Annotated in this window: 58 protein-coding genes and 1 other annotated feature (2 of these 59 running past the window's edge); of the genes, 6 read left to right on the top strand and 52 right to left on the bottom strand. The window is 40.1% G+C overall.

The window, feature by feature from the left end; all coding sequences use genetic code 11:
- The 4 genes from gltX to T356_RS0101285 all read right to left on the bottom strand — a co-directional run.
- On the bottom strand, positions 1–592 hold the 5' portion of the coding sequence (gene gltX, locus T356_RS0101300) for a glutamate--tRNA ligase (protein ID WP_026512933.1). 887 nt of this gene lie to the left of the window's left edge; the window shows 592 of its 1,479 coding nt (coding positions 1–592); it begins with the start codon at positions 590–592; its stop codon lies off the left edge, out of view.
- Between the two features lie 111 nt (positions 593–703).
- Complete coding sequence (locus tag T356_RS0101295) at positions 704–1,141, bottom strand: dUTP diphosphatase (RefSeq protein WP_026512932.1); 438 nt, start codon at positions 1,139–1,141, stop codon at positions 704–706.
- Positions 1,142–1,208: 67 nt separating this feature from the next.
- The gene (locus T356_RS0101290; protein ID WP_026512931.1) at positions 1,209–3,833 is read right to left on the bottom strand and encodes a heavy metal translocating P-type ATPase; all 2,625 of its coding nucleotides are present in this window, start codon (positions 3,831–3,833) and stop codon (positions 1,209–1,211) included.
- Between the two features lie 78 nt (positions 3,834–3,911).
- On the bottom strand, positions 3,912–5,546 hold the full coding sequence (locus tag T356_RS0101285; RefSeq protein ID WP_026512930.1) for a class I adenylate-forming enzyme family protein: 1,635 nt from the start codon (positions 5,544–5,546) through the stop codon (positions 3,912–3,914).
- 173 nt (positions 5,547–5,719) lie between these two features.
- On the opposite strand from T356_RS0101285, the gene iorA reads away from it, so the two are divergent.
- From iorA to T356_RS0101265, 4 genes are read left to right on the top strand one after another with little or no spacing between them, the layout of a single operon-like run.
- Entirely contained in the window at positions 5,720–7,477 is a 1,758-nt protein-coding gene (iorA, locus tag T356_RS0101280; RefSeq protein WP_026512929.1) for an indolepyruvate ferredoxin oxidoreductase subunit alpha, read from the top strand.
- Positions 7,478–7,479: 2 nt separating this feature from the next.
- A complete protein-coding gene (locus T356_RS0101275) occupies positions 7,480–8,055 on the top strand; it encodes an indolepyruvate oxidoreductase subunit beta (RefSeq protein WP_026512928.1) in 576 nt (191 codons plus the stop codon).
- Between the two features lie 60 nt (positions 8,056–8,115).
- Positions 8,116–9,417 (top strand): phenylacetate--CoA ligase family protein, encoded by a 1,302-nt coding sequence (locus tag T356_RS0101270; protein WP_026512927.1) that lies wholly within the window; start codon positions 8,116–8,118, stop codon positions 9,415–9,417.
- A gap of 40 nt (positions 9,418–9,457) precedes the next feature.
- Positions 9,458–9,892, top strand: a complete 435-nt coding sequence (locus T356_RS0101265) for an acetolactate synthase (RefSeq protein ID WP_026512926.1) — start codon at positions 9,458–9,460, stop codon at positions 9,890–9,892.
- A 321-nt stretch (positions 9,893–10,213) separates the two neighbouring features.
- On the opposite strand, the gene T356_RS0101260 is transcribed toward T356_RS0101265, so the two are convergent.
- The 10 genes from T356_RS0101260 to T356_RS0101215 all read right to left on the bottom strand — a co-directional run bounded on the left by T356_RS0101260 (position 10,214) and on the right by T356_RS0101215 (position 19,571).
- Positions 10,214–12,031, bottom strand: a complete 1,818-nt coding sequence (locus tag T356_RS0101260) for a radical SAM protein (protein WP_026512925.1) — start codon at positions 12,029–12,031, stop codon at positions 10,214–10,216.
- A 20-nt stretch (positions 12,032–12,051) separates the two neighbouring features.
- Positions 12,052–12,609, bottom strand: a complete 558-nt coding sequence (locus T356_RS0101255; RefSeq protein ID WP_026512924.1) for a hypothetical protein — start codon at positions 12,607–12,609, stop codon at positions 12,052–12,054.
- A 258-nt stretch (positions 12,610–12,867) separates the two neighbouring features.
- Positions 12,868–13,242, bottom strand: coding sequence for an SMI1/KNR4 family protein (locus tag T356_RS0101250; RefSeq protein WP_026512923.1), 375 nt, complete (start codon positions 13,240–13,242; stop codon positions 12,868–12,870).
- Positions 13,243–13,265: 23 nt separating this feature from the next.
- Positions 13,266–13,832, bottom strand: a complete 567-nt coding sequence (locus T356_RS0101245) for a class I SAM-dependent methyltransferase (protein ID WP_026512922.1) — start codon at positions 13,830–13,832, stop codon at positions 13,266–13,268.
- Between the two features lie 23 nt (positions 13,833–13,855).
- Positions 13,856–14,632, bottom strand: coding sequence for a hypothetical protein (locus tag T356_RS0101240; protein WP_026512921.1), 777 nt, complete (start codon positions 14,630–14,632; stop codon positions 13,856–13,858).
- 77 nt (positions 14,633–14,709) lie between these two features.
- Entirely contained in the window at positions 14,710–15,654 is a 945-nt protein-coding gene (locus T356_RS0101235) for a phosphatase PAP2 family protein (RefSeq protein WP_026512920.1), read from the bottom strand.
- Positions 15,655–15,707: 53 nt separating this feature from the next.
- Complete coding sequence (locus tag T356_RS0101230) at positions 15,708–16,175, bottom strand: GNAT family N-acetyltransferase (protein WP_026512919.1); 468 nt, start codon at positions 16,173–16,175, stop codon at positions 15,708–15,710.
- 57 nt (positions 16,176–16,232) lie between these two features.
- Positions 16,233–17,078: an amidohydrolase family protein gene (locus tag T356_RS0101225; protein WP_026512918.1), complete on the bottom strand. Its 846-nt coding sequence runs from the start codon at positions 17,076–17,078 to the stop codon at positions 16,233–16,235.
- Positions 17,079–17,102: 24 nt separating this feature from the next.
- A complete protein-coding gene (locus T356_RS0101220; RefSeq protein ID WP_026512917.1) occupies positions 17,103–17,981 on the bottom strand; it encodes an aldose 1-epimerase family protein in 879 nt (292 codons plus the stop codon).
- A 42-nt stretch (positions 17,982–18,023) separates the two neighbouring features.
- A complete protein-coding gene (locus tag T356_RS0101215) occupies positions 18,024–19,571 on the bottom strand; it encodes a sodium:solute symporter family protein (protein ID WP_026512916.1) in 1,548 nt (515 codons plus the stop codon).
- A 221-nt stretch (positions 19,572–19,792) separates the two neighbouring features.
- Between T356_RS0101215 and fsa the strand changes: the two genes are divergently transcribed.
- Positions 19,793–20,446, top strand: a complete 654-nt coding sequence (gene fsa, locus T356_RS0101210) for a fructose-6-phosphate aldolase (RefSeq protein WP_026512915.1) — start codon at positions 19,793–19,795, stop codon at positions 20,444–20,446.
- Between the two features lie 401 nt (positions 20,447–20,847).
- On the opposite strand, the gene T356_RS0101205 is transcribed toward fsa, so the two are convergent.
- The 24 genes from T356_RS0101205 to T356_RS0101090 form a co-directional block, all read right to left on the bottom strand.
- Positions 20,848–21,807, bottom strand: coding sequence for a hypothetical protein (locus T356_RS0101205; RefSeq protein ID WP_026512914.1), 960 nt, complete (start codon positions 21,805–21,807; stop codon positions 20,848–20,850).
- A gap of 36 nt (positions 21,808–21,843) precedes the next feature.
- The gene (locus T356_RS0101200; RefSeq protein ID WP_026512913.1) at positions 21,844–22,452 is read right to left on the bottom strand and encodes a metallophosphoesterase; all 609 of its coding nucleotides are present in this window, start codon (positions 22,450–22,452) and stop codon (positions 21,844–21,846) included.
- Positions 22,449–22,937: a ribonuclease HI gene (gene rnhA / locus T356_RS0101195; protein ID WP_026512912.1), complete on the bottom strand. Its 489-nt coding sequence runs from the start codon at positions 22,935–22,937 to the stop codon at positions 22,449–22,451. Before rnhA ends, T356_RS0101200 begins: the two co-directional genes overlap by 4 nt.
- Before the next feature lies 1 nt (position 22,938).
- On the bottom strand, positions 22,939–24,612 hold the full coding sequence (locus T356_RS0101190; RefSeq protein WP_026512911.1) for a MutS-related protein: 1,674 nt from the start codon (positions 24,610–24,612) through the stop codon (positions 22,939–22,941).
- Positions 24,613–24,621: 9 nt separating this feature from the next.
- Entirely contained in the window at positions 24,622–25,455 is an 834-nt protein-coding gene (locus tag T356_RS0101185) for a purine-nucleoside phosphorylase (protein WP_026512910.1), read from the bottom strand.
- A gap of 69 nt (positions 25,456–25,524) precedes the next feature.
- Positions 25,525–27,456, bottom strand: coding sequence for a serine hydrolase domain-containing protein (locus T356_RS0101180; protein WP_026512909.1), 1,932 nt, complete (start codon positions 27,454–27,456; stop codon positions 25,525–25,527).
- A 32-nt stretch (positions 27,457–27,488) separates the two neighbouring features.
- Complete coding sequence (locus T356_RS0101175; RefSeq protein ID WP_026512908.1) at positions 27,489–29,396, bottom strand: heavy metal translocating P-type ATPase; 1,908 nt, start codon at positions 29,394–29,396, stop codon at positions 27,489–27,491.
- 78 nt (positions 29,397–29,474) lie between these two features.
- On the bottom strand, positions 29,475–29,693 hold the full coding sequence (locus tag T356_RS0101170; RefSeq protein ID WP_026512907.1) for a cation transporter: 219 nt from the start codon (positions 29,691–29,693) through the stop codon (positions 29,475–29,477).
- Between the two features lie 46 nt (positions 29,694–29,739).
- A complete protein-coding gene (locus tag T356_RS0101165) occupies positions 29,740–30,099 on the bottom strand; it encodes an ArsR/SmtB family transcription factor (protein WP_026512906.1) in 360 nt (119 codons plus the stop codon).
- Positions 30,100–30,219: 120 nt separating this feature from the next.
- Positions 30,220–30,894, bottom strand: a complete 675-nt coding sequence (locus tag T356_RS0101160) for a hypothetical protein (RefSeq protein WP_026512905.1) — start codon at positions 30,892–30,894, stop codon at positions 30,220–30,222.
- A complete protein-coding gene (locus tag T356_RS0101155; protein ID WP_026512904.1) occupies positions 30,894–31,562 on the bottom strand; it encodes a WG repeat-containing protein in 669 nt (222 codons plus the stop codon). Before T356_RS0101155 ends, T356_RS0101160 begins: the two co-directional genes overlap by 1 nt.
- Before the next feature lie 21 nt (positions 31,563–31,583).
- On the bottom strand, positions 31,584–32,063 hold the full coding sequence (locus T356_RS0101150) for a WG repeat-containing protein (RefSeq protein WP_026512903.1): 480 nt from the start codon (positions 32,061–32,063) through the stop codon (positions 31,584–31,586).
- A 138-nt stretch (positions 32,064–32,201) separates the two neighbouring features.
- Positions 32,202–32,951, bottom strand: coding sequence for a hypothetical protein (locus T356_RS0101145; protein WP_026512902.1), 750 nt, complete (start codon positions 32,949–32,951; stop codon positions 32,202–32,204).
- Positions 32,952–33,065: 114 nt separating this feature from the next.
- Positions 33,066–33,869 carry a MerR family transcriptional regulator gene (locus T356_RS0101140; RefSeq protein ID WP_026512901.1) on the bottom strand — a complete coding sequence of 268 codons (804 nt, stop codon included), beginning with the start codon at positions 33,867–33,869 and terminating at the stop codon, positions 33,066–33,068.
- 93 nt (positions 33,870–33,962) lie between these two features.
- Positions 33,963–34,841, bottom strand: coding sequence for a hypothetical protein (locus T356_RS0101135; protein WP_026512900.1), 879 nt, complete (start codon positions 34,839–34,841; stop codon positions 33,963–33,965).
- Positions 34,841–35,437 carry a hypothetical protein gene (locus T356_RS0101130; RefSeq protein WP_026512899.1) on the bottom strand — a complete coding sequence of 199 codons (597 nt, stop codon included), beginning with the start codon at positions 35,435–35,437 and terminating at the stop codon, positions 34,841–34,843. Before T356_RS0101130 ends, T356_RS0101135 begins: the two co-directional genes overlap by 1 nt.
- Positions 35,438–35,439: 2 nt before the next feature.
- Positions 35,440–36,351: a hypothetical protein gene (locus tag T356_RS0101125; RefSeq protein WP_026512898.1), complete on the bottom strand. Its 912-nt coding sequence runs from the start codon at positions 36,349–36,351 to the stop codon at positions 35,440–35,442.
- Positions 36,352–36,451: 100 nt separating this feature from the next.
- A complete protein-coding gene (locus T356_RS0101120; protein WP_026512897.1) occupies positions 36,452–36,955 on the bottom strand; it encodes a hypothetical protein in 504 nt (167 codons plus the stop codon).
- Positions 36,956–37,210: 255 nt separating this feature from the next.
- A complete protein-coding gene (locus T356_RS0101115; RefSeq protein ID WP_155838937.1) occupies positions 37,211–38,644 on the bottom strand; it encodes a hypothetical protein in 1,434 nt (477 codons plus the stop codon).
- Positions 38,645–38,742: 98 nt separating this feature from the next.
- Positions 38,743–39,963, bottom strand: a complete 1,221-nt coding sequence (tyrS, locus tag T356_RS0101110) for a tyrosine--tRNA ligase (protein WP_026512895.1) — start codon at positions 39,961–39,963, stop codon at positions 38,743–38,745.
- Between the two features lie 164 nt (positions 39,964–40,127).
- Positions 40,128–40,387, bottom strand: a binding site (T-box leader).
- A gap of 103 nt (positions 40,388–40,490) precedes the next feature.
- A complete protein-coding gene (locus T356_RS0101105) occupies positions 40,491–41,513 on the bottom strand; it encodes an NAD(P)H-dependent glycerol-3-phosphate dehydrogenase (protein ID WP_155838936.1) in 1,023 nt (340 codons plus the stop codon).
- 17 nt (positions 41,514–41,530) lie between these two features.
- Entirely contained in the window at positions 41,531–42,184 is a 654-nt protein-coding gene (plsY, locus tag T356_RS0101100; RefSeq protein ID WP_026512893.1) for a glycerol-3-phosphate 1-O-acyltransferase PlsY, read from the bottom strand.
- Position 42,185: 1 nt separating this feature from the next.
- On the bottom strand, positions 42,186–43,514 hold the full coding sequence (der, locus tag T356_RS0101095) for a ribosome biogenesis GTPase Der (RefSeq protein WP_026512892.1): 1,329 nt from the start codon (positions 43,512–43,514) through the stop codon (positions 42,186–42,188).
- Positions 43,515–43,526: 12 nt separating this feature from the next.
- A complete protein-coding gene (locus tag T356_RS0101090) occupies positions 43,527–44,885 on the bottom strand; it encodes a DUF512 domain-containing protein (protein WP_026512891.1) in 1,359 nt (452 codons plus the stop codon).
- A 151-nt stretch (positions 44,886–45,036) separates the two neighbouring features.
- Between T356_RS0101090 and T356_RS0101085 the strand changes: the two genes are divergently transcribed.
- Complete coding sequence (locus T356_RS0101085) at positions 45,037–46,236, top strand: ribose-phosphate pyrophosphokinase (RefSeq protein WP_026512890.1); 1,200 nt, start codon at positions 45,037–45,039, stop codon at positions 46,234–46,236.
- 70 nt (positions 46,237–46,306) lie between these two features.
- Here T356_RS0101085 and T356_RS20030 read toward each other — a convergent pair whose 3' ends face one another.
- From T356_RS20030 to T356_RS0101015, 14 genes are all read right to left on the bottom strand, one after another.
- Positions 46,307–48,778, bottom strand: coding sequence for a sensor histidine kinase (locus T356_RS20030; RefSeq protein WP_051563060.1), 2,472 nt, complete (start codon positions 48,776–48,778; stop codon positions 46,307–46,309).
- Positions 48,775–49,470, bottom strand: coding sequence for a response regulator transcription factor (locus tag T356_RS0101075; RefSeq protein WP_026512889.1), 696 nt, complete (start codon positions 49,468–49,470; stop codon positions 48,775–48,777). The genes T356_RS20030 and T356_RS0101075 overlap by 4 nt, the downstream gene beginning before the upstream one ends.
- Before the next feature lie 15 nt (positions 49,471–49,485).
- Positions 49,486–50,367: a peptidoglycan editing factor PgeF gene (gene pgeF, locus T356_RS0101070; RefSeq protein ID WP_035780089.1), complete on the bottom strand. Its 882-nt coding sequence runs from the start codon at positions 50,365–50,367 to the stop codon at positions 49,486–49,488.
- Positions 50,368–50,380: 13 nt separating this feature from the next.
- A complete protein-coding gene (locus T356_RS0101065; RefSeq protein ID WP_026512887.1) occupies positions 50,381–50,749 on the bottom strand; it encodes a YraN family protein in 369 nt (122 codons plus the stop codon).
- On the bottom strand, positions 50,746–51,045 hold the full coding sequence (locus T356_RS0101060) for an EscU/YscU/HrcU family type III secretion system export apparatus switch protein (RefSeq protein WP_026512886.1): 300 nt from the start codon (positions 51,043–51,045) through the stop codon (positions 50,746–50,748). The genes T356_RS0101065 and T356_RS0101060 overlap by 4 nt, the downstream gene beginning before the upstream one ends.
- A gap of 2 nt (positions 51,046–51,047) precedes the next feature.
- Complete coding sequence (fliK, locus tag T356_RS0101055; RefSeq protein ID WP_026512885.1) at positions 51,048–52,787, bottom strand: flagellar hook-length control protein FliK; 1,740 nt, start codon at positions 52,785–52,787, stop codon at positions 51,048–51,050.
- Positions 52,784–53,545, bottom strand: a complete 762-nt coding sequence (locus tag T356_RS0101050; RefSeq protein ID WP_026512884.1) for a ribonuclease HII — start codon at positions 53,543–53,545, stop codon at positions 52,784–52,786. The genes fliK and T356_RS0101050 overlap by 4 nt, the downstream gene beginning before the upstream one ends.
- Positions 53,545–54,078 (bottom strand): signal peptidase I, encoded by a 534-nt coding sequence (gene lepB, locus T356_RS0101045; RefSeq protein ID WP_026512883.1) that lies wholly within the window; start codon positions 54,076–54,078, stop codon positions 53,545–53,547. The genes T356_RS0101050 and lepB (T356_RS0101045) overlap by 1 nt, the downstream gene beginning before the upstream one ends.
- 31 nt (positions 54,079–54,109) lie before the next feature.
- Complete coding sequence (gene ylqF, locus T356_RS0101040; protein ID WP_026512882.1) at positions 54,110–54,982, bottom strand: ribosome biogenesis GTPase YlqF; 873 nt, start codon at positions 54,980–54,982, stop codon at positions 54,110–54,112.
- Between the two features lie 19 nt (positions 54,983–55,001).
- Entirely contained in the window at positions 55,002–55,592 is a 591-nt protein-coding gene (gene lepB / locus T356_RS0101035) for a signal peptidase I (protein ID WP_026512881.1), read from the bottom strand.
- A 69-nt stretch (positions 55,593–55,661) separates the two neighbouring features.
- Positions 55,662–56,012, bottom strand: a complete 351-nt coding sequence (gene rplS / locus T356_RS0101030; RefSeq protein WP_022763985.1) for a 50S ribosomal protein L19 — start codon at positions 56,010–56,012, stop codon at positions 55,662–55,664.
- Positions 56,013–56,119: 107 nt separating this feature from the next.
- Positions 56,120–56,542: a cytidine deaminase gene (gene cdd / locus T356_RS0101025; protein ID WP_026512880.1), complete on the bottom strand. Its 423-nt coding sequence runs from the start codon at positions 56,540–56,542 to the stop codon at positions 56,120–56,122.
- Positions 56,543–56,557: 15 nt separating this feature from the next.
- The gene (locus tag T356_RS0101020; protein WP_026512879.1) at positions 56,558–57,499 is read right to left on the bottom strand and encodes an ABC transporter permease; all 942 of its coding nucleotides are present in this window, start codon (positions 57,497–57,499) and stop codon (positions 56,558–56,560) included.
- Positions 57,499–57,671, bottom strand: the 3' portion of a protein-coding gene (locus tag T356_RS0101015) for an ABC transporter permease (RefSeq protein WP_026512878.1). 964 nt of this gene lie beyond the right edge of the window; only the last 173 of its 1,137 coding nucleotides appear in the window; its start codon lies beyond the right edge, outside the window; it ends in the stop codon at positions 57,499–57,501. The genes T356_RS0101020 and T356_RS0101015 overlap by 1 nt, the downstream gene beginning before the upstream one ends.

Here is a 57,671-nt window from a genome sequence, read left to right as displayed (position 1 = left end):
AATTGTAAGTGGGATATCCGTCGGACTTAATAAGGATCATATCATCAAGTTCCTTATTTTCAACGGTTACATCTCCGTACAACTCATCATGGAAAGTAGTTGTACCCTCTGTAGGATTGTTCTGTCTTATAACAAAAGGCTTACCCTCAGCGAGGTTCTTCTCAACTTCTTCCTTTGAAAGAGAAAGACAATGCTTGTCATAAACACTGATCTCTTTTCCATCAACAACCTGAACAAGTGAAGCAAGTCTCTCCTGATCGCAGAAGCAATAATAAGCTTCTCCTTTCTCTACAAGCTCTTTTGCATAAGTCATGTAGATACCGGCCTTCTGTCTCTCACTCTGAACATAAGGTCCGACCTCACCGCCGACATCGGGACCTTCATCATGGATAAGTCCTGTATCCTTGAGTGTTTTATAAATAATTTCAGTAGCACCTTCAACAAAACGCTCCTGATCTGTATCTTCTATTCTGAGAATATAATCGCCGCCCTCATGTTTTGTAATAAGATAAGCATAAAGAGCTGTTCTTAAATTTCCTACGTGCATGCGGCCTGTTGGGCTCGGTGCATATCTTGTACGAATCTTTGACATTTTTAACCTCGATCATTCTTTATGTGTATTTACGTATCCAAACGATTTATTATTGTAGCATACAATATCTTTTTTTCAATACCGCGTGGCAATTATGGCAAGATCACATTATCAATTCTTGCCTGTAGAGCCAAAACCGCCTCTGTCAGCACCATCTAAATGTTCACATTCGTCAAATACGATCGCGGGCTGATTCTCCATGATCCTGAACTGACAAATTCTGTCATTAAAGCCGATGTGTGTATCTCTCATTGCGATAACAGGCATAAACCACTGATCGTTATCTCCGCAATATGAATGGTCGACAACACCCATATGATTGGTCTGAACAACGCCAAAGTTCTTGAATGTAGAACTTCTCGGAACAATATGTGCTTCATAGCCTTCCGGAATCTCCATTGCGACTCCGAGAGGAACAAGATGAAATTCACCCTGCTTAAGATCGATATCCTCAGCGCTTCTAAGATCGATCCAATCCGACTTACCATCGATATATGTAAGCTTTTCAAGCTTGTCGTTAAAATATTTTATCTTGATATTTTTTCCCATGTCTCTCCTCCAATACTAAATTTTTATAATCTACACAATTATCCAAATAAACTTATAGCTTTTCCCTTCAGTTTATCTCGACAACTTTATAATCCTTCTCTTCTACAGCCTTCTTAAGTATTTCATCCGAAACATCAAGGTTAAGCTTTACAACAGCTGTTTTGTTCTCGAAGCTTACATTTACTTCCTCAACACCTTCAACCGCCTCAAGTGCGCTCTTTACAGTGTTTTCACAATGAGCGCTGATCATGCCTTCAATGCTGAGTGTCTTAGTTTTATTAATCTCTTCGACTTTGGCCAAAGATGAAACAATGATCTCATTCTCCATATCATCATCATCGTCGTCATCAGAGCTCTTTTTACGTGCATTTTTGCCCAGCTTCTTCTTATCTTTTGAGGCATCACGAATATCAAAGATATTAAGTCCAAGTGCCTTCGATACTACAAAGAAGCTTGATAAACTCATCACAGCCGCACCAAACATCGGACTGATAGTAATCTTAAAGAAAGCAATAAGGCAGCCCGCTGCAACGGGAATCGCAATCGCATTATAAATAAATGTCCAGAAAAGATTCTGATGAATATTATCAAGTACTCCCTTTGACAATCTCACAGCACCGGAAACATCAAGAAGGCTGTTCCTCATAAGTACAATGTCAGCAGATTCAACAGCTATCTCGGTTCCTGCACCGATAGCAAGACCAACGTCTGCGGCATCAAGTGAATCGGCATCAATAATACCGTCGCCGACCATTATGACCTTGCCTTCTTTCATAAGCTGATCGACAATTTCTTTTTTGTTCTCAGGAAGCACACCTGCATAAACTTCGTTTACACCTGCTTTTGCAGCGATAGCTCTGGCAGTATTCTCATTGTCTCCCGTTATCATGACAACTCGAATTCCCATATTCTTGAGCTCTTCAATAGCCTGAGCAGAGTCATCCTTTATCGTATCGGCAACAGCTATGATACCGACAAAGTTATTATCCTTTGCATAAAATAACGGTGTCTTACCCCTGATCGAAAAGCCGTAAGCCTTCTTTGTAACTTCCTCGGGGATATTTGCATATTTCGAAATATAATTAAAATTACCGCATCTTACAACACTGCCGTCAATCGTCCCCTCAAGTCCACTTCCCGGAATAACAGAAAAATCTTCCACATCCAGGCCGGAATCAATATCTCCGCAAACACTTGAAGCATATGTTGCTATTGCTTTTGCAAGAGGACGGGTACTCTTTGATTCGAGAATACCTGCAAGCTTTACAAATTCAAATTCTGCAGCCTCATTTTCTTCCTGTGACGATTCACTGTCAACAATCGCCTGCGCAAGAAGAATATCCGTAACAACGGGCTCTCCCTTTGTTATTGTTCCTGTCTTATCAAGGACAACAATATCGCATTTACCTGTGCTTTCAAGAATTGATGCATTCTTATAAAGGATACCGTTTTTAACACCTACACCGTTTCCGACCATCATTGCAACAGGAGTAGCAAGACCAAGTGCACAAGGGCAACTGATAACAAGAACGGCAACGCCTCTTGCAAGCGCATAGCCAAATCCCGCACCGTTGATAAGCCATGCCATTATAGTAAACAGGGACATGCACATAACGATCGGAACAAAAACTCCGGATATTTTGTCCGCAAGTTTTCCGATAGGCGCCTTGGTTTCGGCCGCATCACTTACAACAGTGATAATCTGTGAAAGTGTTGTATCTTTTCCTACTCTTGTAGCCTTACATTTAATATCGCCGGAAGTATTAAGAGTAGCGGCATACACACTGCTTCCCTCACTCTTTTCAACCGGAATGCTCTCACCTGTGATCGATGATTCATCGACAGAACTGCTTCCCTCTATGATCACGCCGTCAACAGGGATACGCTCATCAGCCTTTACGACAAATACATCATCAACATTAACCTTGTCGATCTCAACTTCTTTTTCGGCGCCGTTCTCATCAACTATAACTGCGTTTTTTGCAACAAGCTTTATGAGATTCTTAAGCGCATTAGTGGTTTTGCCCTTTATGCGCGCTTCAAGCATTTTACCGACATTGATAAGAGTCAGGATCACGGCCGCTGATTCAAAATACAGCTCATCATAAAATAAATTGTTCTTCTCGGGGGACCCTTTGACATAAGAAAGAACCATTATGCCAAGTGCAAACGCACTGTATACAAAAGAAGCAGAGCTTCCGAGGGCCACAAGGCTGTCCGCATTGGGTGCCTTGTGTGAAAGCCCACTGAAGCCGCTAAAATATATTCTTATATTGATGATCATAATAATAACGCATAAGATCATCTGAATGGTTCCCACTGCAATATAATTACCTTCCAGAAAAGGAGGCAGTGGAAAACCGAATGTCTTGTGTCCCATAGAAAAGTACACAAGAATAAGAGATAAAACTATTGAAAAAATAAGTCTTTTTTTCAGGATAGGAGTTTCTTTATCTTTAAGGACCTCTTCGTCATCGTTTTTCTGACTTTCTTCATCAAGTAAAGCTGCCTGATATCCCGCATCTTCAACAGCTTTTATAATATCTGATGAAAGAACATTTCCCTCAACCGTCATTGAATTGGTTAAAAGACTAACATTACACTCCGTCACGCCTTTTAGCGCATTAACAGCTTTCTCCACACGCACCTGACATGCGGCACAACTCATTCCGGTAATAACATATTTTTCCATAACATTCCCTTTTTTCATACTCATAGGCTATAGCCGGGCAGCAAATATTTTTATCCCGACTTCACTCCCATGTGAGCATCAAGATTGATTCTGACGTTCTACAAGATGCTCTCCGCAGTATATTTCACGAAGTTTTGGTTTGTCAATTTTTCCCGTAGGATTTCTGAGTACGTTTGCAAAAATAATCTTTCTTGGTCTTTTGTATCTCGGAAGATCCACGCAAAAATGTTCAACCTCTTCCTCTGTTAAAGTCATGCCTTCTTTTACCTGAATAATGGCGGCAGCAATCTCCCCGAGTCTGTCGTCCTGAAGGCCTATAACAGCGGCATCATGTATCTTGTCATTTTTCATGAGGAAGCTCTCTATCTGAACGGGATAGAGATTTTCTCCACCTGAAATTATAACATCTTTTTTCCTATCTACAAGAAATATAAATCCATCTTCGTCCTGACGGGCCATATCTCCTGTAAAAAGCCAGCCGTCTTTAAGAATCTCGGCAGTTGCTTCAGGGTTCTTGTAATACTCAACCATTACGCCGGGGCCCTTTACGCAAAGCTCACCGATATCGCCCTTCTGAACTTCTTTTCCGTTATCATCGACGATCTTGGTCTTCCAGCCGTATCCCGGAATTCCGATGGCGCCGACTTTCTCGACATTTTCAAGTCCAAGATGCACGCAGCCAGGGCCTGTTGACTCCGAAAGGCCGTAGTTGGTGTCATACTTGTGATGAGGGAAATATTTAAGCCATCTCTTTATAAGACTCGGCGGAATAGGCTGTGCTCCGATATGCATGAGTCTCCACTGCTTGAGATGATAATCCTCTATCTTCATCTTGCCCGAATCGAGCGCCGCAAGAATATCCTGCGCCCACGGCACAAGGAGCCATACTATGGTACATCCTTCCTCGGAAACCGCTTTAAATATAGACTCAGGTGAGTTTCCTTTTAACAATACCGCTCTGCTACCGGTATAAAGAGATCCGAACCAGTGCATCTTAGCGCCCGTGTGATATAACGGCGGAATGCAAAGGAAATTGTCCTCATGTGTAGTTTCATGATGGATAGCCTCCATCTTGGCAGACTGCATAAGTGCAGTATGAATGTGCAAAATAGCTTTGGGAAATCCGGTAGTTCCCGAAGAAAAATAAATTGCCGCATCATCCTTATCTTCGATAAGAATTCTGGGTGCAACAGATGAACTGTTCGATACCTGTCTGTAATAATCATCGGCATAAGAAGGACACTGATCTCCCACAAAGAAAAGAAGAGTCTCTTTCTTGATCTTCTCGGCGATATCCTCGATACGTCCGATAAATTCAGGTCCGTAGAAAAGAACATCCGAATCCGATGCGTTAAGACAGTAATCAATCTCATCCGCTGTAAATCTGAAATTAAGCGGAACCGCGATAGCGCCCGCCTTAAGTATTCCGAAATAAATAGGGAGCCATTCGAGACAATTCATAAGAAGTATCGCACATTTCTGTCCCTTTTTTATCCCTCTTTCGATAAGCATATTGGCAACCCTGTTTGCCTTCTCGTCAAATACAGACCATGTGATCTGTCTTCTGTAATATGCTGTGGAAGTCGGCTGAATAAGCTCATATTCCTTCCATGTAACCCTCTGCTCTTCTTTAATCTCCGGATTGATCTCAACAAGAGCAATTTCATCCCCATACAATTTGCTGTTTCGTTCCAATAAATCCGTAATTGGCATAAGAAATCCTCCGCTTTAAAGTGCTAAAGTAAAGTATAAACGTATTCTATTTAAAGGTCAAATATGATATATTAACTTTATCGCGCTAAATTGATTGCTGTTCGCTCGCATACTTTTCGCCTGATTGAACAGTGATTATGAGCCATCTAAAATTCTGTAGGAGGTTTTTTACCATGGATCAAAAAAACAATGGGCAGCTGATGCTGGGCAACAAAGCTGTTGCTCGCGGTCTTTATGAGGCCGGAGTATGCTTTATTTCCAGTTATCCCGGGACTCCCAGTACGGAAGTTACCGAAGAAGCTGCCAAATATGATGAAATATATTGCGAATGGGCTCCAAACGAGAAGGTTGCTATGGAATCCGCTTTTGGTGCTTCTCTCGCAGGTCGCAGAGCATTTTGTGCTCAAAAGCACGTAGGACTTAATGTCGCTGCAGATCCTCTTTACACAATGTCTTATACCGGAGTTAACGCCGGTCTTGTTATAGTTGTTGCAGATGATGCCGGAATGCACTCTTCACAGAACGAGCAGGATTCACGTCATCACGCGATCGCTGCCAAGGTTCCCATGCTTGAGCCCTCAGACTCAAAGGAAGCCCTTGAATACACAAAGCTCGCATACGAGATTTCCGAAGAATTCGACACTCCCGTACTTCTTAAGATGTGCACAAGAGTAGCTCACTCTCAGTCTATCGTTGAGACAGGCGAGCGTGTTGTTCCCGATAAGCCGTATGAGAAAAACATCGCAAAGTACGTTATGATGCCCGGAAATGCTAAAAAGCGTCACCCCATCGTTGAAGAGCGTACTCTTAAGCTTATTAAATACGCAGAGACACAGCCTATCAACAGAATTGAAATGGGCGGCACTGAGATAGGTATCATCACATGCTCTACTTCTTATCAGTATGTAAAAGAAGTATTCGGTGACTCGGTAAGCGTTCTCAAGCTCGGAATGACCAATCCTCTTCCCTGCGATCTTATTAAGGATTTCGCTTCAAAGGTTGATAAACTCTTTGTTGTTGAAGAACTTGATCCTATCATCGAAAATCACGTTAAGGCTCTCGGAATCGAAGTTACAGGAAAAGAACTTCTTCCCGTTATCGATGAGTTCTCACAGAATCTTCTTGCAAAGGCTTTCGGAAAAGATGTAAATGAAGGCTTTACCATCGATGAGCAGATTCCTGCAAGACCACCCGTTATGTGTGCAGGCTGCCCTCACAGAGGACTCTTTTACACTCTTAAAAAGAATAACTGCACAGTTCTTGGTGATATCGGATGTTATACACTCGGCGCGGTTCCGCCTCTTGGAGCAATCGAAATGACACTCTGCATGGGTGCTTCAATCGGTGCCGTTCACGGCTTTAACAAAGTTCGCGGCGCTGAGAGCGAGAAAAAGACTGTTGCCGTAATCGGTGATTCAACATTCATGCACTCAGGTATGACAGGACTTGCAAACGTTGCTTACAACCAGTCAAACTCTACTATCGTTATCGTAGATAACTCTATCACGGGAATGACAGGTCACCAGCAGAATCCCACAACAGGTTACAACATCAAGGGAGATCCTGCAGGAAAGATCGATCTCGAGGCACTTTGTAAAGCTATGGGCTTTGAGCGCGTAAGAGTCGTTGATCCTTACAACTTAAAGCAGTGCGACGAAGTTCTCAAGGAAGAACTTAATGTAGAAGCTCCTTCTGTTATCATCTCAAGAAGACCTTGCGCACTTCTTAAATATGTAAAGCACAACAAACCTCTTAAGGTTAATACCGATAAGTGCGTAGGATGTAAGTCATGTATGAAGATCGGATGTCCTGCCATCTCAATGAAAAACGGCAAGGCAACTATTGATAACACATTATGTGTAGGCTGCAATGTATGTTCACAGATGTGCCCTGTTGGTGCATTTGAAAGCACAGCAGAAAGTGAGGCATGATAATGGAAACTAAGAATATTATGATCGTCGGCGTTGGCGGACAGGGTTCGCTTCTTGCCAGCAAATTATTGGGACACCTCCTCCTTTCACAGGGCTATGACGTTAAAGTGTCCGAGGTGCACGGAATGTCTCAGAGAGGCGGTAGCGTTGTTACTTACGTAAGATACGGTGATAAGGTTTACTCACCCGTTATCGATAAAGGCGAAGCTGATTACATCGTTTCATTTGAGATTCTCGAAGCTGCAAGATGGCTTCCTTTCCTCAAAAAAGACGGACAGATCGTTACAAATACACAGCAGATCGATCCTATGCCCGTAATTACAGGTGCTGCAGAGTATCCGGAAGACCTTGTTTCCAAGTTAAAAGAAACAGGTGCAAAGGTTGATGCTCTCGACTGTCTCTCACTTGCTGAGCAGGCAGGATCTGCAAAAGCCGTTAACATTGTTCTTCTCGGAAGACTCTCTCACTATTTCAATCTTCCCGACGAAGCTTGGATGAAGTCACTTGAAGCCAATGTGCCCGCTAAGTTCCTTGAGATGAACAAGAAGGCATTTGAGCTTGGAAAAAACATGAAGTGATAAAGAAGTAATTCTAAAAACTATTTACTAACACGTATAATCTACACGGAGGAGTTATTTATGGAGCGTTATTATCAGCAAGACATCGAGTGCGCACCCTATGAAGAAATACGCAAGATCCAATCAGAAAAACTTGTAAAACAGGTTAAACACGTATGGGACAATGTTCCCTACTACCGCAAAAAAATGGAAGAAAAAGGTGTTACACCTGATGACATAAAATCAGTTGATGACCTCCATAAGCTTCCCTTTTTATCAAAAAAAGATTTAAGAGACGCTTATCCTTACGGCCTTCTCGGAAAGCCCTTAAAGGATTGCGTACGTATCCACTCAACATCAGGAACAACAGGAAAAAGAGTTGTTGCCTACTATACACAGCATGACATCGACCTCTGGGAAGACTGCTGCGCACGTGCCATCATGGCTGCCGGCGGAACAAATGAAGACGTTGTTCATGTTGCATACGGCTACGGTCTTTTCACAGGCGGTGCCGGAATCCACGGAGGTTCACACAAAGTAGGATCTCTTACCGTTCCTATCAGCTCAGGAAATACAGACAGACAGATCATGTTCATCAATGACCTTGGTGCTACTATCCTCTGCTGCACACCAAGTTATGCCGCATATCTTGGCGAGCGTTTCAAAGAGATGGGCTACGGCCCCGACGATATTCCGCTTAAAGCAGGTATCTTCGGAGCTGAAGCATGGAGCGAAGAAATGCGTGCCGATATCGAGAAGACTCTTGGAATCAAAGCATATGATATTTACGGACTTACAGAGCTCTCAGGCCCCGGTGTAGCATTTGAATGTTCTGCTCAGGACGGAATGCACATCAACGAGGATCACTTCATCGCCGAGATCATCGATCCCGATACGGAAGAAGTTCTTCCCGAAGGCTCACAGGGTGAGCTCGTATTTACAGCCGTAGATAAAGAAGCTTTCCCGATGATCCGTTATCGTACAAGAGATATCTGCAAACTCACAAGAGAAAAATGCTCTTGCGGAAGAACTCATGTCCGCATGGCTAAACCTATGGGACGTTCTGACGATATGCTTATTATCAGAGGTGTAAACGTATTCCCGAGCCAGATCGAGACTGTTCTTATGAACAACGGATATGCAGCAAACTACCAGATCGTTGTAGACAGAGTAAACAATACCGATACTCTCGATGTTCAGGTTGAGATGACTCCCGAAATGTTTACCGATAATGTAGGTGAGATCGAAGAAAGACAGAAGAAACTCGTTGAAGGCCTTAAATCCATGCTCGGAATCAAGGCAAAGGTTTCACTCCTTGCACCTAAGTCTATCGCAAGAAGTGAAGGCAAAGCTGTTCGTGTAATCGACAAGAGAAAAATCTAATCGTATAATGAATATATAAGACGCAAAGGGGGATACAGCTATGAGCGTAATGCAGATTTCCGTATTTCTTGAAAATAAACCCGGTACCTTGAAGAAAATGACAAGTGTACTTGCAGCAAACAAGATCGACATGCGTGCTACTTCTCTTGCGGAGACCAAAGACTTTGGTATTGCAAGACTGGTTGTTGACGATGCTCTCGCAGCTGTTAACACTCTTAAAGAAAATAATTTTGTAGCAAGCCTCACTCCTGTTCTCGCAATCGAGATTCCGGATGAAACAGGCGGACTTGATAACTTGCTCACCGTCTTCGACGAAGCCAATGTAAACATCGAGTACATGTACGCTTTTTCCGGCGGATGCGCCAAAGATCACGCTTACATGATATTCAGAGTTTCAGATACCAAGAACGCCGAAGCAAAGCTTGCAGGAAAACATATCAAGATACTTGCTCAGGAAGATCTTGCACAGATTTGACATAACAGAAGCTCAGGAAGCTTGCGAAGATTCGATGTAAAGCAGAAGCATCGGACTATTTTGTTGTCATCAAATATAAAGGCTGTGAACTAACATATTTCATTAGTTCACAGCCTTTTTTGACTCCAATCTGCATTATCATAATGTGAGTCATATAACTACTCTTATTATATGCATTCTTGAACATAAAGTTCAAGAATGCATCAACCAAGCCAATTTGAATCGACTTTGTCGATAGGGCTTGGTTGACTCCTGAATCATGTTCTCACGAAATCCGCAGCTGGTGCGGATTTCTGTAATTTCATTTAAGATGTCATACAATTAACCCATACTATTCTTCATGACTTGCTGAATAATCTCATAATGATCGAACGCAAGCTTATCTTTTTCCAGTGACTTAATATCATACCAATCAGCATTGATCGCATCTGTATTTGCCAAAGGCTTGATATTAGAATCATTAAGAACAACCTTATAAGCTATGCTGATTACCCAACCTCTTGGATCTCTCTTTCTAAGCGAAGAAACCTTCACAAGGTCTTTTTCCGTAATATGAGCGGATACAGAAGTCTCTTCCATAAGCTCACGGGAAGCCGCATATTCGATCGTATCGTCATCTTCACGGTAGAATCCTCCCGGAAGCGCGAGATAATTTACATAAGGATGTGCTCCTCTTGTGATCAGCAAAATCTTGGATTCGTCTTCATTAAGTACAACGAGATCAACCGCAACAGAAGGTGCATCATACATTTTTCTGTCATACTTTTCAAGATAGATATCTTCGCCCTTCTTGTCATTGAGCCATCTGTCAGAAAGAGTAAACATCTCATTTACGCTTCTTTCACTATAGAACAGCGGAATAATACCGTAAAGGTGCGCTGCGCCGTAGTCTGTAAGCATAAATGTGTCTTCATCGATATATTCCATAAGCTGATGATCCTGTAAAAACTTGATCCTGTCAGCATAGATATCTTTGAACTCCTCATTAAATCTTGCCTTGTAAGACTTCATGGAAATGAATCCAAAATAAAACATTACAGAAAGAGCTTTTGCACGAACTTCCTCGATTGGCATATCTGCGATATCGTTAATGGGGAGGATTCCGTTATCGATTGCATCGAAATACTTATCAAGCTTGTGATCTGCGCATCCGAGATTGTATGCAAGGTAATTGCCGCAGAAAGACTGTGCACCAAGCCCGAATCCTATATATGATGTCGCATCGATTACTCTCTTGGTCAGATATGAAGATGTGCCCATATCATTTGGAATCTTGCTGAAAGTATTCTTGCCGTTATTAGCCACATAGCCGGCTTCTTTCAAAAGATTATATGCTATATCATACTGTCTGTTGACCTTATACAAGGTTACGCCCTGAGACTCAGCTTCAAGCTTGGTTCCCTTATATCTGTTTCGATACAACGTGATAAACTCAGGTTCAAGCGCGATCGTATATTTTATTGTATTGGCAAAATCCTCATCAGACTGATTAAGGAAACCATACATAAGATCTATATTGAGTCTGTCAAATCCGGCAGCCCTGATATTTTCTACCGCCTTTTCATATATAAACTTAGAGCCTTCTCTTCCGAGTGATTCAAGAAGCTTTTCTGATACAGTCTGGAATCCCATGGAAATTCTGTTATATCCAAGATCCTTTAATGCTCTGATCTTCTCGATATTAGTCGCAGCGATCACAGGTGTAGTCTCAACACTTAGATACATACCGTCCTCAAGATTAAACTTCTTGATGGCATCTGTTATCTTTGCAAGATTCTCACATGAAAGATATGCAGGTGTACCACCGCCAAGATCGTAACCGACAATCTTCTTATCCTTGATAATTTCCCTGTACATCTCAATTTCTTTTAAAAGATGCTCAACATATCTGTCCTCATCTCCGTCTTCGGGCTTATCAAGTACAACATACTCACAGAATTTGCATCTGGACTGGCAAAAAGGTACATGAACATATAAGCATAACTCATCCTGCGCTTCGATATTCTTCTTTACAACCTCTCTTATCGCATCAACGTCATGAACCTCATACTGAGCCAATGAATTTGGCCTAAGCGGATATGCCGTGTTGCAATAATGATGAAACTTAATTCCCCTGTCAAAAATTTCCTCAATCCTCATATTACCCAAAAGCTCCTTCCTTAATATTCTTTCTCTGCATTGTCACTCTCATCAAGTTTAATAGAGAGAGGACTTACTCCGGTAATTATCGATGCAAGATATTGCAAAAAATAAATTATAAAAGTAAAACCGGTATCTCCTAGAGAAGCAGAATAATCCGTATTATATCTATAACTTACAGTCGTTTCTGCTTCGACATATCTCATAACAAAATACTTGCCAAAGTTTAAGTCCGGAATAGCTTTGCTAACATGCTCTCCTATAAAAAATCTGCTAATTTCTCCACCATCAGATATGTAACAGGTTGCATATTCAAACAAAGTAAGCGAAAACAGAAAAGCAAATAAGAATAATGCAAAAAGTCCTTGCTTTGCCTCACCGCATTCAGTTTTATCCTTTTCTATTCCGATTCTGGCTAAAAATCCAATTATTGCTCCAAAAAAGGTTCCTCCCACCGGTATAAACCAAGCTACAGCGGTCAAGAGCAAATTTATCCCCAGTAAAAGAAACAAATAATAAATGACCGTGCAAATTAGTACTCCGATAATAGTAAATCTTATAAAATACTTATTTTTCATAACTCCTCCATAATAAATGTTTCCATTCTATTAACTTTATCATTATATATTGTTTACATTTTTATATCAACAAATATTTTTTATTTCAACAATATAGATAAAATAAGGCTCTACGGAAGCAAAATCCTCCATAGAGCCTCGAATACATATATTAAAATATATGTTGCAAAAAGATTACTTCCGATTTATGAAGATTATAAATCAGAAAGTAGTAATTTGCAACTTTTATTTGTATAAATTTTCCATCTCACGAAATACTTATATATTACGCCAAAACTCATTCACTTTTTCAGCAAATAACCCCATATTATCACAAAGAACAGTCAGATATTGCTCTTCAAATATTGAGGGCACATTAAAAAACTGCCCCTCTGAATTTATTCCATAAAGCTCATCTCCACCGTTTGATCCAATAATGATATGCCCAGGAAGATACTTATCAATTTCATAATCATCGTTTATTTCCTGCAACTCCTCAATCGGATACAGGCATAACCATGTTTCTCCAATATCACCTTCACCACCGTTATGTTCTCTGATGAACTCGATATAACTCTGAGGTAGCCTAACGCCATTGATCTGTGTTATCTCTTCCCCTGCATACGGCGGATTAAAAACAAAATCATCCCACATAATTCACCCTCATAAAATTACTTTTATTTCTTCGTCCATATATATCTGACCAGCTTATGCTCGCCATTCTCATAAGTATCTTTGCTTTCCAAAGTACAGTTTTCAAGTCCTGCAAAATCATCATCAGAAAGCAAATCTCTGCCTGTAATATTCGGATTATTTCCGGGTATTTCGCGAAAACCGTTAACCCAGAGAACGCCGTTTTCTTTAAGATGGTTTGACAACTCAGGATACAGGCTCTTATCTAGTCTGAAATGATTTATGATTACCAGATCATATTCATCTAACTTTGCAAATGTCACTTCATCTGAAAGGTCTATCTGTGTTGTTCTAATGCTTTGTTCTTCCATATTCGCAAAATTATTAAGCCTGTCTAAAGCCACTTTACTAAAATCTATCGCATCAACCACGTATCCTTGTTTGCTTAAAAAGATTGAATTTCTCCCATCTCCACATGCAACATCGAGAACCTTCCCCTTTTCAGGAAAGTACTTCATATCTTCTTCCAACTTAGAATCATGCATCATCAGCTTAGCGCCCCGCGAATCAAATCTGTTATCCCACCAGCTCGCATCTCCCATATATATCATTTAACAATGTTCCTTTTCAGTCTTTATTTATCTTCTGTCTTATCTTTTTTCTTACAACTTAACACTTTCCCAAATTCCTCTATATTAGGCAATCCACCGTTCGACAGGAAATTTTTGGAATAAAATATCTCAAAGTAACGTTCAACAAATTTTGTAATCCATCGCTTAAAATCATTCACAGAAGAAAAGCTCTCTGAAATCTCCGTAGAACGACTAAATGAAAGCCAATTCTGTAACCTCGACTCATATATTACCCATTTTCCCGAATGCTCTTTCGAAATCGTAACAGTATCATGATATCTGCTTATATCCCCACAATCCAGCAACCATATCGGATCTCTGCCCTCAGCAAATTCCTTAACAAATTTTTCTATCATTGCATTTTTATCATTTTCGATCTTTTTTAAATTTTTGTCGATTTCATGGATAACTTCGTTAGTCAAAATATCATATATCTCATTAATATCCTTCGGATTCTCTATTCTACGATATCCGCCGGTATAATAAATATTGTAGACAACATGGCTCTTCACCACAGAGTTAGTCCTTTTCTCAACAAAACCCTCTCTTTCTTCGCCCCAAAAAATGTTGAATTTATTAAATGGAATATTGTAAAAATCATCATTACAAGATTTCAAGCAATCAGGGCATACGCACATATACCCGCAATTAGACTCTATCTCGTAGCGTTTTTTACATTCCTTGCATTCAACTATACTTTTATTATTTTCAGATTCATCAAATTTCTTTAATCCGCCGTTTTCTTTTTTTGATCTGAAAAATTCATAATCGATGATCATACATCCCTCCATAAGAAGAACAAAAAAATAACTCTACGAAACTAATTGTACATCAGCCGCTCCGTAGAGTCATAATTTTATGCTACATTCTGTTCATTTCCCTGCTCAGATTCCTGCTCAAGTGAGAAAATCCTAAACTTAAATAACATAGGATATACCGCAAGGGAAACAAATATTGCTAACATATATCTTCCGCTTCTTACAAGATGCGCAGCCATGGTTCCCGAATTTAAGAACTCTTTTCCAAAGGGAATCTTTAAAATCTCATCGAGCGCGAAAAATACTACCGCGCCGCCAACAAGTCTTATAATGCTTGAAACAGGATTTCTTGTAGATTCAAAATTTACGAATTTCTTCTCAAAAGGTATTGAAAGCCACAGACCAAAAAGTATACCGTATGCACTAAAAAAATCGCTTGTCTTGCAATAAAAGACTCCGATAGTTCCGATTACTGCAGCTATCGCAAATATAACATTTTCATTCTTTATCTTTTTATACAAAAAAGAAATGATCAATACCGTTGCAAATCCTAGCGCCCATCCGCAGAGCACGTCTGTGGGATAATGACATCCGACTACAACTCGGGAAAATCCCACAAGAATAATCAAGACAATTGAAAGTACCCATTTGAGCTTCTTTTTGCCCTTACTAAAAACAGTGATTCCGGGATAGACTGTTGCTGCATTGGTCGAATGACCGCTTGGAAATGAATACCCTTGCGCATCCACATCCATAAGATCCGCATCAGGCTCTACGGGACGGAGGCACTTTATGCTGCTATGCTCCATGTAAGGACGAAGCCTGAAAACAATGTTTTTTATCAAAGGAAATAAAATTAGCGAAGAACATACAAGTAATCCTAATTTTCGTCCAAATTCTTTATCATGGCACCAATAAACAAAGCCCATGACGGCCACAAGCGCAAACTCCTCTCCAAAAGCGGAAAACTGCGAAATAAACGCGATAAGTGTTCCCGTAATATTGGACTGAAGCCATTCCATCAATGATATTTCAAAGCTCATATTTATGTCTCCTCCATGTTGCAATTTATATCTTTATGAGTTTCTTATTACCATCAAAGCGTAATTTCCATAGTAGTCTTCTGCACCTTCATTCCAAGACTCTCATAGAAAGCTCTGGCGCTGTCATTGCCTTCCCAGACGTTAAGGGTGATATCCCTGCAGCCAAGTGCCTTTGCTTCCTTGCAGACATGCGCAAAAAGCTTCTTGCCAATGCCTTTACCTCTGCACGCAGAATTAACGCAGAGATCATCGATATACATATATTTAAAAGAAACAACAAATGGCTTGTGCAAAGTCTCCTGCAACATACAAAACGCATAACCAAGGACTTCTCCATTTTCATCAGCGACATACACCTTAACATCCTCAGCCTTAAGGATAGCCTCAAGCTCAGCTTCACTATACTTCGTATAACCGGATACAAAGTAATCCGGCTTTATCTTTGCATGAATCTCAAGTACCTCAGACAACAGCTCAAGAAGCTGCGGAATATCTTTATTTTGTGCATCTCTTATAATCATATTTCACCTCTCCGGGAAAAAAGTGCGACGCCTCGCTGTCTTTTGAATAACTACGCATTAAAATCCGAGTAGCATACATGCATTCCCGCCATGAATCTTATCAACATCATTCTTATCAAGCGGAAGTTCCTTGATAAACTCTGCTGCTTCTTTCTGATCGGACCACGGTGAATCGCTCCCAAACAAAAGTCTGCTGCTTCCAAAAGCCTTAACGAGCTTCATAAAACCGTCTGTATCAAGCATTCCCTTATCCTTGTTATCCCAATATCCATCAGAAAGCGCCTGAATTCTTCCCGAGGAAAAAGATGTATCCAGAAAAGCCGTCGTATCCTCAAGATATAAAGGAACCTCATCCCAGTTCCTCCATCCGCCCATATGTGCCAGTACAAACTTAAACTCGCCGATAGTGTTTATAACATTTCTGCACATCTTAGGCGAACATCTGACAACGCCCGGAAAGCCGATATCAAGCCCTGCGTGGGTAATGACGATAAGGTCATTTTCGCATGCAGCATAAATGATATCAAGAAAAGTCTTGGAATCAATATCCTCATTCTGATAAACAGGATGAATCTTGATTCCTTTAATGCCGTTATTTTTGAGCCTTCTAAGCTCCTCTTTAAAACGTGAATACTCAGGATGAATACATCCAAAAGAACATAACCTGTCACCGTACTTCTCATTATTTCTAAGAGCCTTGTCATTGATACTCTCCACCTGAGAAGACGCCGTTGCAACAGGCAAAAGGACGGACATATCTATGCCGCCCTTATCCATTGAATCCAAAAGACCTGAAACCGTACCGTCAGTATGCGGAACGATATGTGCCTCTTTGCTGAGGCTGTCAACAGCCCTTGCAGCTATTGAATCAGGAAATGTATGTGTATGAAAATCAATTATCATAAAATGATCTGCCAGGACACTTCATTACAAGATTTCAATCTCAAATGAAGTATCAAAGCTCTCTCCCGCCGCTAATTTATTGCCGTACTCTCTATTTTCAATGCCACCTTCAAAGCCTACTCTGTCGCATCTTCCGTTCCAAGGCTCGATGCAGACAAAAGGTGCATTCTTTTTAACCGGTGACCATACTCCAAACAGCGGAACATCACAAGTAACACGAAGCTTATCTCCATCAGCCGCACTTACAAGTGTAACCGCATCAGCCTGTCTGTCTTCGAATATAAGCGCATCCCCGTCAAAGAGCCCTGGAGTAAGTTTAACTATTCCTTCCGCTGTCTCAACATCAATCTGCTTATCGGAAAGGCATCCGCAAGACATGTCGATCACATTTGACTTAAGAGAACCGGAAACTGCAGCGCCGTCTTTTTCAAACAAGAGCTCATCCTTATTAATATCGCAGTTAAAAGCAGGATGCGCACCGATTGAAAAATACATCTCTTTGTCATCCGGATTGGAAACCGTATAAGATACTGTAACCTTGCTTCCAACAAGCTTATATCCGATCTTCAAAGAGAATTTAAAAGGAAATTTCTTAAGCGACTCCTCATTGTCTTTAAGCTCAAATACAAGTTCATCCTCAGCTTCTTTTATAAGAGAAAAATCCATATCCCTTGCAAATCCGTGCTGTGAAAGCTTATAAGAAACGCCGTTAACCTTATACTCGCCGTTCCATACAGAACCCACAATAGGAAAAAGAACAGGTGCAGTCCTCCCCCAGTACTTGGCATCCGCCTGCCACATAAATTCTTTTCCCGAATCTGCCTTAACGAGTGACTTAAGCTCTGCTCCGTGATCCGATACTTTTATCGCAATAAAACTATTCTTTAAAATATGTTCTGCCATGTTCACCTCATAAAATAATCTTTTTTCACATTATTTTACCACTTATTCGGAATCATCTGAAAGTGAAGTGCTCTGATGAACGAGAACTTCTTTGTTGTAGCATGCAAACGCACCGTCCACGAGTTCCTTCGGAGGCTTCTTGGTGAAAAGAGATATCAAAGGGACAATGATAAGACCTGCGATCATGCAGAATGCTCCTGCATTTATGGGCGACTGAAGAAGCTGCGGGAATTTCGGTCTTACAAACATATTTGCGAGCATGACTACTGTTGAGAATACGAAATTCACCCAAACAGCTGTCTTTGTTATGAATTTAAAGTACAAACCGTAAAGGAAAGGTGCAAGGAAAGCCCCCGCAAGAGCGCCCCAAGAAACGCCCATGAGCTGAGCGATAAATGTCACGTTCTGCTTGTACTGAACAATTGCGATAACTACAGAGATTCCGACAAATACAACGATAAGGACTCTCATGATAAGAAGTTGCTTCTTTTCATCCATATTCTTGATCACATGGCCTTTTAAGAGATCGAGTGTAAGTGTCGAACTACTTGTAAGAACAAGTGATGAAAGCGTGGACATTGAAGCTGACAGCACAAGAACAACAACCACAGCGATAAGAAAATCCGGAAGTCCTGAGAGCATCGTCGGAACGATACTGTCAAAGCCGTCTGCGGCAATATCAATCTTGTCTGAAAAAAGTCTTCCGAATCCGCCGAGGAAATAGCATCCTCCGGCTACGATGAATGCAAAAAATGTAGAAACAATCGTACCTTTTGAGATAGATCTTTCACTCTTTATTGCATAGAATTTCTGAACCATCTGAGGAAGTCCCCATGTTCCGAGTGATGTAAGTATTACAACACCTAGAAGGTTAAGAGGATCCGGTCCAAAAAATGAAGCAAACACACCGGGAGTTGTCGATACGCTCTCATCCGATATTCTTGCAAGTCCGTCGAGTGCCGCAAGAAAGCCACCCTGAGAATTAAGAACTGAGAGAACAACCGCACAGATACCGATGAGCATGATGATACCCTGGATAAAATCATTTATTGCAGTTGCCATATATCCGCCTGCGATAACATATATTCCTGTAAGAACCGCCATAACGATAACGCAGATAGAATAATCAATATTAAATGCCATACCAAAAAGTCTTGAAAGTCCGTTATACAAAGAAGCTGTATAAGGAATAAGGAAAATAAATGTGATAACGGAAGCAGCTATCTTAAGAGATCTTCCGCCAAATCTTGCCGCAAAGAACTGAGGCATTGTCGCAGAATCAAGGTGCTGACTCATGATTCGCGTTCTTCTTCCCAAAATAACCCATGCAAGAAGTGAACCGATAAGGGCATTGCCGATTCCGACCCAGGTAGCGGCAATTCCGTATTTCCATCCAAACTGTCCCGCATACCCCACGAAAATAACTGCGGAAAAATAGGATGTTCCGTAAGCAAAGGCCGTAACCCAAGGCCCAACCGCTCTCCCTCCGAGAACAAAACCACTTACGTCAGTCGAGTTCTTCCTGCACATAAGACCGATATAGATCATTACAGAAAAGAACACCAGTAACATTAACACTTTAATAATCATACCTTCTCTCCTTAAAGTAAATAATCCTTCTCCACTTTAACACTTTCAACCGTTAAAGACAATGAATTTAATACAAAAAAATCAAAGTAAAATGAACAAGAAAATCATATTGAAAAAAATAAATATAGTGCTATCCTAGTTGTATCATTTTTATTTGGAAATCTTTTTAAGATATTCCATATAACTATCAATTAGGTTACAGACAAGGAGTATAAGCAAAAATGAAATTCTTTTTGGACACAGCCAATGTCGACGAGATCAGAAAAGCTAATGACATGGGCGTAATTTGCGGAGTTACAACAAACCCTTCTCTTATTGCAAAAGAAGGACGTGATTTTACACAGGTAGTTGCAGAGATTGCATCTATCGTTGACGGACCTATCAGCGGCGAAGTAAAAGCTACAACAACAGACGCTGAGGGAATGATCAAGGAAGGTCGCGAGATTGCAAAAATACATAAGAACATGGTAGTTAAGATCCCCATGACAGTAGAAGGTCTTAAGGCTTGCCACACTCTTGCAGCCGAGGGCATCAAAGTCAATGTGACTCTTATCTTCACAGCTAACCAGGCTCTTCTTGCAGCAAGAGCAGGTGCAGCATTCGTAAGTCCTTTCCTTGGAAGACTTGATGACATCAGCGTTCGTGGAACAGATCTTATCTCAGAGGTTGCTGAAATCTTCAGCATCCACGGTATTGAGACAGAGATCATTGCAGCAAGTGTTCGTCATCCTATGCACGTTACAGACTGTGCTCTTGCAGGTGCTGACATCGCTACAGTTCCTTACAAGGTAATTGAGCAGATGACTCACCATCCTCTCACAGATCAGGGAATTGAGAAATTCGTAAAAGACTACGAAGCAGTATTCGGCAAATAAATATATCGCTATTCGCGACACAACAAAGGCTGTCACAGTTAGTGTGGCAGCCTTTTATTACGCCCAGCCACAAAGGTATATATTCGGAGATGCTTGTTTACGTCTGCGTTGTGATTTTCTAAGATTCATAAATTAAGAGAGCTCTCCTCTCAGCGTTGTTCGAAGCAGTCGAGCTCTCTTAATTTATGAATCTTGAAAATCATCGCCTCGTCCGAAGACTGCGCATCTCCGAATATATACCTTTGTGGCTGGGCTGTCTATGAAATGGCGGTCAGAACAATGAGTTGCCTTTCAACTCTTTGCACGCTGATGTGTGCATGCTTTAGCTTGCATAATACTTATGTGCATCGGTCACATTCATAGCGGAGCGTTTTTACATAAGATCTTTCTAACATCTATTTTTATTTTTTACATTTATTTCTTATGTCATATTTGGAGAGAAGGTCTGATTCTCCGGGTTTTTCGCTGTTTGAAGAAAAGATGGCGAAATCGGAAGTTGAGTATTCATTCCAGACTTCATCTATGGTTTTTCCTTCAAATTTTGTACCTGCAAAGAGAGTTTTCCAGGCTTTGGGCCAGTCGGTCTTTGCAAATTGGCAGTCTGAGCATAAGACGAAGTAATCGTACATAAAATCACGGTCTGAACTTGAGAGTTCGTAGTCGAGCCAGACAAGGAATCTTACGGAAAGTTCTCTGGTATTCTCGGTTTCTACTGTCTGAAGAGTCCAGCCTTTGTCGTTGTATTTGCCGTCGTCATAGGCGTAGATGTATCGGCAGTAGTCGGCGAAGCGTTCTATGTAGGAATCGTATTCAAGATAGTCTTCGCTCCAACCGTTTTGGATCAAGTGGGCAAGTTCATGGGTGTAGCAGTCAAAGTCTTCAGGGTTGTCATGTAGCCACATGTCATGAAGATGTACTTTATTCTCCCATGCGCAGGCGATCTCGTAGCCTTCATTTTCGATTAGGAGTTCAACATCTGTAGGTGCAGATGAATATATGCCAAATCTTTCATACATCTTAGGATAGACCTGCCAGAACAAGCTCTCTAGGGTTTCAATCTGTAACAGGTTGGTATTTCCTTCCCATTTTGTCAGGTCAACTGTAAGGGAATAATCAACACCTTTAACCGTCGCACTGTGATAGCGCCTGTCTTCCGATATTTCGGACTTGATCTCTATATTATCGTCTTCAGCCACTGAATCACCGACCGCGGATTCATCCGATATGGATACATCTGAAGCTGATTCTGTTGTAGACGCGGCATCAGGTGCTTTTTCCGATATATCATCTTTCTTTTGGCATCCGGCGCAGATAATGGCCATCAACAATGCCAATATAGTTACTTTAAATCTTTGTATCATAACTTGTACTTTTATTTCTTATACAAACACTTACACTCACTGATTTCCCGACAGTTTGATCCACTCCGAGAGTGTCAGCGGTTCATAATCTGAGCGCATGCAGAAGCAGTTTATCATATTGCATGGAATGGTGCGCTCATGTTCGGCTGCGATTGGCACGTAAGGTGTCGAGCCTATCATCTCGATTATTTTCTTCATGAGAACTTCATCCCTTGTATTATGAACATGGCCGTATAACATATAGGTCTTTGGCTCTCCGCTGTGTTTAAGCCTGTACTGTCCGTCATAGAAAGGAATTGGATAATGACAACATACAACTTTTTTCTGAGAATCGGTGATCACTCTGTAATTGTCGATCCATTCAAATCTGTCCTTATCAAAATTTGCAGATTTTACATATTTATCATGATTTCCGGTTATAAGACAGAGTTTCCCCTTAAGCTTATGAACAAGTTCATTGGTCTCTTCTATCTTGCCAAAAGATAAGTCGCCCAGAATAACAACGGTATCAGCGTTTGTAACCTTGTCATTCCATTTTTTCAGCATGTACTCATTCATCTCTTCACAGCTTGAAAAGCCGCGTTTATCCATCTTCTCATTAAGTGCGTTATGAAAAAAATGGCAATCGGCAATATAGTAGATCATCTGAGATCACCACCGTCATCGTGAAGTAATGTGGACGGATCGTCATCGGCAGCTGTTGTCGCAAGCACGTCGCACCTTTCGTTCTCGGGATGTCCCGCATGACCTTTGACCCAGTTCCACTTGATGGAATGGCCTTTTGTGGCTTCAAGAAGTCTTTTCCATAGCTCGACATTTTTTACAGGCTGCTTTCCCGCTGTCTTCCATCCTCTTTTTATCCAGCCGTCGATCCACTTGTCATTAAAAGCTTTGATAACATACTGTGAATCCGAGTACATATCGACTTTGCAAGGTCTGTTGAGGCACTCAAGTCCCACGATTGCTCCCATAAGCTCCATTCTGTTATTTGTTGTCTTATCATATCCGGCGCTAAGTTCCTTTTCGTGAACTTCGCCTTTTGAATCGACATATCTAAGGACTGTGCCATATCCTCCCGGTCCGTCCGGGTTTCCTCTTGCAGCACCGTCTGAATATATTTCTACTTTCATATTACTCCCATGCTCCCGTAGTCAAAAATTTTTCAGCAAGATTCTGAGCACTATCTACAAGGCTGCTGTCATATCCAAGGACGTTAAGCAGCTTGATCGCATTCCTGTTTGTCGCAGGACCTTCTTTTAACATGTAATCAAAATGAACATCATCATCGGAAACATTTCCCTCAAAATGATAGAGTTCATACTTATCCTTAAGAAGCTGTGTAAGCTCGATATCATGTGTTGCGGCAAAACACTCAACTCCCGAATCAGAAAGGAATTTAAGTATCTCAGTTGAAGCCGCGATTCTCTCGATAGTATTTGTTCCGCGAAGGACTTCGTCAACGAAGCAAAGAACGGTATTTCCGGCTTTCTTTGCCGCATCGATGATTCTCTTCATGGACTTTATCTCAACAATATAATAGCTGTCGCCCTCATAGATATCGTCTTTTAATGCCATTGAGGAATAAACTCTGAAAAGCGGAGCCTTATACTCTTTTGCCAAAACAGTATGAATCGACTGCGCAAGCAAAGCATTGATTCCGATAGTCTTAAGAAATGTTGATTTTCCGGAAGCATTGGAACCTGTAAGAAGCACGCCCTTCTTAGCTTCGATACTGTTTGAAACCGCATTCTCGATAAGAGGATGGATCACATCTTCGCACTTAATATCTTTTCCCTCAAAAACAGGGATACAATACTGCTCTTTCACAGACTCTCTGTAGCAGGCAATTGAAATGTACGCATCGATCTTACCGATAACGGTGATTATTTTATCAAGCTCATCTTTCTTTTCCATGAGATGAATGTACATCTTATTGAACTTTATAAGGTCAACGTGAGTCAACATCCTGTAATAATCCAGAATAATATCGGCGGGATTGCCCGTGCCTGAAGGAGACATAAGGATAATTGATCCGCTGGAAAATCCCTTCATATTATCGTAGGATCTGCCAAGTGTTTCTATATCATCACTTATTGCAGGATAATCGCTGCTCTTAAACAATTTGGTAGAATCAAGCACCTTAAGAATATAGCCGTAAGTTGCAAGATAAGGATCAATCTTATTCTTTATCCTGAAATACATAAAAATATTTGTGGCAGCAACTGCCAAAAGCATGACAAATCCAAGCTGGAAACTTACAAAGATAAGCCCAATCGAGAAAATCATGAGCGTAAGCATCATATAATGCTTTTTATTGCTGAAATCTTCAATATTCTCAAGCTGCTTAAGATACTCGTAAATAGAAAATCTGCTTCCTCTTCCGATCTTGGCGAGCGCGATCTGACACTTAAGCCTTGCATCGCCATCTTCCGAGAAGAACTTTATCTTTTTCTCTTCTTCCTCAAAATCGTCAGTCTGCTTCGGCGTCCTTAACATGTAATAAAGATACTCTTCGCCCGAAGCACTGAGACAATAGTTCATCCTGGTAAAAACGCCGTCCATATTAAGATCGTTCCAGGTAGTATCATCAATCTGAAAATCTGTCTTATGATTATCGTAATAACCCGGTATGTGATCAAAATCATCTTCCTTGTAATTTCGCTTGGGTGAATCACCCCAATTCTTTTTAAGTTTGTATATCAGGTTCTTTTTTGCAAGCTTTGCGTCTCTAACCCCCAGAATATACGCAATAAGAGTAAATGCAAAAATAACCAGCAATATATAAAAAAGTCCCTCATTTTCCATATTATGTCATCATCCTTTGTTGAATTTTTTGATTGATTCATTCACAAGTTTGGTGAAAAGAGGTGCCGCCTTGTCCGCAGCCTCCTGCACTTCTTCATGTGAAAGCGGATTATCCGAAAGCCCCGCTGCAAGGTTACAGATACATGAAACTCCACAGATCTTAAGTCCCATGTGATTTGCAGCAATTGCCTCATTTACAGTACTCATACCGACAGCTGATACTCCAAGCTTTTGAAGCATCCTGATCTCTGCGGGCGACTCAAACGAAGGGCCTGTGAGCTGACAGTACACGCCTTCCTTAAGTTCAATTCCGTTTTCTTTTGCAGTTTCCTTGATGATATCCTGAAGATCCTTTTTGTAGACTTCGCTCATATCAGGAAATCTAGGGCCGAGTTCATCGATATTGCCGCCGATAAGCGGATTGGGTGCAAAACATGAAATGTGATCCGTTATAAGCATGAGATCACCTGCTCCGAATCCTTCTCCGAGTCCTCCGGACGCATTTGTCAAAAAGAGAATCTTAGCGCCGAGCATTCCCATAAGCCTTACGGGAAGAACTACATCGCTTATATCATATCCTTCGTAAAAATGCACTCTGCCTTTCATGCAGACAACTTTAGTATCTCCGACATAGCCGAATATGAATTTCCCCGCATGTCCCGGAACTGTAGAAACAGGGAATCCCGGAATGTCCTTATATTCAATTTCTGCACAAACCTTGATATTCTCAGCATAATTTCCAAGTCCGGATCCGAGAACAAGAGCAACATCGGGAACAAAGTCCGTCTTACTCCTTACCGCATCAACACAACTTGAAAGCTTTTCATATAATTTATTAGCCATGGCCACCTCTCTCAACAAAAAATTTATTTAATGTAAGTTTAAAAATCCTAGATTATTCTACCATAATTGTTATTGAGACAATACCCCTCGTAGTTTTGGCTGAAGCATATTCTTTATCGCATCTTCAAAAAGTCCCTTTATACCGCCCTTTATTATCTTTCCAAAGATCACGCCCTGAAGTCCTCCGAGTCCTTCGGCGGAAACGCTCTTCATTGCATCAATAAGCATATCTCCCCCGGGGCTCTCATAAAATCTTACTTCCAGGCCTGTCGGAACGGAAGGATGAATAAATGTTCCCTTCCTGTCTTCCCTGTCCGAAGCATCATCGTCAAAATAGATATTTAGCGTTCTGCTGCAGGCTTCCTCGAGGAATATGATCTCATTTCTAAGTACAAACCTGTTATACTCATCAGTCTTGCACGTAGACTCAAGGCTAACCTGATACATCTCGCCATGCATGTTTACGTTGGTTATATATTTTTTCCCGCCAAAGCCGCATTTAAGCGCATACATGGCATCACCTTCATAGATATCAATGAAAAAGAATCCGTTATCATCAACTCTGAATCCAATTTTTTTAATACCATCCGTAAAGTTATTGTGCACGACCTGCATCATTATGGGAAATACACCGACATTGTTGGATTCAAGATCGTATATCTTTCCATTTATCTTACTAAGCCACTTCGCCGCAAGAAGGCTCTCATTTCTGGCATTAAAATACCCAAGCGACTTCTTGAAATCGGCGCGTCTGCTCCTGTAGACGGATGTCTTGCGGCCTGCTCTTCCCTCCGTAACAGAGACCGCTCTGTTCTTCCATCCTCCGCTTACAATCGAAGGATAAGCTACCGTCTCTCCGCTTATTGATTTGCAAAGCGCCTTAAGCTGCGAAAATTCGGCAAAATTCTCTGAAAGCACGCCGCTCCCCGGAATAACCAGATTCTTCATTGCTTCTCTTATCTTGATAGCCATAAGCGAAGTCTGGAAAATATCGCTGTTTCCTGCATTTGTCACAACGACCATATTTATATCCGGATATATGAATACATTCTGTCCAAGCATTCCGTTAAATGCATATGAGCCCGTTCTGTCTTCATTTATCCAAAGCTGATATCCGTAATATGTACTGTCTTCGCGCCCTGTCATGATCTGAGGTATGGTCGATTCTTCCACCCATTTTCGAGGCACGATCTGCTTTCCGTTCCATTTTCCTTTGTTTAAATAGAGCTGACCAAGCTTTGCCATGTCCTCAGTTCTGATAAAGAGCCCCCATCCGCCTTTAGTTATTTTTTTCGGGCAACTCTCCCAGAACACTCTTTTTATTCCAAGCGGATCAAAGATCCTCTCTTTGCAGAAATCAAACAAAGACTTTCCTGTTTTCTGTGTAACGATTGCAGAGAGCATATATGTATTCATGCTGTTGTATTCAAACTGCGTTCCCGGTTCGAATTTGGTTCCGGCTTCAAGAAATCCCTTTATCCAATCATTTCCGCTTATCGAACCCGCTTCGTTGAACTCGCTCCCGCTTGTCATATCAAGAAGATTCTTTACCGTTATCGTCTTTTTGTGTAACTTGAACTTTCCTTTGTATTCGCTGAATATGTCCTCTAACGTATCGATAAGAGTAAGCTTTCCTTCATCAATAAGAATACCTATAGCCATGGCAACGACACTCTTACACATCGAATAGGAAACATGCCAATGATCAATCGAATACGGTGCAAATGCGCACTCACATATAACTTTCCCGTTTCTGAGTGCCATAAATTTGTGCATCTTACATTCTTTTGTCTCAGAAAGGTCTCTTAATAAAGACGTAAAAAAAGCAGAACTGACACCCTGTGATTCAGGCGAACTCCTTTCCAAAGGTTGTTCATCACTTGCACAAATACTGCTAAATCTCGGTTTTTGCGCAGCATAATCAACCTTGCTGATCTCACCGGTCTCCCCGGTGGCAATCTTTAAAAGAAGCTCTCCAATGTCAAGTCCTGCTTTTGCCATTATTCTTTTTCCTCCGTTTGAACACGGATCGATTATCTGTCTATTTTAAGCGCTCTCATAGAATTCAAAATTGCAATAACGGCAACTCCTACATCTCCAAATACCGCAAGCCACATGGTTGTAAGGCCGAGTGCTCCGAGAATAAGAATGATGACCTTTACAGAAAGCGCAAATACAATATTCTCTTTCACGATCCTTATAGTCTTGCGGGCGATTCCGATAACCGAAGGAATCTTGTTTATATCATCGTCCATGATGACAATGTCTGCAGCCTCGATAGCCGCATCACTTCCAAGCGATCCCATGGCTATACCGACATCTGCTCTCATAAGAACAGGCGCATCGTTTATACCATCGCCAACAAACGCAAGCTTACTATCATTATCCTCTGATGAAAGCATTTTTTCAACCCGTTCAACCTTGTCTGCGGGAAGGAGCTGTGAAATCACCTCATCTATGCCAATCTGTCTGCCCACATCCTCGGCGACATCTTTCCTGTCACCGGTCAGCATGACAGTCTTGTTTACGCCGACCTTCTTAATTCCTGCAATCGCATCTTTTGCGCTCTCCTTTATGACATCGGAGATAACAACATATCCCATGAACTTTCCGTCATATGATACATATACGACCGTTCCCGATACAGCTACCGCTTCCGCAAAAGAGCTGATGCTATTTTCGTTCATCAGTTTAGAATTACCGAGAAGCAGTTTTTTGCCATTATATACGGTCTCAATACCGCGGCCCGAAACTTCCTTCGTATCAGCTTCGGAAATGCTGGTTCTGTCTATATCTTTTTTACCCGATGATTCCAGATAAGCTGTAAATACAGATCTTGCTATCGGATGGTTTGAAAAAGCTTCGCCTGTTGCAGCCATCTCAAGAAGTTCATCCTTAGAGATACCGCTCTCACTTGCAGTAACGATATCTGTAACCTTGAACTCCCCCTTTGTAAGAGTACCTGTCTTGTCAAAAACAACCGTCTTTATGCCTGATGCAGCCTCAAGGAAATTACTTCCCTTTACAAGTACACCTATCTTGGACGATGCACCGATTCCGCCAAAGAAACCAAGAGGCACCGAGATTACAAGCGCACATGGACAAGAAACAATAAGAAAGATACAAGCTCTTTTGATACTGTCAGCAAACTGAAGCTGTCCCAAAATCGGCGGGATAATTGCAAGAAGAAGCGCTCCGACTGTAACTACGGGAGTATAATATCTTGCAAATCTCGTGATGAAATTCTCCATGCGGGACTTCTTATCGCTCGCATTCTCAACAAGTTCAAGGATCCTGGAAACAGTGGAATCTTCGTATGCCTTAGCGGCCCTTATCTTAAGGATACCTTCGCCGTTTACGCATCCGCTTATGACATCGGAATCTTTTGTTACTCTTCTTGGAACCGATTCTCCCGTAAGCGCCGCAGTATCAATAAAAGACTCTCCCTCAACGACAACTCCGTCTACAGGAATCTTCTCTCCGGCTCTTACAAGAAGGATATCGCCAATACTTACTTCGGACGGATCGACTTCCGTAACTTCACCGTTATCGCCTATAACATTTGCAATCTCTGGAGCAATGCTCATCATCTCAGTAATAGACTGACGCGATTTGCCTACAGCATAGCTCTGGAACAGTTCTCCTATCTGGTAAAAAAGCATTACCGCAACCGCTTCCGGATATTCTCCGATTCCAAATGCTCCGAAAGTAGCGATCATCATAAGAAAGTTCTCATCAAATACCTGTCCGTGGCTTATGTTTACAGCCGCTTTCTTTATAACATCATAGCCGATCATCACGTACGGTACGAGGAATATAAGAAATCTTACGATAGTCGGCAGACTTTCAAGCACCCCGGTCTTTTCAAGAATAAGTAATACGATAAAAATGCCGAGTACAATAAGTATTCTGTTTCTTGTTTTCTTCTGTTTCTTAGTCATAGTGCCACATCTTTCTACAGAAATGTCAGTGAGCTTATTACTATCTTCAATCTATTGTGAATCAGCTCACCGGATAAATCATGCTCCTTCAATCTCACAATCGGGTTCAACCTTCTTGCAAGCCTTCACAGCCTTATCAAATACATCGTCAAATACATCATCTGCTGCCTCAAGAATGAACTTCTGAGTCATGAAATTAACTCTTGCATTTACAACGCCTTCAATCTTCTTAACAGCTTCCTCCATCTTTGCTGCACAGTTTGCGCAATCAACCTCGCACTTAAATGTCTTCTTCATAATAATTATCCTTTCTCCACTTGGGTTAATTTTTCATAAATGCCTGTCATTCGCTTATATGGCTCATTCCCTGAGCTATAATCGTTCTCACATGATCATCTGCCAAATAATAGATGATCGACTTGCCTTCACGTCTGTTCCCTACGAGTTTACTCTGCTTCAAGATCTTGAGCTGATGTGATATCGCCGACTGTGTCATATTAAGAGTCTCCGCTATATCACATACACACATCTCCGATTCAAACAAGGCAAAAAGAATCTTGATCCTCGTCGAATCTCCAAAGACCTTAAACAGCTCCGCAAGATCATAAAGTTCATCCTCGAAAGGCATCTCCTTACCTATCCTGTTCACAAGATCTCTGTGAACATCATGTACTTCGCAGTGTTCTACATCGTTTATAGCCATTCGTACTTCCTTTCATATAAACATATGAATAACTGTTCATATGTTTAATATAAAACTACCGTATCGGTTTGTCAATACCGATACGGCGAATATGTTTTTTAATACTGTTTTTCATACAAATCAGCCATTCGTCTCTTTTATCGCAATTAATGCTATTTCATCCTGTATTCGGAACGCATACATTACTCTCATAGCCCAAAATACTGTAGTAAACACATAGAACAAAAAGGTAGTAACTTTAAATGTCATCTCATGTATACCCAACATTGAAAGAAATACATCTACAGAACATAGGATTATTACAATATTTGATATAATCCACCAGGGATCAAGCCGAAATGTAGTCTCACTATTTAGATGTGCCATAAATAAACATGTTATTCCAACCACATCAAGGATATATTCCAATGCCAAACATATAAGATAAAGCGGCACATTTGCATATAAACCGCAAATTGCAGAAACTGCTGAACTTGCAACATCTACACTGCACACAATAAATAATACAGAATATGCAATTATTGCAACCTTATAAGCCTTCTTATAACCTGCATTAATCTTCACCTGTCCTTCCTTTTGTTCTATCATTGGGAAGGTTTTTTTCAAGTATTTTACAATCTTAAATGCAACATACGCTCTCAGTACTCCGATAAGAAAAAGAACTTCAATCGGAAACAAAGATATAATGCTATTTAAAAACTCGCATACGCCCAAAAAAGAAACCACCAGAATATAAGCTAATAGCGGCTCATATTCAAAGTATGCCGATATTGACTTAAAAATCTTCATAGCCATTAATTCTCCAATCCCAAAGACTCTTTTAAAGCTCTAACTTTATCGGTATCAAATATTTTTTCCGAATACTCACTAAATACACAATCTTTAAACTGAGCTTCAGATATTTGGGCCTTTTTATTTCCGGAGAAATCTGAAACTATAAATAGACTGGAATTTTGATCACATCTGCAGAAAATAACCCGATTCTCTTCATCAACATAGTACATTCTATATATGTTCCTCTGTTCATCCCCATTTTCAGAACCGGAAACGATTACATTGCCATTTGTATCAATAACCCCTTTTGAAGTTATTGCTATACCCAGATCATTAAATTCTAATGCTTCTTTAAATTCTTCTTCAATTACCACTTTGCCGTTCCGATTGACATATCCATATTTTCCTTTCTCATTATTGTAAAAAAGAATAGGTAAATCTCCTTTAATTGTACCAATATATAGAATAGGATCTCTATCCCATCTGTTTATAGTTCTAATGTATTGTCCCGCTGCAGACGTATGAAGTGATCTTGAGTTCTGACGAAGATTTCTCATCTGATGAATATTTACATTAACTCTGCCATCATGTGATCTCTCAAATGCCTTATATACTGTTCCACCTCCTATATGGATCATTACCGTAACTGCAGCAATCATGAATATAAAAAAAATATTTCTCTTTTTCATCTTACAAATATATTTTCCTTTTCAGTCTTTATGAATAAGCTCATACACCCCGGTATCACTTGATAAATTTTTTTCTTCTTCGCATTTATTTTTATACCAACTATCAAAACGCTCTTTAGAAACATCAGCTTCTAAAATCTCACCTTTTTCATTGATAATTGAATAGTTACCTTCATACGATTCTTTTACAAACGCCTTACCTTCAAAAAAAGGCTCTACAACGTCATACTTGGATTGAATCACCATTTCTCCGGAAAAATTCATATATCCCCATTTGCCATTTCTTTTATCTAATATTGGAAATAATCCGTTATCTCCCGGCGCATCCATAATCCAAATAATACGATCATCTTCCGTCCAACTATAGGGAATGCTCGATATAGAATTCATCTCTTCATCAAAAAATTCTATTCCATTTTCCGTCAGAGCCACAAATATATCTTGTCCGTTATAATAATACTTTTCAGCCTTACCGTATTTAAAATATCTGTTCCCAACCACATTGACGACTTATTCTCACACCCAACAAGAAAAGATGACAACAGAATATGCATCACAAAAATCATGATCATATTTCGTTTTCTATACACGTTCCGCTTTTTATCAATGTTTTTCATCCCTTACCATCACCTACTTACATCACATCGGTTCTTGAAATGATCCATCATTCTTTTCAATTCTGTTGATCAATTGTTGCAATCTATTGGTATAATCCATTCTATACCCCAAATATATTCCGTATGAAAAAACACCTATTCCCAAAACTAAAACAATATTTTCTGTAAAAATATCATAATAATAAAAATCAGATAAAGTCCAAAGTGAAGCAAAAAATAAAATTGACAATATGATAATAAACGTTGTAATTGTAACCTTCCATCTAGTGTCATATTGTGAAACTCCATCATCAGCGTACGAATGAGTAGCAAACAATTTAGACGTCCCATAAGCATCCAGAACAAATTTAAATATTCCCGTCAAAACCAATAAAGGCACAAAAGCCATAAAGTCACTATTAAATACTTTGATAAGTGCAAGTAAAGCATCAACACAACAAACCCCTACAAGAGCACGATATGCTAATATTGCATTGTTGAAATTATTTTTATACATATCGGAAAAAGTAATATCTACACCGATCATAAAAATCGACATTTCATGCTTTATATAATTAACAATTCTATATGCCGATCTTGCCATCAAAATTCCCAATATAACAAACGAAAATACAATGACTCCGTTTTCTTTTTCTTCTTCCCGAAGAAGAAAAAGAATGATCAAAATCGGATATATTATTGTTTGCACCACATACCAGTACGAAGCATTTTTATCTCTATTGTCACTCTCATTTATCGCTTTAGACATATCATTTTCCATATTTGCATCCATTACATATTACCTCACTACAAAATCATTTAGCTTGTTTATAGAAACCTATATATTCTCGTCTCATAAACGTTGTAAAGACTGCCACGCCTAAACGTAGCAGCCTCAAAATCTATATCATTCCACCGGAAAGCAAACCTCTGTCACATATTCGTCAGGATTCTGTGTCTGGGCAGGACTCACATGATAAATGTTGAACATGTGACCGCTCATCTTATAGCCGTTTTCCTTTAACCACGACACTACCGTAGCATATGCATCACCGATCTGGTCGTAACTGCCTTTCACGATGCAGCTTGCAACCTTGACTGCGGGAAGCATCTTAAACTTAACATGTTCAGTGTCGGTGCCGTTCTTTTTAACAGTCATCCATGCGATAATCTCTACATTTTCTTCCTTGTACTCATCATCAAGGAATTCTGCGGCTGCAAGGCAAGGTTCTGCGGGCACTAAATCCGTACATTCGCTCCTCATTGCGTTCCAAAGCATTCCTTCATCTTCGTAATGCGGAACCACCATCTGAACTGTTGCTGCATATCTCTCAGGTATCGTCTTTACTGTTACATCAAAACTCATATTCTGCTCCTTTCTAAGCCTCTTTCGGGCCGTATCCAGAAGCATCAGTTTATACTCCGTCTCTTTTGAAAGCTTGGTCAGTTCCTTCTGCCTCTCAGAAAGAAAAGCGTCCACTTTCTCTTTATCATCGAAGCTATCGAGAATCTTTATTATATCCGCAAGGGCAAAGCCCATATCTTTTAATGCAGTGATCCTTCCGACTGCAAAAAGCTGCTGTTCATGATAGTACCGATATCCTGTAAACTCATCAATCTCAGCCGGTTTCAGAAGTCCGATATCGTCGTAGTGGCGAAGCATCCTGATACTTACTCTGGATAATTTTGAAAAATCTCCTATTTTTAGCATTATTCTTCCTCCATGGATGTTTTTCTTGAGCTCACTACAACAATAATCCCTCACACAATGTGAGAGTCAATAAGAATATTACCACATATCATTTTATTCTTCAGTTTCCCCTCTTACTGTAACAATCCCCTTCTCAGCTATATCCGAAATCAGGTTCTCAGTTTCCTCTGAAAAAACTGTGTTGATCTCGCGACTTACGCACTGTCCATCAACAGAGTATTCGTAATGTGCTGTAGTAGCACCGTATATATCATTGGTTGTATTGTTCGGATCATCTCCGATAGCGAAGAACCTATTGGCAAAAAAGCTATATTCTTCATAAGTCAGCACTCTGTCAAAAACTTTAAAATCAGATTTTATTTCCAAAGCTTTATTTATATTCACCAAACTTGGCAAAGATGACGTATTCATCGGAATTATAGTCTTTCCTGTTTCACAGTTTGCGATATAAAAAGCATGAAAACCGTCACCAAATCGACCAACAGCAGCAAAACTGGCTCCAAATCTGCGATGATGAGATACAAAAATATAATCGATAATATGCTGATTACGCATCACGCAATTATCCGCCTCGATCATCATAGGTTCGCATCTAAGGTTTTCATTATAATCATCCATAACTTCTTTAGGAATGAAATCTTTGAAGTTTGTACTGTTAATATTTAATCCGGTTTCTTTATTTAATCTTTCATATGTTGTTTCTTGATACCAACTTTCTCCGTCCATAAAAAATCCATAGCTCATTGGACGTATCCTCATAGTTTTAGGAACACCGGTTATAAAATCAAAACCAATCCACGCCATTGAAAAACCAAATTTTTTTTCTTCTTCATCAAGTTCAATCTCTTTAACCCGCAAAAAGGAATCTGCTATATAAGCTCTATTATTGCGTCCAATTGAATTCTGCTTTGTATTTAATTTTATAAAAGTATTAACGCTTTGCAATTTTACATAATCATTATCTATACTCATTATTTAACCTCTTCTGTTTCAACATCCGGTTGAATTTTCATATCTGCCACCTCACACCCCAGTCCATATTGCATAGCTATTCGGGCCGGTAATGCGATAATAGCAAAAAGCCTGGAAAATTCACCCATTTCGCCTTCCCCTTTTGTGATGATTGCAATAAAAATACAAGCTGATAAACCTGCCCATATTACGCATTTTCCTATCGAAGCAAATTTAATCAGAAAAGATAAAAACGCAATGCTCTCAATTAAGAACTCCAAAACAAACAGCGTAAAGAAATAACGAAGATCCAGTTTCAATAGAGCTTCATCTGCAGAATAGAAATTAAACATACAAAATATATTAGAAACAAAATCCACCACAAATAATATAAATAATATGCCAAATGCCAAAACAGGATTTGCAAGTTCTGCTTCTTTGTTTTTATATACCAAATTTAAAATAGCAATAAACGTAAGCGGAATCTTTGAAAACATCAGAACATGAAGAATAATGTTCAGTATTCCCGGTCTGTACGGCAGTATAAACTCCAAAAACGTCACGATCAAGATACCTACACTATATATTATCAGTCCCTTTTCTTTACATTTTTCCATCTTCATTTCTCCAGTTTATTTCCGTTAAAATCATAAATATCATGCTCATCGTTAAATTCATCAAAATATGCCTTAATAATCTTATTTTCACCATCAAATATATAGCAAAAGTAATCACTGGGTTCGATTACATATTCACCGCTTTTATTAATTACTGCCGGTTCGCTATGCGAATAATCAGCTTCCGTTTTTACAACAGCTAAGCCATAAGAATTAAACGGACCGGGCATAAGATCAAAGGTCTTATCAATTGCTTGTTTTCCGTTTTTGTCTATGTATATATAACCGTTGTCTGTAGGCAGAGCCAAAAGCCCGCATTCATCAAAATCTCCAATATTCATCTTAGAAGTATATCTGCTGAATATGTCAGATGAATCGCGCAATGTCATTTTGTCTTCATATTTGTAATATTGGTTCCAATCAACTTTATAAAATGAGTTCAAAAAGAACTTTCGCGGATTATCCACATACGAATATTTTTCTGTAAAATTGTCAATCGTTATTGAAACATTACCGCTTTCATCAATAAAATGCCCCTTATAATCCCATGCAAGTCCATCCTCTCCGAAAGCCAGCAAATCTACATAAATATCATCAGAAATAAAACCTGTTTCCAAATTTACAAAACCATAATACTTTTTATAAAACGGCGAATGTTCAGGCCATCTGTTTGAATTAGAGTACAAAACAATATAATCGGGATTGATTTCGTCATCCAAATAGTCTTCACCATAGGGATGCTCAATAGCACCAACTTTAATATCCCCCACAATATTCCCATCTCTGTCTGTAATATTTACTTCTCCCGGCCTTTTGGTAAACAGGAAAAAAGAAATACCTAACGCCACTGCCGGTACCCCAAAGAAAAGTATTCTAATTGTCATCTTTTCCATTAAACTGATCAAACGCTTCATATAATGCCCCTTTGAACATCTTGCTTTTAATTAAATAGGACGTTGCACCGATCGTGTTAGCGCAACATCCTATTCATGTAAGTTATCAAAAAAATTTATGTCAAAGCTTAAATGCTTCGATCGCAATTAATTTCAGTACCAAAGATACTGATGAAATTCCAAGCAAAAGAAGTACACTCAAAATAACCTTTTTGCCCGTTGATTTATACTTATCACCGGCGAACTTTGAAGTGATAACCGCGCCTAGTGCTGCAAAAGCTCCACCCAAAGCTCCTTGAAGAATAAATATAAAGTTAAGTACATATAAAGCAACAAAAATATACACCCAATCAGGCAATTCAAGCGGTGAATATTTCTGACCTGTTTCTACATTTCTTCCGTTATATGTAAGAATCTGCTTGTTCATAATGCAAAGTTTTGCAATTTCACCATTTCCCAATGGAACATCAAATACTCTCTCAGCAAGATTACTTTCAACCGCCTTGATATCCTTTAACTTAATCTGTGGACCGTCATTTACTGAAACAAATCTATTATTAACCAATGAAACCTTCATAGGCGCACAATCAAAAGTATTAAAGAACCACTCTCTATCCTGTGCCATTTATATCCTCCAAAATACCAAATCAAAACTTTTCTATATTCATATCCAATTACGAATACATTAATCATTCATCAATAATGCATTAACATATTAACATATACTTAATATTAAATCAATGGCTTTTTTCATTTTAACGCCACAGTATTAACAAAAAAGAGATTATTATGCCAATTAGACGCAATAATCTCTTTCATATAAAACTCTCGAAAATGTAATTTTTTCTTAACAGTTACTCTTTTATATAACTTCTAGCCATTAATTCTCATCATCGTCAAACTCCCTGTTAATGTCATCTCGCCATTCATCTATGCCCAACTTACTGATACCGATCTCATCAGCTCTTTTTAATAGCCGTTCTTTAATCTCTTTTTTTGAATAGAATTTATAACCATCATCAATGAACGCTTTTTTTATCTCCGGATCAGCAAAACAACCATCTAAACACATAGATCCTTCTTCTTTACCATCTTTAAACCTCTCAAAACTGTAAACAAGAAGCTGATTATCGTCGAGCACCTCTTGATCCTTTATGCCTGCCATTCCAGCGTCAAGCGCCAGATAATATAGGCAAGTATAAAAAACATGATATCTCGCATCTTTATCAAGAAAGCCATAATCATACATAGCAAGCGAAGCTCCACCTTTTCCAAATCCGCAGACATAACCGTCTTTCAATATATCTTCCCAGAATTTATCAGCATCTTCAGCAATATATCGTATAAAAAGTCCGTCGCCTTCGTCTTTTAAAACAAAGCTATAAGTCTCACAGCCCCTGCCTATATTTATTACCAATTCATTTTCACCGTCACATCCACAGTCTATATACCCGTAGTCAAAATCATAACTACCTTCACCACTGTAAATATTATTAGCTGCAAGATTTTTCAACTCCTCCAGACTATATTCCTCTTTTTCTTCACTCTCAAACATATAATCATCACAATCAACTTTTGCCTTTATTTCATTGTTCAAAAAGTCTGTGTAATTTCCGGTCTTATCCTCTTTTTTCCTCTGATAGTGCTTATCATAAGATGTTTTTAATGTTTCGCTGTTAACTTCTTTGAAAACAGAAATCATTTCGTTAGATGAAATAACATCATAATAATCTCCCTGCTCCTCATCATTAAATTTATCAAGAATCACACTGTTATGATCAAAAGACAACCTATAATATTCATGCATGTCATGTTCATCAACCGAATACACCCTATATGTATTGTCATCTATTATATCCAACATTTCATTTCTCAATACAGCAGGCTCAAACTTAAGTTTTCTGAAACTGTCCATATTTAATTGTTCAATCGAATGCTCCTCGGTAACTTCGTAAAACGTAGTAAATGCAGAGACTTCATCCTTTTCAGATGATACCTTTCCATATGTTTCCTTTATCACTTCAAGGTAACCGTCCTTGTCCATGTCTGCTATTGCATACTTTGTCTCTATGTAATCTTTTACAGCATTTATATCGTCATTGTTTTCTTTCCATATGTCAAAAGAATTCTCAATAACAGCAAGCTGTTCTTCCGGTGCAAAAGTAACTGCTTTAGTTTCCTCAACTGAAGTTTCCGTACATGCTGCGTTCGCATTAGATGCACTCTCCAATGCATTTGCATTTCCTTCCTCTATCTTTCCGCATCCCGCCAACATAAGTACAACGGACAATAATGTTATAAATCTGGTCTTCACATGTGCCTCTTTCATATTTGATTATCATGTAATAGAAACGCAATTTTCTCGTATTATTTAAAAACTGCTGTGCTAATTTGCACAGCAATTTCGATAATTTATACTGTAACTTTCTTAAATGACTTCTTACCCTTCTTGACCATTACGCCATCTGCGAAATAATCTTTGTTATAGGTTGTCTTTACATCAGTAACCTTCTCATCTGCTACGGTTACGCCGCCCTGCTCAACAGCACGTCTTGCTTCACTTCTTGTATTGCAAAGTCCTGCAGATACAAGAACCTGAAGGATATCAACAACTCCATCTCTGAAGTCCTCTTCTTTAAGAGCAACAGAAGGAACATTAGCCATGTCTCCGCCGCCTGCAAAAAGAGCTTTTGCAGCATCCTGAGCTTTCTGAGCTTCCTCTTTTCCATGAACAAGTGATGTGAGCTCGAATGCGAGTATTTCTTTCTTCTCGTTAACTCTTGAAGGATCCCATTTCTCCATCTCAAGAATCTCTTCAATAGGAATAAATGTAAGCATCTTGATGCACTTATCAACGTCTGCATCAGATACATTTCTCCAGTACTGGTAGAAATCGTAAGGTGATGTCTTATTTGGATCAAGCCATACTGCGTTTCCTGCTGTCTTACCCATCTTCTTACCCTGAGAGTCTGTAAGAAGTGTGATTGTCATAGCATGTGCATCTTCACCGAGCTTTCTTCTGATAAGCTCTGTTCCGCCAAGCATGTTGCTCCACTGATCGTCTCCACCAAACTCAAGGTTACAGTTGTACTTCTGGAACATGTAGTAGAAGTCGTATGACTGCATAATCATGTAGTTAAACTCAAGGAATGAAAGACCTTTTTCCATTCTCTGCTTGTAGCACTCAGCTCTGAGCATGTTGTTTACCGAGAAGCATGCACCTACTTCGCGAAGAAGCTCAACATAGTTAAGATTGAGGAGCCAATCTGCGTTGTTTACCATCATAGCTTTGCCTTCACCAAACTCAATGAAGTTCTCCATCTGTTTCTTGAAGCAAGCTGCGTTGTGATCGATATCTTCTCTTGTAAGCATCTTACGCATATCGGTTCTTCCCGAAGGATCGCCGATCATTGTTGTACCGCCACCGATAAGAGCGATAGGCTTGTTTCCTGCCATCTGAAGTCTCTTCATAAGTGTAAGTGCCATGAAGTGACCTGCTGTAAGTGAATCAGCTGTACAGTCAAATCCAATGTAGAAAGTTGCCTTTCCTTCATTTACAAGATCTCTGATTTTCTCTTCGTCAGTAGTCTGAGCGATGAGGCCTCTGGCCTGCAATTCTTCATAAATCTTCATCTCTTTTCCTCCTGTTTTTCCGATTGCGAAGTGCTCTATGTATTGGGATATGTACTAAACTCGATATAACCTCGTTAAGTACATCCCATGGCTCGCACTAAGCTCGAAAATACCTCGCTAAGTGCTCTGCACAAAAAAAGCCCTTCACAATCACATCTCTGATTGCGAAGGACGAATAATTCGTGTTACCACCTTCATTCGCATGCAGCTCACACTACACGCCTCAGCAAGTACGGCTCATTACTATAACAAGCGATACTCTTCCGATATAACGGTCAGTCCCGTCAGAGCCTACTACGTATATAACATTCTGCTCTGCAGCTCACGGAGGTATTCATCATCGCCCTTAACATACGCCTCTCACCACCCGGCAATTCTCTGTTGTCAGCTTGCGAATCTTACTTATTCCGATCATAGCCTTTTTATGTTTAATCTATTAACAGATTCTAATTAAAAAACGTTTTCATGTCAAGCATTACAAAAGCACTTCCTTTTGAAAAGCGACAGATCAACCAATTCTTATTCTTTTACCACTCAAGCATGCTGTTTTCAGTCTTCTTATCTCTCATCATAAGATCCTGCACAGCTTCCTGAAGAGGCTTGCCGGCAAATAAAATATCATTTACCGCCATGATTATCGGCATCTCAACTTCATACTTCTCAGCGAGCTTAAGTGCAGCTTTCGCACTGTAGACGCCCTCAACAACCATGTTTACTTCATCCATGGCTTCCTGATAAGACTTACCCTGTCCGATAAGGATACCTGCGCGTCTGTTTCTTGAATGCATTGATGCACATGTAACGATCAGATCTCCGATTCCTGAAAGACCTGAAAAGGTCTCAAATTTACCGCCCATTGCCATTCCGAGTCTTGAAATCTCGGCAATTCCTCTTGTAATGAGCGCAGCCTTTGCATTGTCACCGCAGCCGTAACCGTCAGCGATACCTGCAGCAAGTGCCACCACATTCTTAAGCGCAGCTCCGATCTCAATACCGAGCATATCGGGACTGATATATACTCTGAGGAAGTTATTCATAAATACATTTTGAATGTACTTAGCAATCTCTTTTTCAAAAGCACCGACTACAAGTGTAGTAGGCATGCTCTTTCCGACTTCTTCCGCATGAGAGGGGCCTGAAAGAACACATACATTACATCCCGGTATCTCATCGAGAATGACATCAGACATGACCATAAGCGAATCTTCTTCGATTCCCTTACTGCAATTTACGATTATCTGTCTGTGTTCTTCAGTCTCGTTAATGAAAGGCTTCATAAGCCTTATTGTTTCACGCATATGAGCCGAAGGAACAACGACAACGATAATATCCTTATCCTTTACGGCTTCTTCAATACTTGATGTGTATTTAACCGATTCCGGAAGCTTTACGCCGGGAAGTTTCTCCTCGTTTCCGTGATATTCCCTAAGCTTCGCCACTGACGAATCGCTTCTGGACCAGACGGTAACATCATGCCCGTTACCTGCCAATACATAAGAAAGCGCGATACCCCAGCTTCCTGCACCAATTACACCAACTTGTATACCCAAAAAATTTATCCTCCTGATCAGTCGACTTTATTCTTCTTTGAAATATAAGTCTTTCTCTCTGTACCTGAAATAAGCTTCTTGATATTGCCTCTGTGCTGATAAAAAGCAAGCGCGGTAAGAAGCGCAACTATCACATACATTTCATTGAGCTCACTCTGCGGAAGGTTGCCCAAAAATCCAAGCTGTCCAAAGATCACATACTGGATCAAAAAACATGTATAAAGGCAAAGACTGCTGAGTGATACAAAATGTGTGACATTGAAAGGGCCAAAAAAAGCTATCAATCCTACAAGAACGAACTTCCATCCCATGGAAATGATATATCCAGCTGTGCAGGCGATTCCCTTTCCGCCCTTGAATTTAAGGAAGAACGGGAAATCGTGACCAAGTACGGCACCTGCAGCTGTATAGATCATATAAAAATATCTACGATCCGGATTGCTTCTGCCAAAAAGGAAATAAGTAAGGATTATGGCAAAAATACATTTGAACATATCTCCAAGCAAAACTACAAGTCCTGCCTTAGCTCCCATAACTCTGAGTGTGTTTGTTGTTCCGGCGTTTTTACTTCCGACATTTCTGATGTCAACGCCCTTCATTTTCCCGTATAAAACTGCTGTCTGAAACAGGCCGAATACATATCCCACAATCAAACAAACTACTCTTTCCATGTTACTTATCCTCTTTTCTCTCTCTTATAATAAATCTAAGGGGCGTACCCTTAAATCCGAATGCTTCTCTGATCTGATTCTCTATATATCTCGTATAACTAAAGTGCATAAGCTTCTTGTCATTTACGAAGATAACGAAAGTCGGCGGTTTAACCGAAGCCTGAGTGATGTAGTAAAGCTTTAATATCTTGCCCTTGTCACTCGGTGGCTGCTGCATTACAACTGCCTGAGTCATGATCTCGTTGAGAACACCCGTAGAAACTCTTAGAGCGTGATTCTCACTTACAATATCGATCATCTCATAGAGTTTAACAAGTCTCTGGCCTGTCTGCGCAGAAATAAAGATAATCTCCGCATAATTCATAAATGCCAGAGTATTTCTGATATTCTTGGTAAACTCCTTAACCGAATGATTGTCCTTTTCGATAAGATCCCATTTATTTACAGCAATGATAACAGCTTTTCCACTCTCATGAGCTATTCCGGCGATCTTCGCATCCTGTTCGGTAACACCGTCCTCGGCGTTGATAACAAGAATGGCTACATCGGCTCTCTCAACGGCTCCGACTGTTCTGACGATCATGTAATGCTCAAGTTCGTCCTTGACCTTACTCTTTCTGCGAAGTCCGGCCGTATCAATAAATGTATATTTCTTGCCGTTGTATTTAACTTCCGTATCAATGGCATCTCTTGTTGTTCCTGCAATATCGGAAACGATAAGTCTGTTCTCCCCGATAAGCTTATTGATAATTGATGATTTTCCTACATTGGGCTTACCGATAATGGCAATCTTGGTAGTATCATCTTCCTCATCATTTGTGGAATCTTTGCTAAAGTGGCTTACAACTTCCTCAAGAAGATCACCTATTCCAAGCTTGTTAACCGCAGAAATAGGGAAAGGCTCACCTATTCCAAGATTATAAAACTCGTATACATCAAGTGAATCCCTGCTATAGCTGTCCACCTTATTTACACACAAAACAACAGGCTTTCCCGATCTTCTGAGCATATCCGCAACCTTGGAATCAGAATCGGTAAGTCCCTGTTTAACATCAACCATAAATACGATAACATCAGCCGTATCTATGGCAATCTGTGCCTGCTCTCTCATCTGTGAGAGAATAATATCCTTTGAATCAGGCTCGATACCACCTGTATCGATAAGAGTAAAGCTATGATTAAGCCACTCTACATCCTGGTAAATTCTGTCTCTTGTAACACCGGGAGTGTCCTGCACTATGGCAATCCTGCTTCCCGCAAGAGCATTAAAGAGTGTTGATTTTCCGACATTTGGTCTTCCGACCACCGCTACTATATTTTTTCTGCTCATGTATTTTCCTTTTTAATATGTATTATCGACCGGAACACCGAATAGTACTGCCGCAAGTTCATGACCGTCGCACTTTGATATTCCAATCTTTATATCAAGCTCTTTTTCTATATCTCCTATCTTAACATCATCAAGGAGATAATCTTCGCCGCTTCTAAGCAGATTCTCGGGAAGGTAAAGCGTTGTTCCAAGTCTCCTGCCTTTAAGCTGCTTTATAATATCCTGTCCGGTAAGAAGTCCCGAAACAGTGATCCTTTCGCCAAAAAACTCATTGACTATCTCATATACGTGAACCTTAAGCCCGGGGCAAACTCCCATCGCTCTTTCAGCAATCTGCTGTATGCATGGATAAACAAGTCTTCCCGTCGCAAGTGAGATTTCTCTTTTTATGGAATTAAGCTCATCTGCATGGCCGGTTGTAAGTGCGTAAAGCGCCTCTCCGTATTCATCCAGAAGAAGTCTCATCATGCCTACGCCATTCTCGTACTGAATATATCCGTCATAGCGCTCGGCCTCGGGAAACTCTCTTCCCGCAAGGAAATACCATTCGTCACTAGCATGGATGAAATGAATGCCGTGCTCATCATACACTTTTTTCTGCCACTTTTCTATCATATCTATGACATTGCAGGCATCTTCCTTCTCAAAAGGCTCAAGAGGGTAAAGACCGTCTCTGTACTTGGACAGCCCGACAGGAACAACCGATACGCTTTGAAGATTCGGAATATATTTCGTAAGATCGGATATTGATCTCTCGAGTTCCGCCCCGTCATTTACGCCCTTGCACAGAACAATCTGACCGTTGAGCTCAATTCCCGTTCCGGGCGCACACAGCCTGTCCACCTTCTTAAGAGCTTCCCCGGCAAATCTGTTTCCGAGCATTTTGCATCTGAGTTCAGGATTGGTTGTCTGAAAAGAAACATTGATGGGCGAAAGATGATACTTAAGGATCCTGTCGATATCCGAATCGGACATATTAGTCAATGTGACGTAATTGCCCTGCAAAAAAGAAAGTCTGGAATCATCATCTTTAAAATATAAAGTATCGCGCATCCCCTTTGGCATCTGATCTATGAAACAAAAGATACACTTATTGCTACAAGATCTGTAATTGTCCATGAGCCCGTTATCAAATTCTATTCCGAGATCCTCATCAAATTCTTTGTCAATGTCAAGGATCCACTCCTCTCCATCCGCCTTTTCGATAAGGACTTCCAAATGCTCGTCCTGAACAAGATACTGATAATCGAAAATATCTTTGATCTCCTGTTCGTTGATCTTGAGCAATTTGTCACCCGGCTCAATATTAAGTTCTTCGGCAATGCTGCCCTCTTCGACTCTGCCGATAAGGTGCCCTTTTTTTGAAACCATTAAAAAAATAACCTCATATTCTGCAGGATTACCCCAATAAAGTATTATATATGAAATTCCTTGACTTGTCAGTAAGCATAATGATAAAACAATATAGGAAGTTAAATGCTTCAGAAAATACAAACTTCAGATTCCGAAGAAAGGAACAAATATGCCAGATTTTTCTATACTGGAAACATCTATTCCGGTTGCTCCGCTTAATTTGATCGTTATGGACTCAGCAAAAGAGCTGGGAGACAGCGTAGATCATTATATTTCGGAGTTTCGCCACAATCTTTACAAAATGCCTGAGAACGACCCTGCTTTTCACGGATATGTCAAGGACAGCTACAAGATAAACTACTGTCTTAACCGTTTCGGAAGCGGCGAAGCAAAGGCTGCGATCAATGAAAGCGTCCGCGGAAACGACGTGTATATTCTCACTGATATATGCAATTACAGCATTACTTATAAAATGTATGATTACATAAATCACAAATCTCCCGACGATCACTATCAGGATATTAAGAGAGTTATCGGTGCCCTGACAGGCAAGGCCAAAAGAATCAATGTAATCATGCCCTTCTTATATGAAGGAAGACAGCACAAGAGAAACGGCATGGAATCTCTTGATGCGGCCCAGATGTTTAAAGAGCTCTATGACATGGGCATTTCCAATTTCATTACTTTTGATGCTCACGATCCAAGGATTTCCAATTCAAAACCTCTCGGAGGCTTTGATAATTTCCTTGCTTCATATCAGTTCATGAAAGCTCTGCTCTCACATATAGACGATCTTATCGTAGACAAGGATCATCTCACCGTTATCAGCCCTGACGAAGGCGCTCTTGACAGAGCTGTATATTTTGCCAACGTTATCGGTGCTGACACAGGAATGTTCTACAAGAGACGTGACTATGCTCATGTAGTAAACGGAAGCAATCCTATCGTTGCACACGAATTCCTCGGTTCAGACATTTCAGGAAGAGACGTTATCATAATCGATGACATGATCTCATCCGGCTCAAGTATGATAGATACAGCCAAGCAGCTCAAGAACATGGGTGCAAAACGAGTATTCATCTGCACTACATTCGGTCTTTTCACTAACGGAATGGATAAGTTCGATGAAGGCTATGAGAAGAAATACTTCGATGCCGTTATAACAACAAACCTTACATATATGGATCCCGAGATCACAACAAGACCGTATCTCTTTATTGCCGATATGGGTAAGTTCCTCGCAACCATAATTGATTTCCTTAATCACGATGCTACTTTGGCAAGCGTAAATATGCCTACAGACAAGATTCGTGAAATCGTAAGCAAGTACAATTCCGGATGCAAGACTCCCGATGAATTGTTCGACTGATCATAAAATAAATCTCCGGCTCTTCAATGTTATTTGAAAAGCCGGAGATTTTTGATTCTGTTTAATCTTTTTATTCCATATGCTCAAAAGAAATAACTACCTTGAAAAGGTCTCCGTCAAGCTTTATCTCAAACTCTCCGCCCTGCGCGATAGTCAGGTTCTTTGCTATAGAAAGCCCAAGCCCGCTTCCTTCCGTCGTTCTGGACTCATCACCTCTGATAAATCTCTCGGTAAGTTCATCAACGCCGATATTAAGCTCAGTTTCGGAAATATTCTTTACAGAAAACTCAACTTTCTTTTTCCGATCACCCTCTTTAATATAGGCCATATCCATATAAACTCTGGTTCCCGAGAGAGCATATTTGCAAACGTTATTTAAGAGGTTCTCTACAACTCTCCACAAATGTCTTGCATCAGCATTGATGCACATACTCTGCTCTTCATGCTTGAATATCAAAGTTAAGGATTTCGTTTCGAACTTCTCATAAAACTCACCTATAGTCTGATTTATAAACTCGACAAAGTCTATTTTTCCAAGCTGAATGCTTATATTACCCGAACTTATCTTGGACGCCTCAACAAGGTCTTCCGTAAGTTGTTTAAGTTTCTGGGATTTGGACTCCAGAACTTCAACATACTCTTTTACCTTCTCATTATCTATATCTTCCCGTTTGATGAGGTCGACATAATTGATGATGGAAGTAAGCGGTGTCTTAATATCATGTGAGACATTTGTTATAAGATCCGCCTTTAGTTTTTCGTCCTTCATACTGGTATTTACAGCAATCTTAATTCCTTCACCGATTGAATTAACCGCCTCCGCAAGGCTTATATTATCGGAATGAAGTTCGCTTACATCAACTTTGGCACTCACATCGCCCTTTTTGATATTCTCGATAACATGGATAATTCCTTCTCTGTCAAAGTTCTGCCTGTATAAATATAGTCCTACCAAAGTATCCAAAAATCCGGCAATAACAATGCCGAGAATCCCTATCTTAAACAGCAGGAAATTTATGACCACAAAAAGAACATACGGAATCCAGGTCCTTACGATCACGCTTGTGTTATTTGTGGTATTTAATATCATTTTTCTGAAAAGGGCAACTATCTTCTTAAGTACACTGTCTTCCCATAAAACGGTATCTTTTCCCTTCTGCACCAGTCCGTAAACAAGTGATAAAAGGCCGATATCGATAACAACCGAAGATATGATTCCATAATACGGAAAAAGAACGTGCCTTAATATCCTTCCGAAATTCACATGCCAGACATTGATCACAATGCCGACAATAACAAACGGAACAGCCATTATCGCCATACACAGGATTATCAAAAGCTCTGTGCCTATTCTCTTATGATTGCAATCTGCGTTTTCTCTCACAGGAATCTTTACGATATATACAGTGAAAAGAATCAAATATAAAAGTACCGCCAAGCCGCATACAATATAGAGCTGGCTGCGATAAGGCATATACTTCGAAAAGCTGGCTTTTCCCTTGGAAAAGTCATCCGATGCAGGATATCCATTGGTATCAACAGCAATATATACTTTAATCTGATCTGGATATGCATAACTGTATGTCTTGATCACAGATCTGACGGTATTTTCATTTATGAGCGTATTTGTATCATACATAAGCTCATAGGGACAATAATAGATATACTTTCCATACTTCTTGAATCTCTCAAGAACGTCCACTCCCGGAATCTCTTCCTTAAGGTCTTCTACATTTGTATATACTTCAGTCTTGCCGTTTATCATCCTCGTAATGTAATATCTGAGATTGGAATTCTGATAGCTGTAATAATTTATAAGCTTGCTGTACTCCGTAAAGTTAAGTACAAGATTATTTGCCGATTCATCGACATAAGACGCCAAAAGATTGTAATCTTCCCAGGTCGAAACAAGATTCTGAATCTCCTTACCGTCAGTGGTCTTATATCTAGTCGTAAGAATATTATATTCGCCGCCTTCCGGATCCGTACTTGCAGAAATAGGAAACGTAAAGCTGTTGTCATCAAGCTGGGAGCTCAGATATGAATTCATACCTCCCGAAATCACATTGTTGTTAAGATGCGTATATGTCGTAGTTCTGCTAAGAAACGCCTTACTGTCTTCCGGGGTGAACTTCATCTTTTTATATTCAAATCCGCTTTTTCCCCAGTTTAAAAGATCCGAAAGATAGTAATTTGCCGTGATATAATCTCCGGGAAGAACGCTTCCCTTACTCACATATGCAGTAACATCAATAACTTTCTTGCCGTCATACTGTCCCTTTGTTTCAAGCTGCGTCCTTTCCGCAACAAGCCTGAACACATTGGACATATTGTTTCCAAAGATATTATTAAAAAGATATGATTCCTCATAACTTCTACTTCTGTCAGATTCATAGAGATTGTAAGAAATATCTTTTCCCGCACTATTAATAACAACGCTTGTTCCCACAACCGCAGAAATTACAATAAAAACAACAAAGGCAGCCAATATATGTTGAAAAATGCGTATCATCACGCTATATTTAAAGCCTTGTTTCTTCATATATTTTCATCCTCAACCTTGTATCCGACACCCCAGACAACTTTAAGGAATTTTGGATCCTTTGGATTGATCTCAATTTTTTCACGAATATGTCTGATATGAACGGCTATTGTATTGTCCGCACATACCGCAGAATCATGCCATATCTGCTCATATATCTGATTGATCGAATATACTTTTCCTTTATTTTTTACAAGAAACGCAAGAATATTGTACTCAATAGGTGTAAGCCTTATGCTCTCGCCGTAAACGAAACACTCCTTTGAATTATCATCAATAACAAGTCCGCCTGAGGAATAGACATTCTCTTTTTCTTCCATACGTCCAAGAGACACGTATCTTCTGATATTGGATTTGACTCTTGCAACAAGTTCAAGCGGATTAAACGGCTTGGAAACATAATCGTCCGCACCGATATTAAGACCGAGTATCTTATCGGAGTCCTCACTTTTGGCAGAAAGAAAAATTACGGGAATTGTACTGAATTTCCTAAGTTCCTTCACAAAATGTATTCCGTCCATTCTCGGCATCATGATATCAACGATTGCAAGCTGTATCTCAGCTTTCTTCATGGCTTCTATCGCCTCTATTCCGTCATATGCCTTGTAGACTCTGAATCCTTCCTGTTCAAGATAGATCTCAATGGCATCTACTATTTCTTTATCATCATCACATACTAAAATGTTTTCCATATTAACCTCACAAAATCAATCCAAATCATCCTTAAGTGACAAAAACGCACACAGATTTCCCCTGTTATCCTTGTGTACCCTATGTGAGAACAAAAGATCCGGATTACATCTGGTACAGATATCTGTAATAAGAATATTCTCAGCTTTTACGCCGCTCTTAATAAGTGTATATCTTATCGCATTCCACAGATACAGCCTGAATTTCCCATTGGGATAAGGAACGAGTATATTTTCTCTTTCAAGCTCTTCCTGCGTATAATTTTCAGCAAATTCATCGGCAACGTCTCCACCGATCTCGTAGCACTCACCGCATATTGAAGGGCCTACCGCACAGATAAGGTCTTTGGGATCAGTTCCGTATTCTTTTGTCATTGCTTCAATTGTCCTTGCCGAGATCTCACCCTTAGTGCCTTTCCAGCCCGAATGTGAAAGGCCGATAGCTCTTTTGACCGGATCTATAAAAAATACCGGCGGACAATCGGCGTGGAAGGTTGACAGAATAATTCTGGGAATATTGGTTATAAGTCCGTCTATATCCGTATAGTCGCGAAGCTTAGCAGGGCCTTTGCCTCTGTCTTCTTCCGTAACCTTCATAACATTGACCGTATGTGTCTGGAATGTGCATACGAAATCGTCGAGCTTTCTTCCGTGCCCCAGAACATCGGATATTCTCCTGTAATTTTCATCCACGGCTTCTTTTTCATCTCCGCGGGTATAACTTAGATTCATTTCGGAAAAGCAGCCTTTCGAAACTCCTCCGAGCCTTGTACTAAAGAGATGGTCTACAATCCCAAGTTCTTCTATTTTCGGAAAAACAAGGTAGTGAACACCTTTATTTTCTCTAAGTTCCATTGTCTTTTCATTGCCACATCTCTTGATGTCTATATATCTGATCATTTATTTCTCCATATCACAAAACATATTCAAAAGCATTTTTTAGCCATTTTACATTACACATACCATTTTCGGAAGCATTGACCGCAATTACATCATACCTCATTGGCATATCAAAATCTCCTCCGTTCATGCGGATATATACTTTAGAAGCTTTACAAACGGCCTTTTGCTTGGCAAAGCCTACTGCCTCAAGCGCATCTCCGTATTTATCCCCGGCCCTGTATTTTACTTCAACAAAGCAAAGATAATCGCCGTCTCTTGCAATAATGTCTATCTCGCCCTGTCTTGACCTGTAATTTCTCTTTACGATCTTGCCGCCGTTATTTCTGATATATTCAGCCGCGATATCTTCATAAAAAGTTCCTACATCTCTTTTATTCATCTTCTGGTCTTATCCTTTGCCTTTATCTTATCCATCGCATCTACAAAGACAAGGACCTCCGCTACAACTTCATATAATTCAGGCGGGATCATCTCACCGATCTCAAGCTTTGAAAGTGTATCCGCAAGCTTACTGTCCTCATGCACGGGAATCTTATTTTCCTGCGCCTGTTCGATAATTTTCTCGGCAAGCGCGCCTTTTCCGGAAGCAAGTACTACGGGCGCCCCGTTCTCATTCGGATCGTATCCGAGAGCAACCGCGGTCTTTATTTTTTTGTCCTGATCTTTTTCTGCCATCGCTATGCCCTCGCATCAAATGAAGCTGTAGAGATCACAGACATCTTATTAATATCAAACATCTCATCCACAGCCAAATCGCCTTCATCTTTATCATCATGCAGCATCATCCTGGCTTGCATGGTATATCCGCGCTTTTCAAGCCTTTCGTTCAGGATATGTATATTGTCATTTATAAGATCTAATATTTCATCGTCCATAACATAAAAGTTAGTGGAAACCTTATTTTCCTTCATCTTAACAAACACGTCAACAGGTCCCAGATTATCCATATCAAGATGAAGAACAGCGCTTACAGAGCCATCTTCGCTTATTCTTTTATTCTTGTTTCTATAAACATACAGATCGCCGTGAGCTTCCTGGCCGCTCATCTGAAGCGGAAGCTGAACATACTGAAAAATCTGATTAAGCTGATTCATAAAATCAAGATTGTTCTGCATATTATTGACGGTATTCCCAAGCTTTGAGTCTGCACCGAGCGTATTATTTATGGTATCTGCCATGCTCTTAAGCTGACTTCCGAGTCTTTGATAAAGCGCAGTTACATTATCCTTCTTTTCAACATCACCGGGCTTAAGAAGCCACTCATCAAAAACGCCATTCTTTAATATCTTCCCAAACTCTTTATGTGAAAAAAGATCCTTTAATAAATTCTTCGTCTCATCAGACATATTCTCGGTATCAGACAGCATTAGCGAAAGTTCTTTCAGCAGATCTTTTCCGTCAAACTTAGCACCGCTGTCTTCCTTTGACGCTGCTAATATATACTTCTCCGTCACTTCGGGAGAAATATTTAGTGCTTTCATTTTATCGGCAAACTCCGCCTTTGAAGGATCTTTTAGGACTTCACTCGCTATCTGCCCATCAGCATCTTTGTCTGCAACAGTTTTTTCAGCTGTTCCCTGAAGATTATTGTCAAAAGCTTTGTTTACTGCGTTTTCATCATCATCTTGCAATGCCCCTGAGACTTCTAAACCGCCACCGCCGTGAGCCGCCTTATCAGAAACTACAGCCTCATTTAATGTACCCTCTTCCACAGCAGCCGCATCAGGAGATCCCGCCGAAACAAATTCGTCAATAACTCCCTTGTAAAGAGAAAATGCCTGATCTGTCTTTCCCTCCGCCGCAAGTGCATTAAACGCCTGCGGAAGCTCATCAGCAAACTCCTGCATTTCATTTATGACCTGATGCTCATAATTCTTGTAATTTTCAAACTGTGAAATGTTATTTTCGGTAATTGGAATATTAAGACTCTTCATCTCAACAAGTGTTGAAATAGAAGCATTCTGAAAAGAAGAAACAACATTATTCATATCACGGAGCGCATCCCTATTGATCGGAAGCCCCGATTTCATCATGCTTTCAACCATAGCCACACTGTCATTGGTGATTGCTATGCCCGCAGCATTTAATGCTTTCTCAGTACTTAAAGAAATTGCTGTATTTTCAAAAAGAGGCGTAAGAGAAACACCGTTTTGAGACAGGGACTTCACTGCAAAATTCAAAGTCTGCCCCTGTCTAAGACCCATTTCATCGGAAAGTTTGGCATGGATGACACTGTCACCCAGACTGATATTGGCATATCTTGCGCCATCTTCTTCCGAAACAGACACAACAGTGCCCTGAATACTGTCGCCTGCCTTAAGCTCTAAAGCTTTACTTTCGGCAGACTGTATCTTGGTCTGAACGCCCTCAACGGTAATGGTTGTATTTGATTGTGATACGTTTAAGACACCACTCATATAAAATTCCCTATAAAAGATCTGCGATGAATGGGACAAGGACCGTATTTTTTGATAGCATCAATATGCTCTTTGCTTCCGTAGCCTTTATTCGAATCAAAGCCATACTCAGGATATTCCTCCGCGTACTGCTTCATGACTCTGTCTCTCGTAACCTTGGCAATGATACTTGCAGCCGCAATTGACGCACTCTTCGCATCTCCTTTTATAATAGAGATCTGCTTATACTCATCAAGCTGAGGAATATGCACGGCATCTATCAAAAGAGCTCCAGGCTTAACTGAAAGTTCCGAAACCGCCATAGTCATCGCTTCATAAGTAGCCTGTAAGATATTTATCTCATCTATCCTCTTTTCGGTTACATGTCCTATACCTACCGCTACAGCTTTTTCCATTATTTCAGAGTATAACTCTTCTCTCTTTTTTTCGGATAATTTCTTGGAATCATTAATATATAAAATATCAACATCCTCGGGAAGAATTACTGCCGCAGCATATACAGGTCCCGCAAGCGGGCCCCTTCCGACCTCATCGATTCCACAGAGAAGCCCGAACTGTCTGTTCTCATCTTCATACTTTCGCATTTCCTTAAGTCTGACTAGTTCTTTCTCTATAGAAGCAATGCGTTTTCCTGCCGTTTCAACAAGCTTGCGTACTCCGGCTCTCTCATCACTTTCATACTGCGCTATAAAATTCTTTAACTCATCCGCTGTAACAGATTCATTTAAAATACTTTTTATCTCACTAAGGGATTGCATCAATCTACTCCCCCGATACTGCTAAACGGGAAGATCCTGAAGATAACTCTTCCAAGGAACTCCTTCTTGTGAATATTTCCGACAGACTCATCACGGCTGTCCATGCTGTGATTTCTGTTATCACCCATTACAAAATATTCATCATCACCCAAAACAACATCCGTGATTGCTCTTCCGGGATCTTCTATAGTATCATTTCCGTAATCCTCATCAAGCTGCTCACCATTAATGAAGATATTTCCATAATCATCGATTCTGACTGTCTCTCCCGGAAGTCCGATGATTCTCTTAACAAAAAACTCTTTCTCGCCATGCTCGTATGGAAATACGATTATATCAAATCTCTTGGGCGCACTGAATCTGTAGGAAACCTTCTCAATAATAAGACTGTCTCCGTCATGCAATGTTGATTCCATAGATCGTCCGACAACTCGAGTTCTCTGTGCAACAAATGTAATAAACAAAAATGTGAGTATAAATACAACCGCAAGATACAGTGCCGTACTTAATACTTCTTTTAATACCTTATTCATTTCCCCTAGTCCCACTCCTTAAAAAATATTGTTACGGTCTTTCAAGTGATATTCTGCCAAGCTTTCCGTTTCTGAAATCATCAAGCAAAAGAGCTGCTGCTCTGTTGATGTCAGGTTCAGCCCCCTGCTTAAAGCATTTTCTGTTTACGGCTATAGCAGATAAAATCGCGCTGTAATGAGTTGCATATTGCTCATTTTCAAGCTCTTCAACCTGTTCGTCCGTAATACCGTACTTGTCGGGAATTGCATTCTTATAATTTACTTCAAGGATCTTAATAAGTTCGCATGCAAGCTCGCAAACATCAAGATTCTCATCATTCATAGAACCTATAAGAGCAAGATGAAGACCCACGGTCTCATCCTCAAACTTAGGCCACAAAATTCCCGGAGTGTCGAGAAGCTGCATATTCTTACCAAGAGAGATCCACTGCTTGCCCTTAGTAACACCGGGTTTATTTCCTGTCTTGGCAGACGCTCTTCCGGCAAGTTTATTTATAAAAGTCGACTTACCAACATTTGGAATTCCGGCAACCATCGCTCTGATTGGTCTTCCGACAATCCCACGCTTCTTATCTCTCTCTATTTTCTCGGCACATGCTTTTTGCACGAGATCTTTTACCTTAGACGCTTCATTTCCCGTCTTGGAGTTCATCTCCATAACGAAAGTCTTGCCATCACTGAAATACTCCTGCCACTTTTTGGTAACAGAAGGATCCGCAAGATCTGATTTATTCAATATAACAAGTCTGTACTTGTTTTTACCAAGATCATCTATATCGGGGTTTCTTCCTGATGCAGGTATTCTGGCATCTGTAAGCTCTATGATAATATCAATAAGTTTGATGTTTTCCTGCATCATCCTTATAGCCTTTGTCATATGCCCCGGGTACCACTGATAATTCATATATTCACCACTTATTTATTTAATTTATGAAGCCGCCGGATTTGTCATTAAACTTAATCTTATACCATGCTTTTCCTACGATCATATTATCTTTAACGATTCCGATATCTGCGCTTCTGGAGTCTTCACTGCCGTTTCGGTTATCCCCGAGAACAAAGTATTCTCCTCTTTCGAGTTTGATCACGTTCTCCGCGATACCTCCATCCTCCATTTTATCATATAAACCGTTCTTATCTTCCTGAACTTTTCCGTTTATATAAAGTTCTCCGTCAACAATCTGTACTTTATCACCGGAAACAGCCACAACACGCTTAACATAGAAATGAGAATTCGTATTGCCGTTCGGTAAAAAAACTATTATATCATTTTTCCTGGGGCCGAAAATCTTAAATGCGATTCTGTCCACAAGAACTCCCTGTCCGTTAGCGATTGTCGGCTCCATTGAATCTCCGACATTTCCGACTCTCGTGCCATATAAGTGGACAATTACAAAAGCAATAAGAATAGCCAGGCATGTTATACATATCCAAGACAATATCTCTTTTAACAGCTTGGGAGTAATAACTCTTTTTTTCTGGTAAAAAGAAAGGGTTCGTCTTTTTCGAAACATATATGATCCTCATCGTGCGTAAAAAAGAAAAAGGCAATTACCACTAAAGTAACTGCCTTTCCTAACAAATTATCTGGTAACAAGTTCCTTAACCTTAGCCTTCTTACCTGTAAGACCCTTAAGGTAGTTAAGCTTAGCTCTTCTAACCTTACCTCTTCTAACAACCTCTACCTTCTCAACGATAGGTGAGTGAAGGGGCCATGTCTTCTCAACACCAACACCGTAAGACTCTTTTCTTACTGTGAATGTTGTACGATTGCTTCCGCCCTGGATCTTCTTAACAGTTCCTTCGAAAACCTGAACTCTTTCACGGTTTCCTTCCTTAATCTTAGCGTGTACTCTTACAGTATCACCTGTGTGGAACTGAGGCGCATTGGCATTCAGCTGCTCTTTCTCGAGCTCTTCGATAATTGTACTCATATCTTTTCTCCTATCAAATGGACGTTCTTAATACAAAATAGCATAGTAACAGAGGACCGTCTGATTTTCATAACGCAGAATATAATAACATGAAATCATCGAAAAAGTCAACCAAAAAGATCTTTAGGCCCGAATCTTTCGGGCAAAATCTCGGGTAAAGTATATACTTTGTAGTCATCCTCTGATTTTGCGATTATTATATTGAAATCATCGTCGCAGAATTCACTCATAACCTGTCTGCAAACGCCACAAGGAAAGCAATACTCAAGTTCGTCCGAATCAGCATGACCACCCATGATGACTATAGCTGTAAATTCTCTGACGTTTTCGCTGACAGCCTTGAAAAATGCCGTTCTCTCAGCGCATATAGTTGGTGTATACGAGGCATTTTCTATATTACATCCCGTATATACTTTTCCGTTCTTGGCAAGCAATGCCGCTCCGACATTAAACTTGGAGTAAGGAGTATATGAAATCTTCCTCATTCCCGCCGCCTTGGAAATCAAATCTTTTATAATCTTCTCATCCATAAACAGTTCATCCTATTATCTCGAGCCCTTATCGTAAGGAATACCCTCTGCCTTAGGTGCACGAGAATTAGCTGATGTAAATGCAAGAACAATAAGTGAAATAATATATGGCATCATGTTGTATACAGATCCGGGTATATTGAGTGCCGCAAGGAAATCAAAGCCTGAATATACATTGGAAAGTGCTCTGAAAAATCCGAACAGCAATGCTGCAAGTCCGATATTAATAGGCTTCCACTGACCGAAGATCATAACTGCAAGAGCAAGGAAACCAAAACCTGCAACTCCGTTCTCAAACTTCCACTCACTTACGCCGGCTGTAATATAAACGATTCCGCCGACACCAGCAAGCATTCCTGAAATAAGAACACCTGCCCAGCGCATCTTATAAACATTGATACCCACACTGTCAGCAGCCTGAGGATGCTCACCGCAAGCCATAAGTCTGAGACCGAATCTTGTCTTATAAAGAACTACATATGCACATACAAGTGCTATAAAAGCTACAAGCATGAACCAGTTAAACTGGAACTTTCCGATATTGACAACAAGTGCTTTCTTTGCGGCAACATACTGAACGGTCGAAGAAACATTATTGGGATCTTCGGCAATATTGATTGTCTTTGCAATAACAGTTGCAGCAGCTGCAGCAAGCAGGTTAAGCGCTGTTCCTACAAGAGTCTGATCAGCTTTAAAATTGATGCAGGCAAATGCAAGAAGCATCGAATAAACAACACCGCAAACTATTGAAACAACAAGTACAGCAAGAACAATAAGTAATGAAGGAAGCGATGAATTGATGTACTTAAGTGTAAGCGCTCCTCCAAGTGCTCCCATAACCATGATTCCTTCAAGCCCAAGGTTTATAACACCTGAATGTTCAGAAAAACATCCACCGAGAGCTACGAGTATCAAAACCGAGGCAAACAAAAGTGTATATTGAAGAAGTAATACCATTATTTGTTACCTCCTTCTGCATTATTCTTTTTATTTTTTATCCTGCTGTTCAGGAAGAACTTAAAGAAAAGTACAAAACCGCAGAGATAAATGATGATTGCTGATATAAAATCAGAAATCTGTGAAGGATATACATTCTTATCAAGATAAGATCCTCCACTTGTGATGTGCT

Source organism: Butyrivibrio sp. LB2008, from assembly GCF_000621565.1.
Lineage (GTDB): Bacteria > Bacillota > Clostridia > Lachnospirales > Lachnospiraceae > Butyrivibrio.
Note: the sequence above shows the minus strand (reverse complement) of the source record. Positions and strands in the feature narration are given on the sequence as shown.

Bases quoted from the DNA above. Each gene is read 5' to 3' on its own strand.
- T356_RS0101295 (WP_026512932.1), bottom strand. From the start codon at position 1,141: ATGGGAAAAAATATCAAGATAAAATATTTTAACGACAAGCTTGAAAAG.
- T356_RS0101290 (WP_026512931.1), bottom strand. From the start codon at position 3,833: ATGGAAAAATATGTTATTACCGGAATGAGTTGTGCCGCATGTCAGGTG.
- T356_RS0101285 (WP_026512930.1), bottom strand. From the start codon at position 5,546: ATGCCAATTACGGATTTATTGGAACGAAACAGCAAATTGTATGGGGAT.
- iorA (WP_026512929.1), top strand. From the start codon at position 5,720: ATGGATCAAAAAAACAATGGGCAGCTGATGCTGGGCAACAAAGCTGTT.
- T356_RS0101275 (WP_026512928.1), top strand. From the start codon at position 7,480: ATGGAAACTAAGAATATTATGATCGTCGGCGTTGGCGGACAGGGTTCG.
- T356_RS0101270 (WP_026512927.1), top strand. From the start codon at position 8,116: ATGGAGCGTTATTATCAGCAAGACATCGAGTGCGCACCCTATGAAGAA.
- T356_RS0101265 (WP_026512926.1), top strand. From the start codon at position 9,458: ATGAGCGTAATGCAGATTTCCGTATTTCTTGAAAATAAACCCGGTACC.
- T356_RS0101260 (WP_026512925.1), bottom strand. From the start codon at position 12,031: ATGAGGATTGAGGAAATTTTTGACAGGGGAATTAAGTTTCATCATTAT.
- T356_RS0101255 (WP_026512924.1), bottom strand. From the start codon at position 12,609: ATGAAAAATAAGTATTTTATAAGATTTACTATTATCGGAGTACTAATT.
- T356_RS0101250 (WP_026512923.1), bottom strand. From the start codon at position 13,242: ATGTGGGATGATTTTGTTTTTAATCCGCCGTATGCAGGGGAAGAGATA.
- T356_RS0101245 (WP_026512922.1), bottom strand. From the start codon at position 13,832: ATGATATATATGGGAGATGCGAGCTGGTGGGATAACAGATTTGATTCG.
- T356_RS0101240 (WP_026512921.1), bottom strand. From the start codon at position 14,632: ATGATCATCGATTATGAATTTTTCAGATCAAAAAAAGAAAACGGCGGA.
- T356_RS0101235 (WP_026512920.1), bottom strand. From the start codon at position 15,654: ATGAGCTTTGAAATATCATTGATGGAATGGCTTCAGTCCAATATTACG.
- T356_RS0101230 (WP_026512919.1), bottom strand. From the start codon at position 16,175: ATGATTATAAGAGATGCACAAAATAAAGATATTCCGCAGCTTCTTGAG.
- T356_RS0101225 (WP_026512918.1), bottom strand. From the start codon at position 17,078: ATGATAATTGATTTTCATACACATACATTTCCTGATTCAATAGCTGCA.
- T356_RS0101220 (WP_026512917.1), bottom strand. From the start codon at position 17,981: ATGGCAGAACATATTTTAAAGAATAGTTTTATTGCGATAAAAGTATCG.
- T356_RS0101215 (WP_026512916.1), bottom strand. From the start codon at position 19,571: ATGATTATTAAAGTGTTAATGTTACTGGTGTTCTTTTCTGTAATGATC.
- fsa (WP_026512915.1), top strand. From the start codon at position 19,793: ATGAAATTCTTTTTGGACACAGCCAATGTCGACGAGATCAGAAAAGCT.
- T356_RS0101205 (WP_026512914.1), bottom strand. From the start codon at position 21,807: ATGATACAAAGATTTAAAGTAACTATATTGGCATTGTTGATGGCCATT.
- T356_RS0101200 (WP_026512913.1), bottom strand. From the start codon at position 22,452: ATGATCTACTATATTGCCGATTGCCATTTTTTTCATAACGCACTTAAT.
- rnhA (WP_026512912.1), bottom strand. From the start codon at position 22,937: ATGAAAGTAGAAATATATTCAGACGGTGCTGCAAGAGGAAACCCGGAC.
- T356_RS0101190 (WP_026512911.1), bottom strand. From the start codon at position 24,612: ATGGAAAATGAGGGACTTTTTTATATATTGCTGGTTATTTTTGCATTT.
- T356_RS0101185 (WP_026512910.1), bottom strand. From the start codon at position 25,455: ATGGCTAATAAATTATATGAAAAGCTTTCAAGTTGTGTTGATGCGGTA.
- T356_RS0101180 (WP_026512909.1), bottom strand. From the start codon at position 27,456: ATGGCAAAAGCAGGACTTGACATTGGAGAGCTTCTTTTAAAGATTGCC.
- T356_RS0101175 (WP_026512908.1), bottom strand. From the start codon at position 29,396: ATGACTAAGAAACAGAAGAAAACAAGAAACAGAATACTTATTGTACTC.
- T356_RS0101170 (WP_026512907.1), bottom strand. From the start codon at position 29,693: ATGAAGAAGACATTTAAGTGCGAGGTTGATTGCGCAAACTGTGCAGCA.
- T356_RS0101165 (WP_026512906.1), bottom strand. From the start codon at position 30,099: ATGGCTATAAACGATGTAGAACACTGCGAAGTACATGATGTTCACAGA.
- T356_RS0101160 (WP_026512905.1), bottom strand. From the start codon at position 30,894: ATGGCTATGAAGATTTTTAAGTCAATATCGGCATACTTTGAATATGAG.
- T356_RS0101155 (WP_026512904.1), bottom strand. From the start codon at position 31,562: ATGAAAAAGAGAAATATTTTTTTTATATTCATGATTGCTGCAGTTACG.
- T356_RS0101145 (WP_026512902.1), bottom strand. From the start codon at position 32,951: ATGGATGCAAATATGGAAAATGATATGTCTAAAGCGATAAATGAGAGT.
- T356_RS0101140 (WP_026512901.1), bottom strand. From the start codon at position 33,869: ATGCTAAAAATAGGAGATTTTTCAAAATTATCCAGAGTAAGTATCAGG.
- T356_RS0101135 (WP_026512900.1), bottom strand. From the start codon at position 34,841: ATGAGTATAGATAATGATTATGTAAAATTGCAAAGCGTTAATACTTTT.
- T356_RS0101130 (WP_026512899.1), bottom strand. From the start codon at position 35,437: ATGGAAAAATGTAAAGAAAAGGGACTGATAATATATAGTGTAGGTATC.
- T356_RS0101125 (WP_026512898.1), bottom strand. From the start codon at position 36,351: ATGAAGCGTTTGATCAGTTTAATGGAAAAGATGACAATTAGAATACTT.
- T356_RS0101120 (WP_026512897.1), bottom strand. From the start codon at position 36,955: ATGGCACAGGATAGAGAGTGGTTCTTTAATACTTTTGATTGTGCGCCT.
- tyrS (WP_026512895.1), bottom strand. From the start codon at position 39,963: ATGAAGATTTATGAAGAATTGCAGGCCAGAGGCCTCATCGCTCAGACT.
- plsY (WP_026512893.1), bottom strand. From the start codon at position 42,184: ATGGAAAGAGTAGTTTGTTTGATTGTGGGATATGTATTCGGCCTGTTT.
- der (WP_026512892.1), bottom strand. From the start codon at position 43,514: ATGAGCAGAAAAAATATAGTAGCGGTGGTCGGAAGACCAAATGTCGGA.
- T356_RS0101090 (WP_026512891.1), bottom strand. From the start codon at position 44,885: ATGGTTTCAAAAAAAGGGCACCTTATCGGCAGAGTCGAAGAGGGCAGC.
- T356_RS0101085 (WP_026512890.1), top strand. From the start codon at position 45,037: ATGCCAGATTTTTCTATACTGGAAACATCTATTCCGGTTGCTCCGCTT.
- T356_RS20030 (WP_051563060.1), bottom strand. From the start codon at position 48,778: ATGAAGAAACAAGGCTTTAAATATAGCGTGATGATACGCATTTTTCAA.
- T356_RS0101075 (WP_026512889.1), bottom strand. From the start codon at position 49,470: ATGGAAAACATTTTAGTATGTGATGATGATAAAGAAATAGTAGATGCC.
- pgeF (WP_035780089.1), bottom strand. From the start codon at position 50,367: ATGATCAGATATATAGACATCAAGAGATGTGGCAATGAAAAGACAATG.
- T356_RS0101065 (WP_026512887.1), bottom strand. From the start codon at position 50,749: ATGAATAAAAGAGATGTAGGAACTTTTTATGAAGATATCGCGGCTGAA.
- T356_RS0101060 (WP_026512886.1), bottom strand. From the start codon at position 51,045: ATGGCAGAAAAAGATCAGGACAAAAAAATAAAGACCGCGGTTGCTCTC.
- fliK (WP_026512885.1), bottom strand. From the start codon at position 52,787: ATGAGTGGTGTCTTAAACGTATCACAATCAAATACAACCATTACCGTT.
- T356_RS0101050 (WP_026512884.1), bottom strand. From the start codon at position 53,545: ATGCAATCCCTTAGTGAGATAAAAAGTATTTTAAATGAATCTGTTACA.
- lepB (WP_026512883.1), bottom strand. From the start codon at position 54,078: ATGAATAAGGTATTAAAAGAAGTATTAAGTACGGCACTGTATCTTGCG.
- ylqF (WP_026512882.1), bottom strand. From the start codon at position 54,982: ATGAATTATCAGTGGTACCCGGGGCATATGACAAAGGCTATAAGGATG.
- lepB (WP_026512881.1), bottom strand. From the start codon at position 55,592: ATGTTTCGAAAAAGACGAACCCTTTCTTTTTACCAGAAAAAAAGAGTT.
- rplS (WP_022763985.1), bottom strand. From the start codon at position 56,012: ATGAGTACAATTATCGAAGAGCTCGAGAAAGAGCAGCTGAATGCCAAT.
- cdd (WP_026512880.1), bottom strand. From the start codon at position 56,542: ATGGATGAGAAGATTATAAAAGATTTGATTTCCAAGGCGGCGGGAATG.
- T356_RS0101020 (WP_026512879.1), bottom strand. From the start codon at position 57,499: ATGGTATTACTTCTTCAATATACACTTTTGTTTGCCTCGGTTTTGATA.